54 protein-coding genes and 1 pseudogene (2 of these 55 running past the window's edge) are annotated in these 56,847 nt (G+C 62.7%); 25 read left to right on the plus strand and 30 right to left on the minus strand.

The features are described 5' to 3' along the window. The 5 genes in view from V5B59_RS06110 to ubiA are tightly spaced (at most 52 nt apart) and all read right to left on the minus strand, a layout consistent with a single transcriptional unit that may run on beyond the window. Positions 1 to 2,022 carry the 5' portion of an EAL domain-containing protein gene (locus V5B59_RS06110; protein ID WP_169070297.1) on the minus strand. It extends 1,449 nt beyond the left edge of the window, so the window shows 2,022 of its 3,471 coding nt (coding positions 1–2,022); its start codon is at positions 2,020 to 2,022; its stop codon lies beyond the left edge, outside the window. A 52-nt stretch (positions 2,023 to 2,074) separates the two neighbouring features. Further along, entirely contained in the window at positions 2,075 to 2,476 is a 402-nt protein-coding gene (locus V5B59_RS06115) for a DUF4870 family protein (protein ID WP_169070298.1), read from the minus strand. A gap of 46 nt (positions 2,477 to 2,522) precedes the next feature. After that, complete coding sequence (ubiD, locus tag V5B59_RS06120) at positions 2,523 to 3,986, minus strand: 4-hydroxy-3-polyprenylbenzoate decarboxylase (protein ID WP_169070299.1); 1,464 nt, start codon at positions 3,984 to 3,986, stop codon at positions 2,523 to 2,525. A gap of 11 nt (positions 3,987 to 3,997) precedes the next feature. Continuing rightward, the gene (locus tag V5B59_RS06125) at positions 3,998 to 4,426 is read right to left on the minus strand and encodes a hypothetical protein (protein ID WP_034908494.1); all 429 of its coding nucleotides are present in this window, start codon (positions 4,424 to 4,426) and stop codon (positions 3,998 to 4,000) included. Beyond that, a complete protein-coding gene (ubiA, locus tag V5B59_RS06130) occupies positions 4,423 to 5,319 on the minus strand; it encodes a 4-hydroxybenzoate octaprenyltransferase (protein ID WP_169070300.1) in 897 nt (298 codons plus the stop codon). The genes V5B59_RS06125 and ubiA overlap by 4 nt, the downstream gene beginning before the upstream one ends. A gap of 273 nt (positions 5,320 to 5,592) precedes the next feature. Here ubiA and V5B59_RS06135 point away from each other — a divergent pair, with 273 nt between their 5' ends. The 8 genes and pseudogenes from V5B59_RS06135 to V5B59_RS06170 all read left to right on the plus strand — a co-directional run bounded on the left by V5B59_RS06135 (position 5,593) and on the right by V5B59_RS06170 (position 13,183). Next, positions 5,593 to 6,834, plus strand: a complete 1,242-nt coding sequence (locus tag V5B59_RS06135) for a sensor histidine kinase (RefSeq protein WP_248594823.1) — start codon at positions 5,593 to 5,595, stop codon at positions 6,832 to 6,834. After that, positions 6,831 to 6,992, plus strand: a complete 162-nt coding sequence (locus V5B59_RS06140; protein ID WP_169070301.1) for a hypothetical protein — start codon at positions 6,831 to 6,833, stop codon at positions 6,990 to 6,992. The genes V5B59_RS06135 and V5B59_RS06140 overlap by 4 nt, the downstream gene beginning before the upstream one ends. Continuing rightward, on the plus strand, positions 6,980 to 7,435 hold the full coding sequence (locus tag V5B59_RS06145) for a response regulator (protein ID WP_248594824.1): 456 nt from the start codon (positions 6,980 to 6,982) through the stop codon (positions 7,433 to 7,435). Before V5B59_RS06140 ends, V5B59_RS06145 begins: the two co-directional genes overlap by 13 nt. Positions 7,436 to 7,448: 13 nt before the next feature. Beyond that, positions 7,449 to 8,768 (plus strand): diguanylate cyclase domain-containing protein, encoded by a 1,320-nt coding sequence (locus V5B59_RS06150; protein ID WP_169070302.1) that lies wholly within the window; start codon positions 7,449 to 7,451, stop codon positions 8,766 to 8,768. A 1-nt stretch (position 8,769) separates the two neighbouring features. Beyond that, positions 8,770 to 10,746: a putative bifunctional diguanylate cyclase/phosphodiesterase gene (locus V5B59_RS06155; RefSeq protein WP_169070303.1), complete on the plus strand. Its 1,977-nt coding sequence runs from the start codon at positions 8,770 to 8,772 to the stop codon at positions 10,744 to 10,746. Between the two features lie 142 nt (positions 10,747 to 10,888). After that, positions 10,889 to 12,217, plus strand: a complete 1,329-nt coding sequence (locus V5B59_RS06160; protein WP_169072214.1) for an IS4 family transposase — start codon at positions 10,889 to 10,891, stop codon at positions 12,215 to 12,217. 17 nt (positions 12,218 to 12,234) lie between these two features. Beyond that, positions 12,235 to 12,615 (plus strand): annotated as a pseudogene (locus tag V5B59_RS06165) (EAL domain-containing protein); the annotation flags it as partial. Beyond that, complete coding sequence (locus V5B59_RS06170) at positions 12,590 to 13,183, plus strand: Uma2 family endonuclease (RefSeq protein WP_169071953.1); 594 nt, start codon at positions 12,590 to 12,592, stop codon at positions 13,181 to 13,183. The pseudogene V5B59_RS06165 and the gene V5B59_RS06170, both read left to right, overlap by 26 nt. A 77-nt stretch (positions 13,184 to 13,260) precedes the next feature. Here the strand turns inward: V5B59_RS06170 and nusG are convergent, their stop codons facing one another. Further along, positions 13,261 to 13,788 (minus strand): transcription termination/antitermination protein NusG, encoded by a 528-nt coding sequence (gene nusG / locus V5B59_RS06175; RefSeq protein WP_034908483.1) that lies wholly within the window; start codon positions 13,786 to 13,788, stop codon positions 13,261 to 13,263. Further along, complete coding sequence (locus tag V5B59_RS06180; protein ID WP_308240197.1) at positions 13,785 to 14,144, minus strand: DUF3301 domain-containing protein; 360 nt, start codon at positions 14,142 to 14,144, stop codon at positions 13,785 to 13,787. Before V5B59_RS06180 ends, nusG begins: the two co-directional genes overlap by 4 nt. A 236-nt stretch (positions 14,145 to 14,380) precedes the next feature. Here V5B59_RS06180 and V5B59_RS06185 point away from each other — a divergent pair, with 236 nt between their 5' ends. The 6 genes from V5B59_RS06185 (at position 14,381) to V5B59_RS06210 (ending at position 20,483) form a co-directional block, all read left to right on the plus strand. Next, the gene (locus V5B59_RS06185) at positions 14,381 to 15,835 is read left to right on the plus strand and encodes a TolC family protein (protein WP_169071955.1); all 1,455 of its coding nucleotides are present in this window, start codon (positions 14,381 to 14,383) and stop codon (positions 15,833 to 15,835) included. Then, entirely contained in the window at positions 15,832 to 17,028 is a 1,197-nt protein-coding gene (locus tag V5B59_RS06190; RefSeq protein WP_169071956.1) for an efflux RND transporter periplasmic adaptor subunit, read from the plus strand. The genes V5B59_RS06185 and V5B59_RS06190 overlap by 4 nt, the downstream gene beginning before the upstream one ends. Further along, positions 17,028 to 17,738: an ABC transporter ATP-binding protein gene (locus V5B59_RS06195; RefSeq protein WP_169071957.1), complete on the plus strand. Its 711-nt coding sequence runs from the start codon at positions 17,028 to 17,030 to the stop codon at positions 17,736 to 17,738. The genes V5B59_RS06190 and V5B59_RS06195 overlap by 1 nt, the downstream gene beginning before the upstream one ends. Further along, positions 17,732 to 18,952, plus strand: coding sequence for an ABC transporter permease (locus V5B59_RS06200; protein ID WP_169071958.1), 1,221 nt, complete (start codon positions 17,732 to 17,734; stop codon positions 18,950 to 18,952). The genes V5B59_RS06195 and V5B59_RS06200 overlap by 7 nt, the downstream gene beginning before the upstream one ends. Positions 18,953 to 19,000: 48 nt before the next feature. Further along, positions 19,001 to 19,522, plus strand: a complete 522-nt coding sequence (locus V5B59_RS06205) for a gamma carbonic anhydrase family protein (RefSeq protein ID WP_169071959.1) — start codon at positions 19,001 to 19,003, stop codon at positions 19,520 to 19,522. Positions 19,523 to 19,898: 376 nt separating this feature from the next. Continuing rightward, a complete protein-coding gene (locus tag V5B59_RS06210) occupies positions 19,899 to 20,483 on the plus strand; it encodes a formylglycine-generating enzyme family protein (RefSeq protein ID WP_169071960.1) in 585 nt (194 codons plus the stop codon). 25 nt (positions 20,484 to 20,508) lie between these two features. On the opposite strand, the gene avd is transcribed toward V5B59_RS06210, so the two are convergent. Beyond that, complete coding sequence (avd, locus tag V5B59_RS06215) at positions 20,509 to 20,961, minus strand: diversity-generating retroelement protein Avd (protein ID WP_169071961.1); 453 nt, start codon at positions 20,959 to 20,961, stop codon at positions 20,509 to 20,511. A 20-nt stretch (positions 20,962 to 20,981) separates the two neighbouring features. Here avd and V5B59_RS06220 point away from each other — a divergent pair, with 20 nt between their 5' ends. Continuing rightward, a complete protein-coding gene (locus tag V5B59_RS06220; protein ID WP_169071962.1) occupies positions 20,982 to 21,278 on the plus strand; it encodes a hypothetical protein in 297 nt (98 codons plus the stop codon). Positions 21,279 to 21,306: 28 nt separating this feature from the next. Here V5B59_RS06220 and V5B59_RS06225 read toward each other — a convergent pair whose 3' ends face one another. The 4 genes from V5B59_RS06225 to V5B59_RS06240 are packed head-to-tail and all read right to left on the minus strand — an operon-like array spanning position 21,307 to position 26,975. Continuing rightward, positions 21,307 to 23,700: a formylglycine-generating enzyme family protein gene (locus tag V5B59_RS06225; RefSeq protein WP_332351703.1), complete on the minus strand. Its 2,394-nt coding sequence runs from the start codon at positions 23,698 to 23,700 to the stop codon at positions 21,307 to 21,309. Then, positions 23,631 to 24,644 carry a hypothetical protein gene (locus tag V5B59_RS06230; RefSeq protein ID WP_169071964.1) on the minus strand — a complete coding sequence of 338 codons (1,014 nt, stop codon included), beginning with the start codon at positions 24,642 to 24,644 and terminating at the stop codon, positions 23,631 to 23,633. Before V5B59_RS06230 ends, V5B59_RS06225 begins: the two co-directional genes overlap by 70 nt. Beyond that, on the minus strand, positions 24,622 to 25,629 hold the full coding sequence (locus V5B59_RS06235) for an AAA family ATPase (RefSeq protein ID WP_169071965.1): 1,008 nt from the start codon (positions 25,627 to 25,629) through the stop codon (positions 24,622 to 24,624). The genes V5B59_RS06230 and V5B59_RS06235 overlap by 23 nt, the downstream gene beginning before the upstream one ends. Next, a complete protein-coding gene (locus V5B59_RS06240; RefSeq protein WP_169071966.1) occupies positions 25,626 to 26,975 on the minus strand; it encodes a toll/interleukin-1 receptor domain-containing protein in 1,350 nt (449 codons plus the stop codon). Before V5B59_RS06240 ends, V5B59_RS06235 begins: the two co-directional genes overlap by 4 nt. A 793-nt stretch (positions 26,976 to 27,768) precedes the next feature. On the opposite strand from V5B59_RS06240, the gene V5B59_RS06245 reads away from it, so the two are divergent. The 4 genes from V5B59_RS06245 to V5B59_RS06260 all read left to right on the plus strand — a co-directional run bounded on the left by V5B59_RS06245 (position 27,769) and on the right by V5B59_RS06260 (position 32,843). After that, entirely contained in the window at positions 27,769 to 28,473 is a 705-nt protein-coding gene (locus V5B59_RS06245; RefSeq protein ID WP_169069639.1) for a hypothetical protein, read from the plus strand. Between the two features lie 188 nt (positions 28,474 to 28,661). Next, complete coding sequence (locus tag V5B59_RS06250; RefSeq protein ID WP_034914760.1) at positions 28,662 to 29,594, plus strand: AAA family ATPase; 933 nt, start codon at positions 28,662 to 28,664, stop codon at positions 29,592 to 29,594. A gap of 13 nt (positions 29,595 to 29,607) precedes the next feature. After that, the gene (locus V5B59_RS06255) at positions 29,608 to 30,954 is read left to right on the plus strand and encodes a DUF58 domain-containing protein (protein WP_169069638.1); all 1,347 of its coding nucleotides are present in this window, start codon (positions 29,608 to 29,610) and stop codon (positions 30,952 to 30,954) included. Beyond that, positions 30,951 to 32,843: a transglutaminase-like domain-containing protein gene (locus tag V5B59_RS06260; RefSeq protein ID WP_169069637.1), complete on the plus strand. Its 1,893-nt coding sequence runs from the start codon at positions 30,951 to 30,953 to the stop codon at positions 32,841 to 32,843. The genes V5B59_RS06255 and V5B59_RS06260 overlap by 4 nt, the downstream gene beginning before the upstream one ends. A gap of 21 nt (positions 32,844 to 32,864) precedes the next feature. Here V5B59_RS06260 and V5B59_RS06265 read toward each other — a convergent pair whose 3' ends face one another. The 16 genes from V5B59_RS06265 to rpsB form a co-directional block, all read right to left on the minus strand. Next, complete coding sequence (locus V5B59_RS06265; RefSeq protein WP_169069636.1) at positions 32,865 to 33,692, minus strand: TrmH family RNA methyltransferase; 828 nt, start codon at positions 33,690 to 33,692, stop codon at positions 32,865 to 32,867. Further along, the gene (gene rnhB, locus V5B59_RS06270; RefSeq protein ID WP_169069635.1) at positions 33,689 to 34,282 is read right to left on the minus strand and encodes a ribonuclease HII; all 594 of its coding nucleotides are present in this window, start codon (positions 34,280 to 34,282) and stop codon (positions 33,689 to 33,691) included. The genes V5B59_RS06265 and rnhB overlap by 4 nt, the downstream gene beginning before the upstream one ends. Next, positions 34,266 to 35,447, minus strand: coding sequence for a lipid-A-disaccharide synthase (gene lpxB / locus V5B59_RS06275; RefSeq protein WP_169069634.1), 1,182 nt, complete (start codon positions 35,445 to 35,447; stop codon positions 34,266 to 34,268). Before lpxB ends, rnhB begins: the two co-directional genes overlap by 17 nt. Continuing rightward, positions 35,444 to 36,214 (minus strand): acyl-ACP--UDP-N-acetylglucosamine O-acyltransferase, encoded by a 771-nt coding sequence (gene lpxA / locus V5B59_RS06280; RefSeq protein ID WP_169069644.1) that lies wholly within the window; start codon positions 36,212 to 36,214, stop codon positions 35,444 to 35,446. The genes lpxB and lpxA overlap by 4 nt, the downstream gene beginning before the upstream one ends. Before the next feature lie 8 nt (positions 36,215 to 36,222). Then, entirely contained in the window at positions 36,223 to 36,672 is a 450-nt protein-coding gene (gene fabZ / locus V5B59_RS06285; RefSeq protein ID WP_169069643.1) for a 3-hydroxyacyl-ACP dehydratase FabZ, read from the minus strand. Positions 36,673 to 36,677: 5 nt separating this feature from the next. Continuing rightward, positions 36,678 to 37,709 (minus strand): UDP-3-O-(3-hydroxymyristoyl)glucosamine N-acyltransferase, encoded by a 1,032-nt coding sequence (gene lpxD / locus V5B59_RS06290; RefSeq protein WP_169069633.1) that lies wholly within the window; start codon positions 37,707 to 37,709, stop codon positions 36,678 to 36,680. A gap of 33 nt (positions 37,710 to 37,742) precedes the next feature. After that, positions 37,743 to 38,267 carry an OmpH family outer membrane protein gene (locus V5B59_RS06295; RefSeq protein ID WP_169069632.1) on the minus strand — a complete coding sequence of 175 codons (525 nt, stop codon included), beginning with the start codon at positions 38,265 to 38,267 and terminating at the stop codon, positions 37,743 to 37,745. Between the two features lie 9 nt (positions 38,268 to 38,276). After that, on the minus strand, positions 38,277 to 40,559 hold the full coding sequence (gene bamA / locus V5B59_RS06300; protein ID WP_169069631.1) for an outer membrane protein assembly factor BamA: 2,283 nt from the start codon (positions 40,557 to 40,559) through the stop codon (positions 38,277 to 38,279). A gap of 4 nt (positions 40,560 to 40,563) precedes the next feature. Continuing rightward, positions 40,564 to 41,934, minus strand: a complete 1,371-nt coding sequence (gene rseP / locus V5B59_RS06305; RefSeq protein WP_034911429.1) for an RIP metalloprotease RseP — start codon at positions 41,932 to 41,934, stop codon at positions 40,564 to 40,566. Next, positions 41,931 to 43,136: a 1-deoxy-D-xylulose-5-phosphate reductoisomerase gene (gene ispC, locus V5B59_RS06310; protein WP_034911426.1), complete on the minus strand. Its 1,206-nt coding sequence runs from the start codon at positions 43,134 to 43,136 to the stop codon at positions 41,931 to 41,933. Before ispC ends, rseP begins: the two co-directional genes overlap by 4 nt. Beyond that, entirely contained in the window at positions 43,136 to 43,972 is an 837-nt protein-coding gene (locus V5B59_RS06315; protein WP_034911423.1) for a phosphatidate cytidylyltransferase, read from the minus strand. Before V5B59_RS06315 ends, ispC begins: the two co-directional genes overlap by 1 nt. Then, positions 43,965 to 44,753: a polyprenyl diphosphate synthase gene (uppS, locus tag V5B59_RS06320; RefSeq protein WP_169069630.1), complete on the minus strand. Its 789-nt coding sequence runs from the start codon at positions 44,751 to 44,753 to the stop codon at positions 43,965 to 43,967. The genes V5B59_RS06315 and uppS overlap by 8 nt, the downstream gene beginning before the upstream one ends. A gap of 22 nt (positions 44,754 to 44,775) precedes the next feature. Beyond that, the gene (gene frr, locus V5B59_RS06325; RefSeq protein WP_288130902.1) at positions 44,776 to 45,336 is read right to left on the minus strand and encodes a ribosome recycling factor; all 561 of its coding nucleotides are present in this window, start codon (positions 45,334 to 45,336) and stop codon (positions 44,776 to 44,778) included. Positions 45,337 to 45,347: 11 nt separating this feature from the next. After that, the gene (pyrH, locus tag V5B59_RS06330; RefSeq protein ID WP_169069628.1) at positions 45,348 to 46,070 is read right to left on the minus strand and encodes a UMP kinase; all 723 of its coding nucleotides are present in this window, start codon (positions 46,068 to 46,070) and stop codon (positions 45,348 to 45,350) included. A gap of 43 nt (positions 46,071 to 46,113) precedes the next feature. Beyond that, a complete protein-coding gene (gene tsf / locus V5B59_RS06335; RefSeq protein WP_169069627.1) occupies positions 46,114 to 47,010 on the minus strand; it encodes a translation elongation factor Ts in 897 nt (298 codons plus the stop codon). 120 nt (positions 47,011 to 47,130) lie between these two features. Then, positions 47,131 to 47,868: a 30S ribosomal protein S2 gene (gene rpsB / locus V5B59_RS06340; protein WP_034911814.1), complete on the minus strand. Its 738-nt coding sequence runs from the start codon at positions 47,866 to 47,868 to the stop codon at positions 47,131 to 47,133. A gap of 343 nt (positions 47,869 to 48,211) precedes the next feature. On the opposite strand from rpsB, the gene map reads away from it, so the two are divergent. The 5 genes from map (at position 48,212) to V5B59_RS06365 (ending at position 54,650) form a co-directional block, all read left to right on the plus strand. After that, positions 48,212 to 49,012 (plus strand): type I methionyl aminopeptidase, encoded by an 801-nt coding sequence (gene map, locus V5B59_RS06345; RefSeq protein ID WP_034911816.1) that lies wholly within the window; start codon positions 48,212 to 48,214, stop codon positions 49,010 to 49,012. A gap of 5 nt (positions 49,013 to 49,017) precedes the next feature. Then, entirely contained in the window at positions 49,018 to 51,600 is a 2,583-nt protein-coding gene (locus V5B59_RS06350) for a [protein-PII] uridylyltransferase (protein ID WP_034911819.1), read from the plus strand. A gap of 748 nt (positions 51,601 to 52,348) precedes the next feature. Continuing rightward, positions 52,349 to 52,600 (plus strand): HPr-rel-A system PqqD family peptide chaperone, encoded by a 252-nt coding sequence (locus V5B59_RS06355; protein WP_169069626.1) that lies wholly within the window; start codon positions 52,349 to 52,351, stop codon positions 52,598 to 52,600. Further along, on the plus strand, positions 52,597 to 53,544 hold the full coding sequence (locus tag V5B59_RS06360) for an HprK-related kinase A (protein WP_169069625.1): 948 nt from the start codon (positions 52,597 to 52,599) through the stop codon (positions 53,542 to 53,544). Before V5B59_RS06355 ends, V5B59_RS06360 begins: the two co-directional genes overlap by 4 nt. Continuing rightward, entirely contained in the window at positions 53,493 to 54,650 is a 1,158-nt protein-coding gene (locus V5B59_RS06365) for a nucleotidyltransferase domain-containing protein (protein ID WP_169069624.1), read from the plus strand. Before V5B59_RS06360 ends, V5B59_RS06365 begins: the two co-directional genes overlap by 52 nt. Before the next feature lie 9 nt (positions 54,651 to 54,659). Here the strand turns inward: V5B59_RS06365 and rimO are convergent, their stop codons facing one another. Further along, positions 54,660 to 55,985: a 30S ribosomal protein S12 methylthiotransferase RimO gene (gene rimO / locus V5B59_RS06370; protein WP_034911837.1), complete on the minus strand. Its 1,326-nt coding sequence runs from the start codon at positions 55,983 to 55,985 to the stop codon at positions 54,660 to 54,662. A gap of 250 nt (positions 55,986 to 56,235) precedes the next feature. On the opposite strand from rimO, the gene paaI reads away from it, so the two are divergent. Beyond that, positions 56,236 to 56,763, plus strand: coding sequence for a hydroxyphenylacetyl-CoA thioesterase PaaI (gene paaI / locus V5B59_RS06375; RefSeq protein ID WP_169069623.1), 528 nt, complete (start codon positions 56,236 to 56,238; stop codon positions 56,761 to 56,763). Positions 56,764 to 56,789: 26 nt separating this feature from the next. On the opposite strand, the gene V5B59_RS06380 is transcribed toward paaI, so the two are convergent. Continuing rightward, positions 56,790 to 56,847, minus strand: partial view of a hypothetical protein gene (locus V5B59_RS06380; protein ID WP_332351704.1) — the end only. The gene runs 284 nt beyond the window's last position; only the last 58 of its 342 coding nucleotides appear in the window; its start codon lies beyond the right edge, outside the window; it ends in the stop codon at positions 56,790 to 56,792.

A 56,847-nucleotide genomic window follows, 5' to 3' on the forward strand; every position in this document is an offset into this window, starting at 1 on the left:
CACTTCGCCGCTGCTGCGTGCCCTGGCGACCAGCGCGTCGAAACCGGCTTCGACCCGATAACCCAGGGTCTCGCTCAGCGCTGCGGCCATCGCCGCGATCTCGTCGCTGTTGTGAAAGAGGACGGGGGACACCTGACCGACCACCTCGTCGGCAAGGTAGCCGAGGATCGCTTCAGCGCCCGGGTTGAATACCGTGATCACCCCATCAGGATCGGTGGCAACGATGCCGCAAGCCGCATTGGCGAGCACCGACGCCTTCAGGGCCTCGCTTTCCCGCAGCGCCTGCTCCGCCTGCCGGCGTTCGGCGAGCAAGGCGGTGTTTTCCAGAGCGACCGCGGCGCTCGCTGCCAGACCCTGCAAGAGACGTACATCGGTCTCGTCGAAACCACCGGGTTTGTTGTGGATCTCGAAACAACCGAGCAGATCACCGTGGCGGCTGATGATCGGCATGTCGAGCAGGTTGTACGAAGCAAGCGCCTGCTGAATCTCCGGGATCATATAGGGATCATGCTCGGCATCGTTGCTGAGATAAAACGCTCTGGTCTGCATGACCCGGCCCGGCACGCCGTAACCGCTTGGGAAACGGTAGTCAATCGGAATCCACTGGGCAGCGTGGCGGTACTCGCTGAAAACCATCTGTCCGTCGCAGAGGCGCGCCGCTGCACCTGCTGTCGCGGCGGTGATTTTCAGCGCGGCGGCCACGAGTTGCCGCAGCACCACCGGGATCTCCAGCTCGCTGTTGATTTCCTGACTGGCGGCCGACATCAGCGCCAGTTGCTCGCTGCGCCGCAGCAGCGCGGCCTCCGCCTGCTTGCGCTCGCTGATGTCCCGAGAAAGAACGATGAAGCGCGGTTCTTTGCCGTTCGCAGCAAACTTGCGTGCCACCGACAGTTCGAACCAGCAGTTTCCCTGCGCCAACGGCAACTCGAACTGCTGGCCAAGCGAGCGACCGGTCTCCTGCGCTTGGCGCAAGGCCGACAGGCAAATGGCCGCGGCAGCGGGCGGCAACACCTCCGATATCAGCCTGCCGATCAGGCGATCAGGGGGGGCGGCCAACAGATCGGTACGCGGGGAATGGTAGTCATGGTAGCGACCATCGAGCCCCACCTCGAACATCAGATCGGGAACGGCATTCAGGGTGGCTTCGAGCTGGGCGGTGCGCTGCCGGACGAGACGCCGCAGGGTCATCACCCAGATCAACAGCAGACTGCCCAGCAGCGAGCCGACCAGAAGTGCGTAGCCAAGATAACGCGCAAAGGGGGACAGAATCAGCGGGATCCCCATCCATTTCTGACGTAGATCCCGCTCTTCGTCCGGAGAAATACTGGCAAAACCCTTCTGCAGCAGTGCCAGCGTGGCGCTATCGCCTTTGTGCACGGCCCGATGAAATTCCCCCGTATACAGGGTGAAGGCCTTGTTGAACAGGTGCTCGGCGTGATTCAGGTAGAGCAGGTAGTTGGCGGGCGGCTCGTCGAGGCAGAACACCCGGACTTTCCCTTCCACCGCTCCGCGCACCAGCGCCTCGTAACTGGCGAATGTCTGCAGCGTGCTGACGCCAAGGCTGGCGAGCTTGGTGACACAGGCGTCGCCAGCCTTCACGCCCACCAGAAAACCCTGCAGGGTCATGGCATCGACGATACCGCCGATGCTGGCATGGGTGAAGATCGACACCGGGATCGTTTCGTAAGGCGGCGAAAAATCGAGTGTGCGCTCGCGTTCCGGGGTCCGGAAGATGGTATCGATGACTGCCGCCTGCTGCCGGCTCATGCGTTGCTGTGCGGTCGCCCAGTCGCTTCCCTGCAGGTCGATGGCTACGCTGGTCTTTCTTTCCCACAGCCGCCAGCGATCGACCAGATAACCCGTGAGGGTGCCGCCGGCATCGCGAAACACATAGGGCGGATAGTTGTCGTCGATGACCACGGTCAGCGCAGCGGGCAACTTCGGCGCGGCGGCATTGCCGGCAGTGCCGCAAAGTGGCAACAGCATCGCCAGCGCGAGGAAGAGGTGGCGGCAGCTACGCACGCAGCTCAACCGAATTCACATATCACTGCGCAGCGCCGAAAACCCGGCAAGCTCAACTGTCCCCGATCGGTCGCCGGTCTGCCAGCGCGAGCCAGCCGCGAATGACGCGATAGGCGACCCAAAGACCGAGGATCACGATCAACATCCAGGCGATCGGAATACCGATGAGGGTGATGATCAGCAGGCCGTAGACCAGCAGCCAGAGCAGCGTGAACCAGAAGGTCCGGATCTGCCAGCGATAGTGGCTGTAGAGCCAGGTGCCCGAGACCTCGGCGCGCTTGAGGTAATTGAGAACGACGGCAATCAGCGATGGTAGCCCGAAGACAAAAGCGCCGGCGACCGTCGCCGCACCGGTTACTCCAACCACCACTGCGAGTGCGTGCAGGCCGTAGATGACATGGCAGCAGGTGTGCGCAGAGTCGATATTCCTTTCGGGAATCAGGTCATTATTCACTTTGCTCTCCAGTCTTGTCTGCCCCGGCCGGGCGGAGAACCGGCACTCACAGCCCCAGTTCGTTCCATAACGCGTCGACGCGCTGTTTCACGGCAGCATCCATGACGATCGGTGTTCCCCACTCGCGAGTGGTTTCGCCAGGCCACTTGTTGGTGGCGTCGATTCCCATCTTGCTGCCGAGACCGGCGACCGGGCTGGCAAAGTCGAGATAGTCGATCGGCGTGTTCTCGGCGATCAGCGTATCGCGCACCGCATCGACGCGCGTGGTCATTGCCCAGATCACTTCCTTCCAGTCGCGGATATCGACATCGTCGTCCACGACGATGATGAACTTGGTGTACATGAACTGGCGCAGGAAACTCCAGATCCCGAACATCACGCGTTTGGCGTGCCCCGGATACTGTTTCCGGATGCTGACCGTCGCCAGGCGATACGAACAGCCTTCCGGTGGCAGGTAGAAATCGACGATCTCGGGAAACTGCTTCTGCAACAGCGGTACGAACACTTCGTTGAGCGCCACGCCGAGCATCGCTGGTTCGTCCGGCGGCTTGCCGGTATAGGTGCTGTGGTAGATCGCTTGCCGGCGCATCGTGATGCGCTCGATGGTGAACACCGGAAAACGTGACTGCTCGTTGTAATAGCCGGTATGGTCGCCATACGGCCCTTCGAGCGCGCTTTCGGCCGGATCGATGAATCCTTCGAGAACGATCTCGGCTGCTGCCGGTACCTGCAGATCGGAGCCCAGGCACTGCACCACTTCGGTCTTGGCCCCGCGCAGCAGACCGGCAAACTGGTATTCGGAGAGACTGTCCGGAACCGGCGTCACTGCCGCGAGAATCGTCGCCGGATCGGCGCCCAGTGCCACCGCCACCGGGAAAGGCTGGCCCGGATGTTGCAGGCAGTGCTCGCGAAAATCGAGCGCGCCGCCGCGGTGCGCCAGCCAGCGCATGATCACCCGGTTGCTCCCGATCACCTGCTGGCGATAGATGCCCAGGTTCTGGCGGCTCTTGTGCGGCCCGCGCGTCACCGTCAGTCCCCAGGTGATCAGTGGCGCTGCGTCGCCCGGCCAGCAGAACTGGATCGGCAGACGCGACAGGTCGACGTCTTTGCCTTCCCATACGAGATCCTGGCAAGGCGCCGAAGAACGCACACGCGGCGCCATGTGGAGCACCTGCCGGAGTACCGGCAGCTTGTCCCAGGCATCCTTGAGTCCCTTCGGCGGTTCCGGCTCCTTGAGGTAGGCGAGCAGCTTGCCGACCTCGCGCAAGGCCAGCAGCGAGTCCTGCCCCATGCCCAGCGCCACCCGCCGCGGCGTGCCAAAGAGATTGGCCAGCACCGGCATGTTATGCCCTCGGGGATTCTCGAAGAGTAGTGCCGGGCCGCCGGCACGCAGCACGCGATCGCAAATCTCGGTCATCTCCAGGTGCGTGTCTACCTCCACAGCGATGCGCTTGAGTTCACCGAGACCTTCCAGTTGCGCGATGAAGTCGCGCAGGTCGTGATATTTCATCGTCCGTGGGGCTATCTGAGGCGATAGGAGTAGTGGCAGCCGACACAGGCCGAGGTCAGCGACGGCAGTGCAGCGATGGTTTTCTCGCGATCGGCGCTGGCAGCGATGCGGGCAAAGTCGCTGGCCGCCTGATGCCCATCGATGCCGATGCGGTGCATCGCCGGTGGCATGTGCGGCCCAGGACGCGCGTCGAAAGGCTGGCCGCGATGTCTGCCCATTGCCGAGAGGCCGAGTTCCTTTTCGGCAAGTTCGCCGGCCTCCTTCAGTTTGCCGGCCGCTACCAGGCCGAGAATTTCGTTCAGGGCAAGCAGGCTGGCACGCATCTCGGCACGCAGATTGGCTTCTGCCGGCGCCGGCATCGGTGCCAGCTGGCGAGTGTCTTCGGCCGCCTGCAAGGTGCCCGTCAGTAGCAGAAGCGCGCAGAACAGGTAATTTTTCATCCGTTGATTCCACTTGTGACCAGAAAATCGAGGGCAATACCGGCGAAGACGCTGGCACCCAGCCAGTTGTTGTGCCGGAAAGCCGTGAAGCAGCGCTGCGGATCGCGTTCGCGGATCAGCGTGTAATGATAGGCGGCAATCGCCGCCGCGATCGTCAGCCCGCAGTAAAACAGTTCGCCGAGGCCGAGTCGGTAACCGAGCGCAGCGATCAGGCCGAGAGCGAGCGCGTAACAGAGCATCACCGCCGCCACATCGGCGCGACCAAAGGTGATCGCCGAACTGCGGATGCCGATCTTCAGATCATCGGCCCGGTCGACCAGTGCGTATTCGGTATCGTAGGCAATCGCCCAGAAGACGTTGGCCAGCAGCAGCCACCAGGCTTCCAGCGGCACCCTGCCGAGTTCTACGGCATAAGCCATCGGGATGCCGAAACCGAAAGCGACGCCGAGATAGGCTTGCGGCACGGCGAGAAAGCGCTTGCTGAAGGGATAGCTGGCGGCGAGAAACAGTGCTGCCACACAGAGGCCGGCCAGCAGCCAGCTAAAGAGCGGCAGCACCAGGGCGAAAGCGGCCGCCACCAGCGCCAGAAACAGCAGAATGGCCTCGTTGGCCGATACCCGGCCGGCGGCCAGTGGGCGCTCGCGGGTGCGCGCCACATGCGGGTCGAAATTGCGGTCGGCCAGGTCGTTGATCACGCAACCGGCCGAACGCATCAGCACCGTCCCGAGGACGAAGATCCAGACCACCAGCCAGTTCGGCCTGCCCCGTGCCGACAGCCATAGTGCCCACAAGGTCGGCCAGAGCAGCAGCAGGATGCCGATCGGTTTGTCGAGACGCATCAGCCGCTCGTACAGGTCGATCCGTTCGCGCAATTTTTTGCCTGGAAGGTTCATGGCCCTCATTCTAACGGTCATGGCTGTTGCAGGCACCCCCCAATCCATCCACAATCCATGAAAGCCGTTTGACGGAGCATCGCGAAGAGTGCACTATTTCCTGGGGAAGCGCTGCGGATCGATGTGCAGTACAGCGCGGGCCTGTCCGCTGGTCGCACCCTGTCGGTTCAGCGCACGGCCAACGGGTCCATCAGCGGGCCTGGCCATTCTATTATCTTCGCTCTACGGGCAATCTGATGACCACAGTCCAAAGCCGTTTGATCCTCGAAATCGATGAACAGTAAGCGGGTCGAGGATCACGGCCTGTTGTCCACCTGGTTTGTCGCGGAATCCGCCGAGGTCGAAGCTGCGCTGGTCGACAGCCCGTGGAAGGTGCTGCTGGTAGACGACCAGAAGGATGTTCATGCCGTCCTTCACCTGGCTCTGCACGATATGCTGATCGAAGGCCAGCGGCTGCTCCTGCTCGATGCCTTGTCGGCCAGAGAGGCGCGGAGGGCGATCGCCGCCAACCCGGACATCGCCCTGCTCCTGCTGGATGTGGTGATGGAGTCCGATCAAGCCGGCCTGGAATTGGTGCGCCACATCCGCGAAGAACTGGGCAACCACAGCGCCCAGATCGTGCTGATCACCGGTCATCCAGGCTATGCTCCGGAGCGGGAGGTGATCAGCGGCTACGAGATCGATGGCTACCTGCTCAAGTCGGAACTGAGCGCCAATCAAATTTTCGTGCAGGTCTATTCCGCCATCCGTACCTACCGGCTGATGCGCGAGCACGAGATCCTGCAAGAGGATCTCAAACAGAAGATCACCGAGCTCAAACGCTCGAATGCCGAACTGGAACAGTTCAGCTACGCCATTTCGCATGACCTGCGTCAGCCCTTGCGAATGATCTCGAGCTATATGCAACTGCTCGGAATGAGCCTCGCCGACCAACTCGGCAGCGAGCAACGTGACTACTTCAACTTTGCCATCAACGGCGCCAAGCGCCTTGACCGAATGCTGCTCGGCCTGCTCGAGTACTCGCGCGTCGGTCGCCTGGGTGAGCCGCCGGAGTGGATCGAAAGTCGGTCGATCCTCGATGACGCGCTACTCTTCCTGCAAGCAACCCTCCTCGAAGCACAGGCGAGCATTCGCGTCGGCGGCGAGTGGCCGCGTGTCTTCGTCAGCCCCGACGAGATACTGCGACTGCTGCAGAACCTGATCGGCAATGCGGCCAAATTCAGGAATGCCTGCCGGACTCCGGAGATTTCGATCTCCAGCAAGGTGTCCGCCGGACACTGGTACCTTTGTATCGCCGATAACGGCATTGGCATTCCTCCCGAGCAGATTGCCCGGCTGTTTCAGGTCTTCCAGCGCTTGCACAGTCGTGCGACTTTCGACGGCAGTGGTGTCGGACTGGCGCTTTGCCGAAAGATTGCCGAACATCATGGTGGGCGAATCTGGGCCGACTCGGCAGGCGAAGGCCAGGGAAGCCGATTCTGTGTGTCGCTGCCGATACCGCCGGAGGTGGCATGACGCCACCGGCAAGTCCGCCAGCGCCCGCCCGCAGTCCGCGCCGGCCAAGGCTGGCGGAGAGCAGCGGCAAGCTGCTGTCGCGGCCGGCGTATGTGGCTGTGTTGGTGTTCGTCTGGTCGCTGGTCCAGAAATACGATGTGATCAAATGTCAAATATGAACCCGTCGGCACAGAACTTCGTGATCCTGATGGCCGAGGACGAGCCGGCCGATGCCTATCTGCTCAGGCTGGCATTGAACGAGAGCTGCCTTGCGGCCGATTTGCAGCATGTCGTCGATGGTCGCGAGGCGCTCGAGTATCTGCGGCGCCAGGGTCCGCGCTTCGCCCAGGCAAGCCGTCCCGATCTGATTCTGATCGATCTCAACATGCCGCGCATGGACGGCCGTGAGTTCCTCGCCGTCGTCAAGGAGGATGCTGCACTACGCGACATTCCGGTGATCGTGCTGAGCACCTCGCAAGTGGAACGTGATGTGCTCGGAGCCTATCGTCTCGGGGCCGCCGGCTACATCGCCAAGTCCCCGGATGTCACCGTGTTCATCGAAGACATCCGGCGATTGAGCCACTACTGGGTGTCCCGGCCACGTTTGCCAGAATATCGATGATGGAGAGCTGTGGATGAATGAGTCGGAGCAAAGGCGAATTTCGATTCTGGTGATCGAAGACGAACCCGGTGATCTGGGTCTGATCCAGGCGTATGTCCGACTCGCCGGCATCAGACGTATTGGCGACCAGGATCCGGTGGTCTGGGCGTCGACGCTCGCGCAAGGGGTCGCCGCTGCCGCGGCCAGCATGCCGGATGTCATTCTGCTCGATCTGTCTCTGCCGGATTCGTCCGGACTGCATACGGTCGAGGCGATGCACACCGTGGCGCCCGATGTGCCGATCATCGTTCTCACCGGTCAGGACGACCATCAGCTTGCCGAGGCGGCCCTGCAGGCCGGGGCGCAAGATTATCTGGTCAAGGGCCAGTTTCAGCACGATGCGCTCGGACGCGCCATCCGGCATGCGCTGGTCCGCCAGAAACTCGAATCGCGCCTCAGCCTCTTCAGGGCGGCACTGAATTCCGTGGCCAACGGCATCCTGATCACTGACATCGATTCGACCATCGAATGGGCCAACCCGGCGTTTACCCGGATGACCGGGTTTTCGCTGACGGAAGCCGTGGGTCGCCACACCGGCGAGATGCTCAATTCCGGGAAGCAGGATCCGCAGTTCTACCGGCGCATGTGGGACACCATTCTGGCCGGCCGGGTGTGGACCGGTGAACTGATCAACCGCCGCAAGGACGGCAGTCTCTACGCCGAGGCGCTGACCATTTCCCCGGTCACCGATGGCAACGGCAGGATTCAGCATTTCGTCGCCATCAAACAGGATATTTCCGAACGCAAGGCCAACGAAGAGCGCGTTCAGCATCTTGCCCACCATGACCAGTTGACCGACCTGCCGAACCGCAGCCTGCTCAGCGACCGCCTCTTCCAGGCCCTGGCGCAGGCGCGGCGGGACCGCGGTACGGTGGCCCTGATGTTTCTCGATCTCGACAGCTTCAAGCCGGTCAACGACACGCTCGGCCATGACATCGGCGATCTCCTGCTCAAGGAAGTCGCACTCCGTCTGCAGAACTGCGTACCCAGGGAGTCGGACACCGTTGCACGCCTCGGCGGCGACGAATTCGTCATTCTCCTGGCACAAATCGAAAAGGCTGCCGATGCCGTGGTCGTGGCCGGCAAGCTGCTGGCAGCGCTCGAGCGTCCGTTCCTCATCGGTCCTCACCGCATCAGCATCTCGGGGAGCATCGGCATAGCGGTCTATCCGCAGCACGGCGACGAGGTCAACCAGTTGTTGAAGAACGCCGACATCGCCATGTACCACGCCAAGAAGGCCGGCCGCAACTGCTACCGGTTTTTCCGGGAAGTCACCGAAACTGCAGGAGTCTGACATGCCTGTCACGCCGGCACTGATGTCTGGCCTGCTGCAGATTGCCGGCGTCTTCGTGGCGCTGCTGCTGATCGTCTTCCTGATTCGCTCGTATCAGAACCGTATCGATGACGTGCGTCGCCTGGGCAGCGATCTCGCCCAACGCAGCAGGGAGCTACAGGCGCGTGAAGCCGATTTCGAGCGGGACCTCACCGCAAGAAGGGAAATGGAAGCCGACCTGCGTGAGCAGAAGGAGTTTTTCCGGCTGATCTCCGAGAGTATCGGCGAGCATATCGCCGTTCTCGATCTGCAAGGGCGACGGGTATATAACAGTCCTTCGTATCGGCAATTCTTTGGCGATACGCGGCAACTGGCAGGGACCGATTCGTTCGGCGATGTCCATCCCGAAGATCGCGAACGGGTACAGCGAGTCTTCCAGGAAACCGTGCAAACCGGCACCGGGCAGGAAATCGAGTATCGTCTGGTACGACACGATGGCAGTGTCCGGCACATGGCGTCGGCCGGAAAAGTGATCCGGGACAAGGCCGGGCAGGTGGTCCGCATCGTCGTTGTCTCGCACGACATCACCGATCGCAAGCAGGCGGAACAGTGGGAGCGTATTGCCGCGACCGCTTTCGAGTCGCAGCAGGGCATGTTCATCACCGACGCCGCCGGGGTCATCCTGCGAGTCAACCAGGCGTTCACCGAGATCACTGGCTACAGCGCCGAAGAATGCGTCGGCCAGACGCCGAAACTGCTCAGTTCGGGACGCCACAACGCCGCTTTCTATGCCGCGATGCGCCAGAGTCTGGAACGCAGCGGCTCCTGGCAGGGTGAAATCTGGAACCGCCGCAAGAACGCTGAAATCTTCCCGGAATGGCTGACGATTTCCGCTGTGATCGACAACGAGGGCAGGGTTACCCACTATGTGTCCACACTGACCGACATCAGCCTGCGCAAGGCTGCCCAGGAAGAAATCCAGCAACTGGCTTTTTACGACGCCCTGACGCGTCTGCCGAACCGCCGTCTGTTGCACGAGCGCCTGCAGGCAGCGATGGCCGCAAGTGCGCGCAGTGGCCGCCAGGGTGCCCTGCTGTTCATCGATCTGGACAATTTCAAGACGCTCAACGACACACTCGGGCACGACATGGGCGATCACCTGCTGCAGCAGGTCGCCAAGCGTTTGCTGACCTGCGTTCGCGACCGCGACACCGTTGCCCGTCTCGGCGGCGACGAGTTTGTGGTGATGCTCGCGAGCCTGGGCGCACGTGCGCAGGAGGCGGCTACCCAGAGCCGGATCGTCGGCGAGAAAATCCTGGCTGCTCTCAACCGACCCTACGATCTGGCCGGCAGCGAGTACCACAATACGCCGAGTATCGGCATCACGCTGTTTGGCGGCCAGCATGACGCGATCGACGAACTGATGAAGCGGGCCGATCTGGCCATGTACGATGCCAAGGCCACCGGCCGTAATACCTTGCGCTTTTTCGACCCACAGATGCAGGCCGTGGTCACTGCCAGGGCGGCTCTGGAGAGAGACCTCCGGGAAGCGCTGCAAAAGCAGGAGTTCTTCCTTTGTTACCAGCCACAGGTCGACCAGGCGGGCCGCATCGTCGGCGCCGAGGCGCTGCTCCGTTGGCGGCACCAGCAACGCGGCCTGGTGACCCCCGCCGAGTTCATTCCTCTCGCCGAGGAAACCGGGCTGATCCTGCCGCTCGGCTTGTGGGTGCTGGAAACCGCCTGTGCGCAGTCGGCTGTCTGGGCGGCACAGGCAGGACGAGCGGGACGGGAAAACTTTACCGTTTCGGTGAATGTCAGTGCGCGGCAGCTGTGTCAGCCCAATTTTGTCGAGCAGGTGCTGGGGGTTCTGGCGAGTACGGCGGTCAACCCGCACAACCTCAAGCTCGAACTCACCGAGAGCATGTTGCTCGACAATGTCCAGGAAATCATCGCCAAGATGACGGCGTTGAAAGCACCCGATTACCCACAACTCACTTGACATAGGAGCGCGCGGCGTGGCTTGACTCCAACGCGATAGCAAACGCTGTTGCATTTCTGCTTACCCACCCCATATATGCAAACGGCAACAGTTTTCAAGCTGTTGTTAAAACGTATATTTCGTAATCTTGCGGAGGTATGGCATGGGTTGGGCAGCGGAGGAGTTCAAGGATCTGGATTTGGGGGATGCGCGGCGGACGCGGCGCTTGATCAAGCTGGTGGATGATCTGTCGGCACAACCGACCGGAAGCATCCCGGTGGCTTGCGGGGGTTGGGCGGAAACCAAAGCGGCCTACCGGCTGCTGGACAATCCCGCGACGGACTGGCGTGAAATCCTGGAGGTTCATACCCAGCAAACGATAAAGCGGATGCAGGGCCAGCCGGTTGTCTTGTGTGTTCAGGATACCACCGAAGCGGATTTTACCTCGCAGCCGGGGATTGCCGGGCTGGGACGGTTGAGCTACGACGCCCAGCATGGGATGTTTGCGCATCCGACCCTGGCGATGACGCCGAGCGGGTTGGTGTTGGGCGCGACCGACTGCTGGATGTGGGCGCGAAAGCCAAAAGGTCAGCCCGACATCAAGGAAAGTATCCGCTGGGTGGAAGGCTATACCATCGTGGCCGATCTGGCCGAGACCGTGCCTGGTAGCCGGCTGGTATACATAACGGATAGGGAAGGCGACATTCGAGCGGTGATGAACACGGCCGCCGAGCGGGACTATCCGGCGGACTACCTGATCCGGTCCAAGCATAACCGCAAGACGAGCATGGGCGACAAGCTGTGGGACCGTGTGGGCGGTGGCGAAGCGGAAGGAGAACTGGAATTCACCATGCCCGCAGCGCCAGACCGCCCGGCCCGACTGGTGCGGCAAACGCTTTACCGGGAGCGGGTCACCTTGCCCGTACGCAAGGGTGCGCCGGTCGTGACCGTGACCGCGATCCTGGCGCGAGAAGAAAACCCGCCGGTTGGGGAGGAGCCCATTGAATGGAAATTGCTGACCAATCGGACGGCGGAAACGCTCGAAGACATCGTACAACTCATTGATTGGTATCGCCGCCGCTGGCTGATAGAAATTCTTTTCCGCATTTGGAAATCAGGCTGCAAGATAGAATCCCTGCAGTTGGGCAGCATGGAGCGACTGGAACGCGCCTTGGTCATTTACCTGATTATCGCCTGGCGCATCCTGTCCTTGGTTACCTGGGGCCGGGACTGCCCCGATTTGCCCTGTGACGTGGTGTTTGATATCGAGGAATGGCAAGCCGCCTGGATCGTCGCCCATCGCTCACCACCGCCGGATGCTCCCCCGCCCCTGGGTCAGATGGTGCGGCTGATTGCCGGCTTTGGCGGCTTTCTCGGGCGAAAACACGACGGGCATCCCGGCCCCAAGGCGATCTGGGAAGGGATGCAGAAGGTCAGGGCATTTGCCATTGCCCTGGAGGCTGGCCGTGCCGCCTATTTCAATGACGGATGAGTTGTGGGTAATCGGGTGCGTTGAAAGAGCGCGGCGTCGGTTTCTCTCTCGACGACTTCGGTACCGGTTATTCGTCACTGTCGTACCTGAAGCGGCTGCCGCTCGACCAGTTGAAGATCGATCAGTCGTTCGTGCGGGATCTGCTGACCGATCCCAATGACGAAGCGATCGCGCGTACCATCGTTGCTCTGGCCAGCAGCCTCGGTCTGGAGGTGATCGCCGAGGGCGTCGAGAGTGTCGAACAGCGCGACGCTCTGGCAGCACAGGGCTGCCACACCTACCAGGGCTATCTGTTCAGCCGGCCGCTGCCGCTTGCCGATTTCGAGGTTTTTCTGCAGGCTTCGCATTCCTTGCATTTTCCGGAGGCATCCCGTGGGCCTTGCCGTTCGCGATCATAACTACCATACCTACGCCGACTACCTCGCATGGCCGGAAGACGTTCGTTACGAATTGATCGACGGCACGGCCTATCTGATGGCCCCTGCACCAACGCTGGAGCATCAGGAGGTGGCCGGCGAGATCTACTTTCAGCTCCGGCAAGCGCTGGCGGGCAAGACCTGCCGCGTTTTCATTGCGCCGCTGGATGTCCGGTTTCCCAAGACGGAGGCGGCAGACGAACGGATCGATACCGTTCTGCAGCCGGACGTTTTGGTGGTCTGCGATCTGTCCCGCCTGGATCACCGCGGCGTCTGCGGTGCCCCGGATCTGGTGGTGGAGGTCCTGTCGCCATCCACTGCCAGCCACGATCATGTCTGGAAGCGACGGGTCTACGAGCGTTCAGGCGTACGGGAGTACTGGCTGGTCCATCCCATCGACCGGATGATTACGGTCTACCGTTTGCAGGATGGGGAATATGGCAAACCGGATGTGATGGAATTGAGCGGCGAAACGGTGGTTGGCATCCTGCCGGGCGTGGCGGTCCGCTGGGACGCCCTGCTTCAGCGTTTGCCGAAACGGGAGTATTGAAGAAACTCCTGAAATTCAGACCAGCGATTGATCGCCTGCCGGGAATTCTGCAGCCTGCTGCCGGCGTCTGCTCCGGATCAGGCCAGCGTCACGTGATCGATCGGAATGGCCACTGGTTTTTCGCGGCCCAGCAGGCTGAGCAGCACGGTCACCCGTTCGGCAGAGACGGCGGAAACGATACCGGAGAGGCCCTTCAGGGGACCATTACTGATTTCCACGCTGTCGCCGGCCTGAAACGGCAATGATTCCTCATTCAGGTCTCTTGCCTGGTGCTCCGCCAGGGAACGTATCGCTTCCAGCGTCGATTCATCCAGCGTCGCCAGAACGGTGCCGAAGGTCAGCAGACAGCTCACGCCGGGGGTACTGCGGATCGGGGCAACGCTCTGCTCGGGGCGGCTGCAGCGCACGAAAGCGTAGCGGGGAAACATCACCTGCTGCTTTTTCGTCCAGCACCCTTTCTTTTTCTCCCACTGCGTGAGCATCGGCAGAAAAACCAGGTAGCCCTGTTCCTCGAGCTTGCGCACCGCCAGAAACTCCTGCCGGGGCTTGGTGAAACAGATGTACCAGCATGCTGGCGGGAATGCGGTCGAAGATACGCTGCTCATCGGGGAAGCTGGCGCTGCTCGTCCTCGCGCTTGACCGACACCTGCTGCCAGCGGGGACCTTGCACCTGCGGCAAATGCAACGTCAGCAACTCGCTGCCGAGCAGGGTGACCTGGCCATCCCGACGATTGTCGCCGGTATCGCTGTACTCGAAATGATAGACCCGCCGCAGACGCAGCCGGCCTTCGTCATCGCGCGCCGGGCGCAGCGAACCGAGCGCAACCGTGTCGTCGAGCAGGAGCAGGTCCTCTGCCTCACATGCCGCACGTGCGGCGCGCATGCCCACCTCCCTGGCCTGGAAACTGTCGAACCAGAACCAGCCGGCGGCCAGCAGAACAAACAGGCTGATCGTCTCCATCCAGGGCATCGTCTGGATCGCTGTCAGCGTGCCATACCGACAGCCCGATCGTTCCGGATGCGGTTTGCAATCCCTGCAGCCATCGTGCATGTGGTCGTGAATTTCACCAGCGCAGCCCCTTGTTTCGTGAATCGACCCGGACGGTCACAATTGCTTACAAAATAATCCCTGCAGAACACCTCAGCAGCCCTCGAGCGCGCGCGAAATCGCAGCCAGGCTGGCTATACTAGCGAAAAATGGCCTACACCACACCTCGATCAGCTTCGCTGCCAGCCCTCGCGCAGCGCGCCAGACGCACCCGCACCTTCCGCCGCCTTGCCATCGCCACGCTGCTGGCGGCGCTGGCGGCCGAACTGCCGGCCTTCGAAACCAGCGATCCCTTCGCCACACGCAGCCTCACCCCGCCGCGCCCGGCACTGACTGGCACCACCCTGCCCTGTCAGCCGCTGCCGGCCGAGGCCAGCCATGGCGTTCTCGAAGTCGTCGATCTCGCGCTGTGTCGCAACCCGAGTACCCGCGAGGCGTGGTCGTACGTACGCGTCCAGGCCGCTCAGGTCGGCATCGCGCAGTCCGACTTCCTGCCGACGCTCGACGGCCAGCTCAGCGCCAGCCGGGTCAGGATCGACTCGCAGACCGCCAGGCAGCGCAATGCCTCGCTGACGCTCTCCTGGCTGCTGTACGACTTCGGCGCACGTTCGGCAAATCTCGAAATCGCGCGGCAAGTGCTGAGCGCCGCAAGCTCGACGCTCGACGCGACCGTCCAGAGCGTTTTTCTCAATGCCGTGCAGGCTTATTACAACACCCAGGCTGCGCGTGCGGCAGTCAACGCCGCCCGCGAATCAGAAAACGCCAGCCGCGAAAGCCTCAGCGCTGCCGAAGTCCGCTACCGCGTCGGCACCGGCACCCCCGCCGACCGCCTGCAGGCGCAGACCGCCTGGTCGCAGGCGACGCTCACCCGCATCCGCGCCGAAGGCGTGCTCAGGAACGCCTTCGGCCGCCTGGCCAATGTCATGGGGCTCGACGCCAACCAGAGGCTGTTGCTCGACGACATTCCCTCAGCCACCCCCGACGCCAGCTTCGTCGGCGACGTCGCCGCGCTGATTGATGAAGCACGCGCACGCCGCCCCGAACTCAGGGCCGCCGAAGCTGAACTCAGGGCCGCCGAAGCCGGCGTCGATTACGCCCGCGCCACCGGCCTGCCAACACTCTCGCTGAGCACCGGCCCGCAGTGGGCAGACCTCGGCAGCGCCTCGGCCAACGGCAACTCGATCGGACTGACGGTCAACCTGCCGATCTTCTCCGGCTTCAACACTACCTACCGGGTCCGTGCCGCCGCTGCCCAGACCGAGGTCCAGAGCGCCCGCCGCGACAACGTCCGCCAGCAGGTCGCGCTCGATGTCTGGGAAGCCTATCAGAGCCTCAGCACCGCCACCCAGACCATTCGTACCACCGCCGACCTGCTGGCCAGCGCCGAGCATTCCGAGCGTGTCGCCCTCGGACGCTACAAGGCCGGCGTCGGCAACATCCTCGACGTCCTCAACGCCCAGAGTGCGCTCGCCAACGCCCGCCTGCAACGCATCCAGGCGATGCTCGACTGGCACGTCTCGCGCGCCACGCTGGCCAGAGCCATCGGCGCCCTCGACAGCACGCTGCTGCTCTCGATCAGCACGCAGAAAGCCCGCAATCCATGAAGCGTTCGCGCAGCCTCCTCGCCCTCCTCCTCTTCGCACTCGCAGCCGGCGGTGTGTACTGGTATCGCCAGAGCAGCAGCCAGTCGCTCGAACAGCGCTACAAAATGCAGCCCATCGAAAAGGGGGATGTCAGCCAGACGGTCTCGGCCAATGGCACACTCAACCCGGTGGTGCTGGTCAGTGTCGGCACACAGGTTTCCGGGACGGTCACCAGGCTCTATGTCGACTTCAACGACAAGGTCGAGAAAGGCCAGGCACTGCTCGAACTCGACGACTCGCTGCTCGCCGCGCAGGCCCGGCAATCGGCGGCCAACGTGCAGAACGTCGCCGCTGCGCTCGACCTGGCGCGCGCCAGCGAAGCACGGATGAAAGCCCTGTTCGAACAGGAATACGTCTCCCGGCAGGAACTCGAGCAGGCCATCCAGACGCGCCGCTCGAGCGAGGCGCAACTCGCACAGGCGAAAGCCGCCGCTGAAAAGGATCAGGTCAACCTCCATTACACGACGATCCGCTCGCCGGTGTCGGGCGTCGTCGTCGACCGCGTCGTCGACCTCGGACAGACGGTTGCTGCCAGCCTGCAGACGCCAACCTTGATCAAGATCGCGCAGGACCTCTCGGAGATGCGCATCGATTCGAGTTTTGCCGAGGCCGACATCGGCAAGATCCGTGAAGGACAGAAAGTACGCTTCACCGTCGACGCCTTCCCGAACCGCAGTTTCCAGGGCGAAGTGCAGCAGATTCGTCTCAATCCGACGACCCAGCAGAACGTCGTCACCTACAACGTACGCGTTTCGCTCTCCAATCCCGAACAGATCCTGCTGCCCGGAATGACTGCCTACGTGAGCATCGGTGTCGCCAGTCGCCAGGACGTCCTGCTGGTGCCCAACGCGGCGCTGCGTTTCAAACCCAGCGAGAGCAGCGACAGCGAGCGCAGGCCTGCCGGACAGAAAGCGGCGAGCGAGAGCAGCGGGGAGAGCAAGGGCAAGGGCAAAAAGCGCGACACGGCCAGCGGCACGGTGTACCGCATCGAAAACGGCGAACTCAAAGCGCTTAGCGTATCGCTCGGAATCACCGACAATCGCAATACCGAAGTGCTCGGCGGTGATCTACAGGTCGGCGACATCGTCGTCACCGGCGAGAATGTCGCCAGCAGCAACGGCAAGCCGAGCAGTGTGGGGATGAGACTGTTCTGATGGCCGAGGCGGTCATTCGCGTCGTCGGTCTCGGCAAGTCCTACGAAACCGCGGCCGGACTCTTCCCGGCGTTGCGGGACGTCGATCTTTGCATCGAGGCGGGTGAATTCGTGGCGATCATGGGGCCCTCGGGGTCGGGCAAGTCGACCTTCATGAACCTGCTCGGCTGCCTCGATACGCCGAGCAGCGGCGACTACTTCCTGGTCGGCCGCAAGGTCGCGCAGTTGCGCAAGGACGAACTGGCGCGACTCCGGAACCGCAGCATCGGCTTCGTCTTCCAGGGTTTCAACCTGCTGCCGCGAATGACCCTGGCCGACAATGTCGCCCTGCCGCTGGTCTATGCCGGCATCGAGCGCGAGCAGCGGCGGCAGCGCGCGCGCCACGAGCTGGCCCGGGTCGGCCTCGGCGATTATGCCGACGCGCTGCCGAGCCGCATCTCGGGCGGACAACAGCAGCGCGTGGCGATTGCGCGCGCGCTGATCAACTCGCCGCAACTGATCCTTGCCGACGAACCGACCGGCAACCTCGACAGCCATACCAGCGAAGAGATCATGGCGCTGTTCACGGCCCTCAACCGTGAAGGGATCAGCATCGTGCTGGTGACCCATGAGCCCGACATTGCCGCTTACGCCGCGCGACAGGTGCGTTTCCGCGACGGGCGTCTGGTCAGTGACCTGCCGACACCCACCCAAGTGCTCGCCGCATGCTGAGAGCGATGCTCGGCGAAGCCTGGCAGGCGATGGGCGCGAACCGCATGCGCAGCGTGCTGACGATGCTCGGGATGGTCATCGGCGTCGGTTCGGTGGTGCTGATGATGGCCATCGGCCAGGGCGCGCAGTACGCCGTGGCGCAGACCATCAGCAGCATGGGCAGCAATCTGTACATCCTGATCTCCGGCTCGACGAGTGCCGGCGGACTGCGCAGCGGGGGTGGCGGCGGCCCGACGCTGACCGTCGCCGACGCCGAAGCGATCGCCGAACTCGACGGCGTCAGCAATGTCGCGCCGGTACAGCAGGGCACGCAGCAACTGGTCTATGGCGCGAACAACTGGAGTGCGACGGTGGTCGGCACGACGCCGCCGTATCTCGACGCGCGCGCGTGGACGATCGTCAGCGGATACCCCTTCGGCGACTCAGATGTGCGCGCGGCGACGCGGGTGGCGCTGATCGGCCAGACCGCCGTCGACAATCTGTTCGGAAGCGACGACCCGCTCGGCAAAACCATCCGCATCCGCCAGAGCCCTTTCGTGATCGTCGGCGTGCTCGGCAAGAAAGGGCAGAACCTCGACGGCCGCGATCAGGACGACACCGTGATCATTCCGCTGACCACCGCGCAGCGCAAGGTCTTCGGCAATCCATTTCCGGGCTCGGTGCGCCTGATCATGGTGCAGGCGACTTCGGCCGAGGCGATGCCGGCGGTCGAGAAGAGCATGACCGCGCTGCTCCGTCAGCGCCATCGCATTCGTGAAGGGCAGGACAACGACTTCTATCTGCGCAACCTCGCCGCGGCGGCCGACTCGGCGGCCGAGACGACACGCGTGATGTCGCTTCTGCTCGGAGCGATCGCTTCGGTTTCGCTGCTCGTCGGCGGTATCGGGATCATGAACATCATGCTCGTCTCGGTGACCGAACGCACGCGCGAGATCGGCATCCGCATGGCGATCGGCGCGCGCCAGCAAGACATCCTCGCGCAGTTCCTGCTCGAAGCGCTGATGATCTCGGTCGCCGGCTGCCTGATCGGGCTCTTTCTCGGCATCGGCGGCGCGCTCCTGACCAATGCGCTGACCGACATGGTGATCGTCATCTCCGGTGCCTCGATCCTGGTGGCTTTCGGGGTCGCCGCCGGGGTCGGCATATTCTTCGGCTATTACCCGGCGCACCGCGCCGCCGCCCTCGATCCGATCGAAGCGCTGCGCCATCAGTAGCGCGACAGGCTACAATCTTCCTTCTGCCAACTCCGCGAGAAACCCTCCATGCCCATCTACACCCTCGGCGCCCGGCGCCCTCAGATCGACCCGCAAAGCTGGGTCGCCCCCAATGCCATCGTGATCGGCGACGTCCGCCTGGCCAGAAATGCCTCGATCTGGTGGAACGCGACGGTGCGCGGCGACAACGACCCGATCACGATCGGCGAGAACAGCAACATCCAGGACCATTCCGTCCTGCACACCGACGAAGGCGTACCGCTGACGATCGGCCGCAATGTCACCGTCGGTCACCTGGTGATGCTGCACGGCTGCACCATCGGCGACGGATCGCTGATCGGCATCGGCTCGGTGCTGCTCAACCGCGCGGTGATCGGCCAGGGTTGCATCGTCGGCGCCAACACGCTGATCCCCGAAGGCAAGATCGTTCCGGACCATTCGCTGATCGTGGGTTCCCCTGGCAAAGTGGTGCGCCAGCTCAGCGAGGAAGAGGTCGCGCGCCTGCAGCATAGTGCCGACCACTATGTCGCCAACTGGCAGCGCTATCTGCGCGAACTCCAGGCGCTGTAGTCTTTACTTGTAGTCTTCATTTCCCCGCAGGGGAGGAAAAGGCCGTCGAATGACGGCCTTTTCCCATGTTTCCATGCAGCTGTGGATAAGTCGAAACCGCTGTTCGCTATCCCGAAAACGCACGGACAAGACTGTGTGCAAGCTGTGGGTCGGGCGTGGAGATCTGCCGCAAGGCGTTCTTTGCCAAGGGAAATTTTCTACTGCCTAAATATTGGGCACGGCGGGAATGATCAAGGCCGTTTAGCCGACTGAACGCGCCTTGACGCCGCTGCACGGGCGCTCATCCAATCTCGATGGTGCTCTTGGATTTCTTGTCCTTCGATCGCTTTGCGCTACACTGCGCCCATCCACCGCCGCAATCACCGACGAGCCGCCGATGCCTGCGTCCAAGCCGCGAATCCTCCTGCTGCCCGACATCGACTGGGTTCTCATCCCGGGCGGCGAGTTTGTCTATCAGCAGGGTGAGCGACGCACGCTCCCGCCGTTTCGCATCGCGCGCTATCCGGTGACCAACGTGCAGTACCAGACATTCATCGATGCTGGTGGTTACGACGACGATCGCTGGTGGAGCGGCCTCGAGCGACCCGAGCCTGCAGCGTCGCGCTGGCCACAAGCCAACCGACCGCGCACCAACGTCAATGCGTACGAAGCGGTCGCGTTCACCCGCTGGCTCAGCGCGCAGTTTCGCTACGCAGTGCGCCTGCCACACGAAGAGGAATGGGAGCGCGCAGCGCGTGGCAGCGATGGCCGCGAATATCCGTGGGGAAACAGCTACGAGAGCGGGCGCGCGAACATCGACGAACGGGGCGACAACAGGGGTTTCCGGTTGGTGTCGTCTGCCCACATTGCCGCTTCCGCCACGGTCGCCAGGGATCGCCGACCACGGTTTGCGATACGCGAGGGCGGGGCGAAAATGGCGCGGGAGCATCCCGTCCGCACGCGCTTCGCGTCGGGCGCATAACAAAACCGGGAGCACCGCCAGGGGCTTACCCTGGGGTGCTCCGTCTCTCGGACTCCTGCCGCACCCAGCCACCGAGCAGCCGGCCAAGCTCGGCAACCAGACGCCCAACATGCTCGTACTGCCCGTCGTTCAGCCAATGCCAATGGTGCGCCAGCCGCAAGTAGAGACGCAACTGGTCGAGGCGCGCGTCGGCTTCCTGCAAGCGCTGCCGGCGGGTGGTTCCAGTCGCCTTGCGCGCACGAAACAGCAGTTCCTGGAAATCCAGCGCACTATCCACCAGGCGCTGCACTACCGTGTGACGATGCGCCCTGGGAAAGGTTTCGCTCTTCGGCACCAGCCAGGCGAGCAGATCGAAGCAGCGCGTAAGGATGACAAGTTTGTCTTGCTCTTCATCGTTTCGTTCGCGACGAGCTCGGCTGCCGCGCCTACCTGCGTTACGTCGATGACTTTGCCCTGTTCGCGCCCGACAAGCCGACATTGTGGCGGTGGAAAGAGGCTGTGCGCGATCGCCTTGCCGCTCTGCGCCTCGAGTTTCATGCCGGTAGCGCGCAGGTGCAGCCGGTAGGCGCCGGAATTCCGTGGCTCGGTTTCGTCGTCTTCCCGACCCACCGCCGCGTCAAGGCACGCAAGGTCGTGCAGGCCACGCGCCGCCTGAACGGTCGCTACGCGGCGTGGCCGCGCGGCGAGATCAGCTTCGCCGACTTCGACGCCAGCGTGCAGGGCTGGATCAACCACGTGCGCTACGCCGATTCCTGGGGACTGCGAACGCACGTGCTCGAGCCCTTCGTGATTTGAAAAAATCGCGGCCGCCAGCGAACAGCGGTCAAGTCATGGGGGCAGACGACACCAACCGGAAACCCCAGCCGCCGCGCTGGTTGCCTGGGGGGTAACCGCCGCGCAGCACCGCGCGCGCGACGCCTGCGCCGTGGCCCCACGAGCCACCGCGCACCACGCCCGGCTCGCCGCTCGCACCGGCCTGGATCTGTCCGGGATCTTTGTACTTGTTGAGGCACCATTCCCAAACATTGCCCGCCAGGTCGAGCACGCCTTCCGGCGACGCGCCGTGCGGATAGACACCAACGGCGGTCGTCTGATCGAGAAACCACTCGCCGACCTTGTCGCCAGAGTAGTGCGCCGTCTCGTCGATATTCGCACGGCCACTCTCGTAGCTGTTGCCCCAAGGGTACTCGCGCCCGTCGCGGCCGCGTGCCGCGCGCTCCCATTCTTTTTCGGTAGGCAGACGGACTTCGTAGCCAAGCTGTTGGGTCAGCCAGCGTGTGAAGGCGAGCGCTTCGTACAAGTCAACATTCGTGCGCGGCCGGTTGGACTGCTGCCAGCGGGAAGGCTGCGGTTCCGGTCGCCGAAGATCGCGCCACCAGTCGCCACGTTGTGCGGCGTTACCTTGCCGGCGACCGCCTACTTTATTCACAGTCCCCTGGCTCACGTCGCTATACGCCCCGGCATCGATGAACGCCTGGAACTGCGCGTTGGTCACCGGGTAGCGCGCCATGTAGAACGTCGGCAAAGACCGCTTCTCCCCATTCTGATAGAGAAATTCGCCGCCGGGAATCTCGACCCAGTCGATCTCGGGAACACCGCGCGAGTCGAGCCCGACGCCGCGCCGCGGGTCACCGATTTTCGCCAGGCGGTCGCCAATTGCCAGCCGCCGCGGCGGAGTCGTCGCCGGATCGTCGAGTTCGGCGAGCAGACGGCCCACTTCGTCATCGATCTTGTCAGCCGGTAACGGCGGCTCTTCCGCATCGGCACCCGCCAGCCAGTGGTCCAGCTGGCGCAGGAAGTCATCGGCAATCGCCGCGGCCTGGTCGTTCTGCCAGCCGCGCAGGTCGATGACCTTCTCCGCTGCGTAGCCCGGCTGCGGCAGATCGACTGCCGGGTCGAGCCGCAGCAGGGCGCTGCGCGCCGCCGGCAAGTCGAGGTCACCGGCTGCCGCCTGCTGGCGACGCTGCGCCGCTGGCGTCCACAGGCGCAGGATCGGCAGCGCTGGCGTCGGCTCGTTGCCGCTGCCACGCGCGCTCGGTGCCACCACTTCCTCGACCAGCTCGCTGCCGATGCCATTTCGCCGCAGCCAGCCGGCGATGGCGCGCGCCTGCTCGCGGTCTTCGGGCAGATGGCTGAAGAGCAGACGCACAGGCAGCGGTGGCGGGCGATCGTCGGGCAGCCGGGCTTCGAGGCGGTAGCGACTGCCGTCGATCGTCGTCAGCACGATCGGCAGCGAGGTGGCGGCAGATCCGATCGGCAAGCGCAGACGATCATCGCCGTGGATGACGTGCCAGCGGGCCGGGGTTCCTGCGCAGTCGACGTGCAGTTCGGCGGGCAGGGGCGTCGGCAGTGGTATCGTCTCGCCCGCCCCGCCCGCCTCGCTGGTTTCGCGGATGTGCAGCACGAGGTGGTCGGCGGAACGGTCGTAATGGACAGTGACGGCAAGGCGGGCGCAGCGAAAGTGGCGCACCGGTTCCTTCTTCGATTCGCCGATCCACGCCGGCAACGGCAACGCGGGCCGGCTTGCGTCGGCAGGAGTCTCGGCGGTGGTGCCCAGCCGCACACTCGTGTATTGGCGCAACCAGTGCAACTCGTCGCAGGGCAGCAGGCGGTCGCTGCCGATCGTCGCCAGCGTCTGCCGGATCGAACGTGCGAGGCGCACGCGCCGCTTCTCGTCACCCTCGTCGGCGACGAGCTGCAGCATGTCGCGCAGGCCATTGCGCAGGCTGTCGTCCTGGCGGCGCTCCGGCGCGTCGGCCGGCGGGCGTAAGGTCGCCAGACGCATCGTCTGTTCGAGGCGATCCTCCGGCGGCCAGTGGCTGGTGTGCCGCTCGATGAAATCGATCGCGGCCTCGAACAGCGCCGCGTCGTGTTGCAGCGTGTTGGCGAGCAGGCGCGAAACGCCGGCGTGGAAGACGATGTCGCGGTTGCCGCGCGCGGCGACGAGCCGGCTGAACCAGAGCAGCGACTCGATCTCGCAGCCGCTGCCGGGGAGGAAGTGCAGCCGGGCGTTACGCAGCAGCAGCGGCTCGATGCGCGTCGCCGGCGCGAGCAGACGCGCCAGCCGCACAACCGGCGCCCGCTCACCCCATTCGGCGCGAAAGTTGGCAACGAGCCGCTCTTCGAAGCCGCCCGGCTCTCGCCAGCTCATCGCGCGACGCGGCGGGAAAGGCCGCGCTGGCGGCGCAGCATCGCGGCGCTCGTCGCCGGGTGCCAATGGACGATCTGCGGGTGCAGCCCCAGATGACTGGGCCAGTAGCCGCGCGACCACGGGACGAAAAAGAGCAGCGGCGCACCCACCGACACGCAGCGTGCGACGAAGGCGCGCCACTCGGCGCCGCCGTGGCGCAGCGACGGCGTGCCGCGAATTCCGAAATCGGTCGCGACGAGGATCGGACGTTCGGCTTCCGGACGCCAGGCGACGAGCCTCTCGCGTTCGACATCCCAGCGCTGCGCTTCCGCTGGCGTGCCGGCGAATTCGTAGGCGCTGACGAGATCGTCGCCAAGTACGGCGATGGCCTGCTGGGCGAGTTCGCGCAGGTCTTCCCACCACGGCACCATGCTGTCGCTGAAGTCGAGCAGGAGCTGGCAGCCGCGCTCGAGCGTCGCCACCGGCAGGCTGGGCAGCCGCTGCGGCATGCGCTGCTCGGCAAGGAGGCGGGTCAGTTCGGTGACGTCGATCTCGCTGCCCGTGCGCCAGGTGGCGAGCGCCGCGACGAGCACGCCGCGCGCGGTGCGTGCCGGCAGCAGCGCGTGCCGCAGCGGCGTCGCACGTTCCTGGGGAAGCAAGCGGTACGCCTCACCGAGCCATGCCGGACGCTCTTCGCCGCCACCGGCAAGCGGCGACTCGCGGAAGATCTGTGACGGCAGCACGTCGTCCGGCAGTGGCTCGGGAGCGGGAAGCAGCGGCGGCATCGCCCAGCCGGGCAGGCGCTCGTGCGATGGCGTCTGTTGCGGGCGCTGCGGCGTCAGCGGCCGCTGGTGGTCGTAGATTGCTGGCGTCGGAGCTGGCTGCGCGTTGAGGTCGGCCGCGCGCAGGCCGAAACCGAGTACGCCGGCGATCGACGCCACGTCGTCGGCATCGGCGGGGCGCAGCGACCGCAGCGCGCTAGCGACGTCGCCGAGACCGATCTCGCCCCTACGCCGGTCGAGAACGCTCATCTTCGGTGACCATCGGTTTGCGCAGCGTCACCAGTTCGATCTGTTGCCAGGTTTCTTCCCAGTCGGGCGAATCGACGGCGATGCGCAACTGCTGGCAGGTGTTCACCGCGTCGAGGAACTCGCTCGTTCCTGGCGGCCGCCGGCCGCTCTCGTCGAGCTCCTGACGCAGGGCCTCGATGCGGTCGGCGACCTTCTCGACCAGTGTCTTCTCCGCCTGCGGCGCGCGCACCGCGGCGATGGCGACCAGTGCCTCACGCGCCGGTTCGGCGAGCAGCAGCGTCACGCAGCGGCGGACGAAGGCCGGCGGCAATTCGCGTTCGCGGTTGGTGGTAATCACCGTCAGCCGCTGCGCGCCGTCCTGGGCGCGCAGCGTGCGGCCGTCCGGCAGGCCGAAACTGCCGCGATCGAGCGGTTCGAGCAGGTCGTTGGGCAGGTCTGGCTCGGCCTTGTCGATCTCGTCGAGCAGCAGCACCGTGCCTTCCCGCGCCTCGTCTGGCGGCTTGCGCTCGACGCCAGGGAAACGCGGCTCGCTGCGCGGCCTGGCGACGCTCTCCGGCAAACCGCGCCGCCGCGCGCTGTGTGCGTCGAACGCCCACCAGAAGATGCCCGGGTGGTAGTACTCCTCGTCGCGGTCGGCGAGCGCGTGCGGGGACGTCGAACGTGCAGCAAGATGAGCGTCGTTGAGGCGGCGCAGGTGGTCGACCTCGACCGTGAGCTGCTCGAGGCGAGTACGCGAGGTGATCGTCTGGTAGACGAAGTTCCAGCGCAGCACCGCCGCCATCGTCTCCGCCAGGCGGCTCTTGCCGCAGCCCGGAGGACCGGCGACGAGCAGCGGCCGACCGGTTGCCAGCGCGACATCGACCGCAATCACTGCCTCGCGCGAGAAGATGTAGGGGTCGGCCGCCGACTCGGCGGGGTCGCGGGGATCGCCACGGAAGCAATAGTCTGCGGGCAGCGTGAAGTTTCTCGGCGTGTAGTGGCTCATGAGTAGTACCGTTTGAGAGTCTCGCGGGTCTGGATTTCCTCGGTCGCATGCAGATCGTCCTCTCCGCGCAGCGCGGGAAGAATCGGCTGCAGCCCGGGCAGGAGCGATGGCGGTGGCATCTGTGGGCCGACGTTGTAGACGAAGATCAGCGACGGACAGCCCTGCGTCAGCGCTTTCCCTTGGAGTTCGCCGAGCAGCTCCGGGTCCGGGGCGGTCTCCGGCGCGGGCGTCAGGAGAACGATCAGGTGTCCGCTGTACTGCCGGACGTGCTGGTCGAGGCGCGCCGCGGGGAGGCATCGGCCAGGGGATGAGCGCAGCGGGGAACAGCCTTCGCGGACCCCTTGCCAGATCTCTTCGGCACTGTGCATGCGCGTCACGGAAACGATGCGAATCTCGCTGCTGTCCGGCCAGGCGCGTTCGAGGTAACGGTCAAGCGTGAAAAACCGGCTGTCACATTCGGGAATTTCGGTAGCGACGAACTCACCGTTGAGCGCCAGCGCACTACCCGGTTCCCTGGCGTCGGCGATGATCCGTGCCGCGCCGGCGTCCACCCAAAGCGAACGGACGTACTTGAACAGTTCATCCGCCCGCTCGCGCGGCGGGCGCGGAAAAATGTCAGCGATCAGTTGCCGGAACCTGCCCTGCGCTGACTCGCCATCGCGGAGAAGAGCGCACGCCAGGCTCCTGGCCAGCGCACGTCTACGGTCGAGGTGGCAGCGCGGCGGCGACTGTTCGCCCAGCCGCCGGCAATGCTCCTCGAGCGTGCGCTCGTCGATCTCGGCAGCGAAGATGCTTTCGACTGCCGTAACGATCTTTTCAAATGGCGTGCGCGGTGCTCTGCGCAAGGAAACACGCTCGTCGAGCCGCGGCCGCAGAGCCGCAAGGATGCTCTTCGAGCAGGCCACATCCTGCACGACCCCGAACCGCGAAAGCCGCAGCGTCCGGAAAAACGGGTCACGGTCGATGTCCTCCGGCGTCTGGCCGTCGAGCAGCACCGGATAGAGACGGAAATCCGGCTCGTTCGCGGCGCGCCAGCAGAGAATCGACGCTTCTTTCCTCACCCATTGCGACTGCACGGCGCGCTTCGAGAGCAGCAGAACGCCGGCGTGGCAATCGTAGAGCCATCCGTCGAGACTCTTCTCCCAGTCATCGCCCGGCTGAAGTCCGTCGTAATCGACGAGAACTTCCATGTCGTCCGGGTACGCGTCGCGAAGGGCGCAGCAGGTCTCCTGCAGCAGCCGCCAGTTCGCCTGCGCCTGCGCGGCGCTGGTCTCGTCATCGCGCAGGCGCGAGCTGTGGCTGACGAAGATGCGCAGGGCAGGCATGGCGGGGTTCAGCGCTGGCACGTGCGGCTCGTACCTACGCCGGCGGGAACTGGCTGGTCGGAACCATGGCGGCGGCGGCTGGAAAAGCTCATGCTGAAATCCTCGCAGGGTGAGTCACCGGCGGACGACAACGAGGCGACGACCCAGCACGCGCGGCGAAAGTCGTTGCCGGCAACGCGGTCGGCGCGCGGCAATGGTAGCATTTCGTCTGACTCGGACTGGGCTAGCGCGAGAACTCGGGTGTGAATGAAAGTATTGGGAGGGTCCGATGTGCTCCCCTCCCCCCTTGTGGGGGAGGGGTTGGGGGAGAGGGGGCGTCCATGCCCTCGCAGAGGCCAGCAGAGCAGACTGACGGCTCTGGCCATATGCTTTCGCAAGGATTCGACGAATTCGTGTGCAACCATGGCCCCCTCTCCCCCAACCCCTCCCCCGCGAGGGGGGAGGGGTGATCACCCATGCCAACGCCTCTCCATCGAACAAAGTACTTCGACCAACACTTTGATTCGCACCCCGAGAACTCGATCCCGTTTTCCTACATCGGTGACGATAACCAGCCGTGGCTCGGAAGGCTCCTATACTATACTCTGGATGCTGGAGTTGGATTTCCTATCCTTCGGCGACCCAAGCGAGTAGACAGCCACAGGGTCTTCAGTGTCGGGATTCTTTACACCTGCGGCCTGGCTAGGGGAAATTACCTCTCCACGGAAGGTGCGAAAATAGAATAACAAGAACAACATAATTACGTTTGTAAAATTCTGGCACGAAAACTGCTTCAGACGAAACGACGGTACGATTGAACGAAAGGTCAAGAACGATGAAAAGCATCCTGACTCGGTGGATTTCTGCGCTTGGGTTGGCAATTTCGGCGGTACTCGGGATGTCGGGCACCGCATCGGCCGCTCTTCTGACCATCACTATCGCCCCAATTGCTCTCACTGACGTTGGCGCCTGCAAAGGACCCGATCTTGCCCCCTCTGCTGGCTCGGCGGTACCAGATTTCAGCGGAAACTGCTGGGACCTTGGGAGTTATCCGAAGGACCCTGGGGCCGATCAGATAAGCCTCACGGGCGATACGTACACTGCCGACCACCTGGCGTTGCCCCCTTCGTTTACTCCGCTCACCTTCACCTTCATTCCGGGACATACCGGTGGCGGCTCGGCAGGTCCGGACACCGGGAACTGTTCGGATGGCGTTCTCAACCCCTTCAGTCTGGACCGCGCCATCACGATCAATGGTGTTTCGGGAACGCTTACGCAATCGGGATCCTTGAAGGTCGGGTGGTGCTTTGACACGCTCAATATTTCCCAGGGTACGGCTAGTATTGATGTGCCCCAAATCGGTATCGTGACCATCTCGGTGGGTGGAGTCGTAGATCTGCCGGCCGATCTCGATCCGGAAGGCGATCTGCCCGTGACTGCAAGTATTTCGCCTTCTGCGGAGGTTTCGCTGCCCTCGACACTTGCCCTTGCCTTGATCGGCATCGCTGGCCTCACACGAAGCCGCCGTCGCGCCGCCTAGCGCTTCATGGTCGTCGAGCGGTGGCGCAGAAAGCCGCGTCGTTTGTTCTTGTTGCTGCAGGCAGCAGAACGTGCTCACAAGCGTCAGAATAACTTTGGCCGCTGCGAGCATGTGTCCGGTTACGGCGTGAAACCAGCCGCATCTTCCTGACGACCTCGTCGAAGGTGGACACCGGAGTGACTTCCGCCATGACCGATATCACCGCTCCCCGCGCCATCGCGGCCAACCTGGCCAAGGTGTTGCATGGGCAGCACGCCAACGTGCGCAAGATCGTTTCCGCCTGGGTTGCCGGCCTGCACGTGCTGCTGGACGATTACCCCGGCACCGGCAAGACGACGCTGGCCAAGGCACTCGCCCGTTCGGTCGAGGCACTTTTTTCGCGGGTACAGTTCACCCCGGATCTGCTGCCCAGCGACATCGTCGGCGTCTCCATCTTCGACGCGAAGACACAATCCTTCCGCTTCCATGAAGGACCGGTGTTCGCCCATGTATTCCTTGCCGACGAAATCAACCGGGCTTCGCCGCGTACCCAGTCGGCACTGCTGGAAGCCATGGCCGAGGCGCAGGTGACGGTCGATGGCCAGAGGCGAGCTTTGCCTCAACCCTACTTCGTCATCGCCACGCAGAACCCGGTGGAGCAGGCCGGCACCTATCCACTGCCCGAGGCACAACTGGACCGCTTCGGCATCCGGCTCGGCCTGGGCTATGTGAGTGCCGAAGAGGAAGAGCGTCTGCTCGACTACAGCGCCGCACGGCATCCGCTTGACCAGCTCGTGCCTTGTGCTACTGTCGCCGGTCTGCTGGCGGCACGCGATGCTGCGGCCGGAATCACGGTGGCGCCGGTGTTGCGCCGGTACATCGTCACCCTGGTCCAGGCCACGCGCAGCCATCCGGCGGTTCAGATGGGCGCGAGCCCACGCGCCTCGATTGCGATTTTCCAGCTGGCCCGGGCACTGGCGCTGTTCGATGGCGCATCCTTTGTCACGCCGGACACGATCCAGGATATCGCGCCCGACGTGCTCGCCCATCGCCTGGCGCTCGATCCGCAAGCGCGCTATTCGGGCACCACGGGTGCCGAAGTGGTACGCGACGTTCTCGGGCGGATACCCGTGCCACTCTGATTGGCGATAGGCCGTGGCCACGCACAAACTTGCGCTCTTCCGCTTCGTCTTCGTGGCGTCGCGCTGGCTGCGCGAGCGGCTGACACCAGCCGGACTGGTGATTGTCGCGCTCACTGCCTTTGCCGGTGCTTTTGGGCTCGACACCCAATCGAATCTTGCGCATATGCTGTTCTCCCTCGGCGCGAGCGTCGTTGCGGTCGACGCTGCCGCCGCTGTCCTTGTGCACCGTCGTGCGCCACGCTTGAGCGTGCGCCGCCATTTACCCGACTTCGTGACGTCTGGTGAGCCAGCAAGATACCGCATCGAAGTGCAGAATGAACGTACGCAGCCAACTCGAACAGGCGGCCTCGTCGAACAGTTGCGCCAGCCCTGGCCATCGCCGACATCACTCGAGCATTTTCGGGGAGCGGCGGCAAGCAACCGCTTCGACCAGCGGATCGGCTACCCGGCGTTCCTGGAGATATTGCGACGCTTACGCGCGATCGACGTGGAACGGATCAGTATGCCGCCGCTACTTCCAGGCCAGCGTGTCGACATCGAAGTCGCGATACGGCCAACGGCACGCGGGCTCGCCGTTTTCGAGAGTCTTGCGCTTGTCATTCCCGGTCCGCTCGGACTGGTGGAAACGCGCGTGCCGGTCAACGCTGGAGAGGCCACGTTAGCGGTGCTGCCGACGCGCCTGCCGGTGGAATTGCCGCCCGCCGCCAGCCATCGCCTGCTCCAGCCCGGTGGCATTGCGCTGGCGCAGCACGTCGGCGACGCCGAGGAGTTCCGTTGCCTGCGCGACTACCGCCCGGGCGATCCGCTGCGGGCCATCCACTGGCGCAGCTTCGCACGCACTGGCAAGCCGGTGGTGCGTGAATTCCAGGAGGAATTCTTCGCGCGGCACGCGCTGCTGCTTGACACCGCTGCACCGTATCCGTTCGCGCCGGCTTTCGAAACGGCGGTATCGATGGCGGCCTGGCTGGTCGCCCAAGCGCGCGACGCCGACAGCCTGCTCGACCTGATCTTTGTCGGCGAGCGTGTGCATCGCGTCACCGCCGGCCGCGGTCTCGGCGGCGCCGATGCCTTGCTGCGCCTGCTCGCCACGGTCGCGCCCACGCCACCGGCGAGTATCGATCCCCTGCTGGCTACGCTCGAGCGCAACGCCGCACAGGTGTCGTCAGTCATTGCCATCTTCCTGGCCTGGGACGAGCCCCGCCAGAACGCGGTCCGGCGCCTGCTGGCGCGCGGTGTGCGACCGGCAGTGTGGGTCGTGGAGCCGGATGGCGCGCGCTTCGCTGGTGACGATGCGGGCTTCGCCGGCATCCTGAGGCGCATCGCCGTTCCCGAAGCACCCGCCGCGACGCCGGCGACATGACGACGCCCGCGTGGCTGCAAGCGGCCGGACTGCTCCTGTGGGGCTTCGCCACCGGCCAGGACGCGCTGGGCATTCTGCTCGCCGTTGCCCGCCTACTGGCACCCGCCAGCGGCCTGCGGCTGACCCTGACAGACCGCGATTTGAACCGTGCGGTCGACCTCTCTGCACTGGCGGTCTTGCTGACCGTAGGGGGATTTCTCCTGGCGCAGGGCTTGCCGAAGGGATTGCTGGCGGGTACCGGCTGGCTGCCCGCCGCACTTTTCCCGCTGCTGCTGCTCGAAGCGCTGAGCGAAACGCGGCTCCGTCTGCGGCACCTGGCGTTGACGCTGCGTCGCTCGACGCACCCGGATGCCGACCACGTAGCCAAGCTGAGCGCACCCTACCTGGCCATGACCATGCTCTCGGCAAGCGCGCTGGCCAAGCCATCGCCGTGGTTTTTCTGGGCATTGGCTACCGTCATGCTGACATGGCTTCTCCTGGCGCGGCCATCCCCTCGCGGGAAGGGGCTTGCCGCCTTCGCTCTCGCTTCGCTGCTCGCGGTTGCCGTGGCTTATGGTGCGAGTGTAGGGTTGCAGCGCGGTCAACTCGCGTTGCAGGAATGGGGCATCGATATCCTGTTCGATACCGATGCCGACCCCTACCAGAGCCAGACGCGGATCGGTGACCTCGGCCGCGTCAAGCTCTCCGACCGGATCCTCTGGCGGGTCGAGCAGGCGCCACCCGCCGTTGCTCCGCTGCTACTGCGCAGCGGCGTGTTCACCCGGTACGCGAATGGCGCCTGGGTGGCGCGGCAGGATTCTTTTGCGCCGCTGCTTGCCGCGCCGGCCAAGGGCCAGCCATGGCTTAAGCTGCACGGACAAAGCCGCAAGGGTGTCGCAATCATCCCCGTACCCGTCGGCGCCGAACATATCGGCGCTGCGCCCGGGATCCTGCAGCGCAACGCCTATGGTGTCGTTCGAGCTGGCGAAGCGCCGCCGCTAGTCGATGTCGTGGTGGCAAGGGAGGCGGTTGCGGCATCAAGCAAGCCCGAGACCGCCGACCTGTCGCTGCCGTCCGGTTTTGCCGACCTGCTGCTGCGCTTGCCTGAACTTGCGACGCTGACCAAAAGAAGCGAGCGCGAACGGCTGATGGGCCTGCAGGACTGGTTCGCCGGGCACTTCCGCTATACCCTGTTCCTGGGCGATGAGCAGCGCGGCGGACGCGACCTCGAGCGCTTCCTGCTGACCGACCGCGCTGGCCACTGCGAGTATTTCGCAACCGCCACCGTGTTGCTGCTGCGGGCATTGGGCATTCCGGCACGCTATGTCACCGGCTATTCCGTGCAGGAATATAGCCGACTCGAAAAGGCTTTTCTGGTGCGGCAGCGGCACGCGCACGCCTGGTCCGAGGCCTTTGTCGATGGCCAGTGGATCGAGGTCGATACGACACCATCCACCTGGCTGACGGTCGAAGAGGATGCGGCACCGTTCTGGCGACCGCTGTCGGATCTCCTGTCTTTCGCCTGGCGACGTTTCGCTGAGTTGCAGCGCGACATGGCCGCATCCGGGTACCCGGTAACCGCCTTGGCACTTGCCACGCTGCTGGCGGCGCTGCTGGCGTGGCTGACGCTGAGACGCGCCGGGCAGGTACGGAGATCCAGCGGAAAGAACTCCGGGGCTGGCGATCCGGCGAAGGACGTACCCAGCGAGGAGATACGTTCGTTCCGGGCGCTGGAGCATGAGTTTGCCGTCCTGGGGCTCGGCCGTCGTCTGAGCGAACCCCCACGCGCCTGGATTGCCCGGGTTGACCGCGAAGGCAGGTCAATTCTGGGTGCGCCTCGGATTGCCAGCGCGTGCGACCTGATCGAAGCCCTGTACCGGAATCGTTATGGTTCCGCTGCGAAAAAATAATGCCCTGCTTGCGGTCGCATGTCATCCATGCGGCTGGGCGGAACGCCCAACTGGGGCTTCCGCCCGATGACACTCCCGGCTCCGCAGCGTTTCGAACAGGCAGATTGCAGCGGCGGCAGCAACATTCAGAGATTCGGTGGCGCCGGGCATCGGGATGCGCAATTGCAGGTGGGTCGCAGCCAGCACGGCAGGCCGGACGCCGAGACCCTCGCTGCCGAAGACCCAGGCCAGCGGTCCTTGCAGCCGGGCCGAATACAGACTGAGCGGCGCGGCGAGTGCGGTGGCGACGGATTGCCCGCGATAGGCAGCAAGGAACTCGCCGAGATCACTGTTTTCATGAAGGTCGAGCTGAAAATGTGCACCCATCGCGGCACGCAGCGTCTTCGGCGACCAGGCCTGCGCGCAGTCGATCGACAACAGGATCTGGCGAAAACCCGCGGCGGCTGCGCTGCGCAGGATCGAACCGACATTGCCGGGATCCTGAACGCCATCAAGCAGCACCGTATCGGCGTCGTAGTCGAGCTTGCGCATCGCCGCCGGCAGCGGCACGACAGCCATGATGCCGCTCGGTGTGTCGACCGTCGCGAGTTCGCCGAACAGCGCATCGGAAAGTAGTGTCCTGGTCTTCGCGGCCCCACGGCATTCCAGGTATCTGGCGATCTCCGGCCGACCGGCGCCGCTGTCGCTGACCAGGATTTCTTCCGGAATGCCGCAGTGGCGGCCGTAGGCTTCGATCAAATGCATGCCGTCGAGCAGCACGCGCCCGCTCTTGCGCCGCTCGCGGCCGCTCTCGCCGAGTTTTTTGAGCGCCTTGTAATGCGGATTGTCGCGCGCGGCGATGCGTCTCACGGTGGCCCGAGGCGCGCCACCGGCCCAAAGCTGCGACGATGTTCGGGGCTCGCGCCGTGTTCGCGCAGCGCCGCGAGATGCTGGGCGGTGGGATAACCCATGTGCCGATCAAAACCGTACTGCGGATATGCAACATGCAGTTCGCGCATGTCGGCATCGCGTACGGTCTTGGCCAGAATCGACGCCGCGGCAATGGCGGCGATCTTGCCGTCGCCGCCGACGACGGCTTCTACGGGGTACGGCAACTGCGGGCAACGATTGCCATCGACCATCACCCGTACCGGCACCAGGTGGTGCTTTGCGGTGAGTGCGCTGACGGCGCGCTGCATGGCCAGCAGACTGGCCTGCAGGATGTTGATGCGGTCGATTTCCTCGACGCTCGCGGCAGCAACCGCCCAGGCCAGCGCCCTGGCGCGGATCTCTGCGGCGAGCGTTTCGCGCTGCCGGGCGGAAAGCTTTTTCGAGTCCTTGAGGCCGGCGATCGGCCGCGCCGGGTCAAGGATCACTGCGGCGGCCAGCACTGGCCCGGCGAGCGGGCCCCGGCCGGCCTCGTCAAGCCCACAAACCAGGCCCTCAGCTTGCAGCAGCATGTTTGCTCGATGCCGGCGGCAGGCAGCCGATCACTGCCAGCGCTGCCTTTTCGGCAGCATTCTGGCGCAATTGCAGATGCAGTTCTCGAAAGCGTGCCTTGAGCCCATCGCACACAGTCTTGTCGGCGTAGAGGTTGAGCAGCGCCTGCGCGAGGTTCTCGGGAGTCGCATCGTCCTGGATGAACTCGGGAACGATGAAGCGACCGGCCAGCACATTCGGCAAGCCACAATAGGGCAGATAACCGCCAATGCGCTGCATCAGCCACCAGGACAGCGGTGCCATCTTGTAGGCGATGACCATCGGTCGCTTGAGCAGTGCGGCCTCGAGGGTGGCGGTGCCGCTGGCCACCAGGACAACGTCGGCGGCCATCATCGCCTGATGCGCATGCCCGAACAGCAGGCGAATCGGTAGCTCCTGTGCCTGGCAGCGATGCAGCGCAGTTTCGAAGAGCAGGCGTGTTTCGCGAGTTGCCAGCGGCACGAGAAAAATCGCATCCGGGATCTCGGCGTGGATCCGCAGTGCGGTTTGGATGAAGGTATCGGCCATGTATTGCAGCTCGGACTGCCGGCTGCCCGGCAAGAGCGCAAAAACGGCAGCCAATGAAGGAAGTCCAAGCAGCGTGCGCACGCTTTCGCGGGCATCTTCGAGCGGCAGCATGTCGGCCAGTGGATGGCCGACATAACTCACCGGAATTCCCTGCTTCTGGTAGATCTCCGGCTCGAAGGGAAACAGCGCCAAGACCCGTGCCACCGCCGCGCCAATCTTGTGGATGCGTCCGCCGCGCCACGCCCAGATCGACGGACTGACGTAGTGAATGGTCGCAATACCGCGCTGCTTGAGTGCTTTTTCGAGCCCGAGATTGAAATCCGGCGCGTCAACACCGATGAACACATCGGGTGGATCAGCCAGCAGGCGGCGTTTGAGGTCCGCGCGAATACCGGCAATTTCACGATAGTGCCTGAGCACCTCGACGTAGCCGCGCACCGCCAGCTTCTCTAGCGGATGCCAGGCGTCGAAGCCCAGTCCGAGCATTTTTGGACCCCCGACGCCATAGAACACGGCATTCGGCAGCCTGACCTGCAGTGCCTGGATGAGCTGGCTGGCGAGCAGATCGCCCGAGGCTTCACCAGCCACCATGGCAATCCGCAGCACGCCTGCGGTCATCTGATGATGCCGCGCTTCGATACCGCGAGGAAGTCGATCAGCGGCTGGATTTCGGGATGTGCGACGGCATCTTCGACGAGCTTGGCGCGCGCTTCTTCGAGCATCAGTCCGGATTTGTAGAGCGTGCGGTAGGCACGTTTCAGGGCCAGCATTGCCTCTGGCGAAAAACCCCGGCGCTTCAAGCCCTCGGCGTTGATGCCGAAAGGACTGGCGGTATTGCCGGCGGCCATCACGAAAGGCGGAACGTCCTGCACCGCCACCGTCCCGGCAGCGGTCATGGCATGCGCGCCGATGCGGCAGAACTGGTGGACGCCGGAAAAACCGCCGAGAATCACCCAGTCACCAATGTGCACATGGCCGGCCAGCTGCGCATTGTTGGCAAACACGGTACGGTTGCCGACCTGGCAATCATGCGCGATGTGCACATAGGCCATGATCCAGTTGTCGTCACCCATGCGGGTGACGCCGGCATCGAGGGCAGTGCCCAGGTTGAAGGTGCAGAATTCACGAATCGTGTTGCGGTCTCCGATCTCCAGGCGCGTCGGCTCACCGGCGTGCTTCTTGTCCTGCGGTGGTCCGCCGAGCGAGGAAAACTGGTAGATGTGGTTGTCGCAGCCGATGCGCGTTCGCCCGGAGATCACCACATGCGGGCCGACCACGGTATTGTCGCCGATTTCGACCTGCTCGCCGATGATCGAAAAGGCACCGATGGAAACGTTGGCTCCGAGTTGCGCACCGGCCTCGACGATGGCACTCGGATGGATCACTGCCGTACTCATTCCGTGCTCTTGACCAGGTTGCTTTTCGCGCACATCAGCTCGGCGTCTGCCACGACCTCACCGTCCACACGCGCCTCCGCCTTGAACTTCCAGATGTTGCGAAACTGACGCTGGATATCCACATGCAGATGCAACTGGTCACCGGCTGCCACGGTCTTCTTGAAGCGCGCCTTGTCGATGCCGACGAAGTAGAACAGCGAAGTCATGTCGGGTTTTTCGCCGAGGGTCTTGAATGACAGAATGCCGGCCGCCTGCGCCAGCGCTTCCATGATCAGAACGCCGGGCATCACTGGATAATGCGGGAAGTGGCCCGCAAAAAACGGTTCGTTGATGCTCACGTTCTTGTAGGCGTGGATGGATTTTCCGGGCTCGCACTCGAGCACCCGGTCGACCAGCAGAAAGGGGTAGCGGTGCGGCAGTTGCTCGATGATCTCGTATATGTCCATTGCGTTCAAGACGTTTTCCCCATCAGTTCGAGTTTCTTCTCGAGTTCGGCAACGCGCTCGGCGAGCTTCGCCAGGCGCTTGATCTGTGCCGCATTGTGCAACCACTCTTGGTGTGGCGCGAGTGGAAAGATGCCGGTATAGGCGCCTGGCCGGCTGAGGCTCTTGGCGACCAGGGTACCGGCGGAAACATGGACATCGTCGGCAATTTCGAGGTGGCCGCTGATCATTCCCGCCCCCCCGACGGTGCAGCGACGGCCGATCCTGGCACTGCCGGCTATACCGACACAGCCGGCCATCGCAGTATGGTCGCCAATGCTGACGTTGTGCGCAACCTGAATCTGGTTGTCGAGTTTGACGCCGTCGCCGATCACGGTATCGTCGAGAGCCGCGCGATCAATCGAGGTATTGGCGCCGATCTCGACGTCGTCACCGATCACCACACGACCGATTTGCGGGATTTTGATCCAGCGCTCGCCGTCCCTGGCAAAACCAAAGCCGTCAGCGCCGATGACCGCGCCGGCGTGGATGATGGCGCGTCTGCCGATCACGCAGTGGTCGTACACGACCACATTCGCGTAGAGCACGGAATCGTCGCCAACGCGCACACCGTCACCAAGCACACAGCCGGGATACAGCGTGACGTTCTCGCCGATGCGCACATCTTCGCCAACCACGGCATTTTCGCCGACACTGACCGATGCCGGCAGTGGCGAATGGACCACCGCGCCGGGATGCACACCGGGCCGGCCTTGCGCAGCCGGATTGAGCAGCGCCACGACACGCGCGTAGTAGGCGTAGGGGTTCGGGTGAACAATGCGCGGCAGCAGCGTGTCGTCGGCAAACTGCGGCGGGACGATCACTGCCGCCGCCTGCGTCCTTTGCAGTTGCTCGCGGTATTTCGCGCTGGCGATGAACGCGATCTGGCCCGCCCCTGCAGAAAGCAGCGAACCAACTTGCGAAACGAGCAGCGATCCGTCACCTTGCAACACCCCGCCCAGACGGGCGACGATTTCGTCTAGTTGCAGACCTCCGGACACAGGCACTCCATTGAATTGGGCAATTGGCGCCGATTACTTCGCCGCCTGGGGATCGGACAAGGCCTTGATGACCTTGTCGGTGATGTCGAGTTTCGGACTCACCCAGACCACATCCTGTACGATCAGGTCGTACTTCTCGTTATCGGCAAGCTGCTTGATCGCCTTGTTGGCCTTTTCAATGATCGCTGCATTTTCTTCATTCTGGCGCAGGTTCAGATCCTCGCGAAACTCGCGCTGCTTGCGCTGAAACTCTCTCGACAATTCACCGAGATCCTTCTCCTTGCTGCGGCGCTCGGATTCCGCCATTGTCAAGCCGCCTTTTTCGAGCGACTCCTGCAGGCCCTGGACCTGCTTGGCCAGACGCTGCAAGTCCTGGTCACGCTTGGAGAATTCCTGCTCGATCTTCTTGGCCGCTTTTACGGCTGCGGGTGCGTCACGAAAAAGACGCTGGGTATTGACGTAACCGATCTTCAACTGGTCTACCGCCGACGCGTAAGTCACCGGCAGCGAGGCCATCAACGCAACCAGCAGCCTGGCAATCGTCTTCTTCAAACTCATTCTCCTAGATTAAAAGGTCGTCCCCATCTGGAACTGGAACTTCTGTAGTTTAGCAGTACTTACCTCGTTGATCGGTTGCCCATAGCTGAATTTCAACGGTCCCAGCGGCGAAATCCAGGCCGCAGTCAGGCCGGCCGACATCGCAAGTTTTTCCTTCCCGACGGTGTAATTGCTGGTGAACACATTACCGGCGTCAAAGAATGGACCGAAGCGGACCGACTTGTCGAATCCCGGCAGCGGCATCAGCAACTCGGCATTGAACACCGCCTTGCTGGTACCGCCGAGATAGGTATCGGGATAGAGCGGATCCACCGGACCGAGGCTGGCGGTCTGATAGCCGCGCACCGACCCGATACCGCCGGCGTAGAAGTTCTTGTAGAACGGCAAGGTCTGACCGCCCAAACCGTTCGCGTACCCAAGCTCACCCATCAGCATCAGAACCAGGTCCTTGCTCAGCGAAAAGTAGCGCTCGTTCTTGTAGGTCAGTCGATAGAACGACAGGTCCACACCGGGGACGGCCACTTCGACGGCAGCACGCTGGATGCCACCAGTGGTCGGATAAATCGAGCTGTTTCGGGTATCGCTGGTCCACGAGACGGTCGCCGGCAGCGTGACATTCGAGTCGCCATGTTCGGCCCGGAACTTGATGTACTGGGGTGGCGTGGCTGCCGTGACGGGAGTGATGTCGATCGTCGTCTGATCGATCGCCAGTCCGAAGCTGAGCGTTTCCTTTTCGCCGATCGGGTAGCCGAAGCGGATACCGCCGCCAATGGACTCGGACTGGAAGGCATAGCCCAGCGAGGTCGGGTTGACTCGCCGGTCGTAGAGGTCGAAGCCCTGACTGATGCCATCAACCGTGAAATAGGGATTGGTATAGTTGATCGCGAGCGTGCGGTTCAGTTTGCCAGTGTTCAGCTGCAAGGACAGGAACTTGCCACTGCCGAAGATGTTGGACTGCGAGATCGAGCCGGATAGGATGACCTTTTCCGCACTCGAATAGCCAGCGCCGATCGAGATGTTGCCGGTCGATTTTTCGGTCACATTGACGTTCACATCCACCAGATCAATGGTTCCCGGAACCGGCGGAGTTTCCACGTTGACCTCGCCAAAATAACCGGTCTTGTCGATCCGCTCACGTGACGCGGCCACCCGATCAGCGTCGTACCAGGCCCCTTCCATCTGACGCATTTCCTGGCGAATCACCTCGTCACGCGTTTTGCTGTTGCCGGTAATGTTGATCCTGCGCACGTAGGTTCGCTTTCCCGGATCGACGAAGATCGTAAACGCCACCTGACGCTTTTCCTTGTCGAGTTCCGGCGCGGCATTGACATTGGCAAATGCGTAACCTTGTGCGCCCAGTTTGTCGGCAATGGCTTTGGTGCTCTCGTTCACTTTCTCTCGGGAAAAAATATCCCCCGGCTTGATCTTGACCACATTCCTGAACTCTTCGTCGGAGAGCGTCAGATCGCCCGCCAGCTTGACCGATGAGACGAGGTAGCGATCGCCCTCGTTGATACTGATCGTGATGTAGATTTCCTTCTTGTCGGGAGTGATCGAGACCTGTGTCGACTCGATACTGAACTCCAGATAGCCACGATCAAGGTAATACGAACGCAAGCTCTCGAGGTCGGCAGACAGTTTCTGCTTGGAATACTGGTCACTCTTGGTATACCAACTGATCCAGGTGGGCGTCTTCTGCTGCAATACCGAAAGCAGATCCTTTTCCCGGAAAGCCTGCGCGCCGACGATGTTGATCTGCTTGATTTTGGCGGTCTCGCCTTCATCGATATTGAAATTGATCGCCACACGGTTGCGATCCAGCGGCGTGATCGTGGTGGTGATCGTCGCCGCGTAGCGGCCACGCGACAGGTACTGGCGTTTCAATTCCTGTTCGGCCTTTTCAAGGGTGGCGCGGTCGAAGGTACGCGATACCGCGACACCCACTTCTTTGAGTCCCTTGATCAGCTGATCCTTCTCGAATTCCTTCAGGCCGATAAAATCGATCTGCGCGATGGCCGGCCGCTCCTCGAGCACGACGATCAGCACCTGGCCATCGATTTCAATCCGGACATCCTTGAAAAAGCCGGTGGCAAACAAGGTCTTGATGGCTTGTGCCGCCTTTTCGTCCGTCATCGTGTCGCCGACCTTGACCGGCAGGTAGCTGAAAACGGTACCGGCCTCAACCCTTTGAATGCCTTCGAGACGGATGTCCCTGACCGTGAACGGTTCCACCGCCGCTGCGCCAGAGACAACAAGGGTAGCCAACAGAGCTGCCAGCAGGTTTTTCTTCATGAGCTCAGCCGGAGAACAGTAATCGATTGATGTCGTTGTAGAAGGCGAACGCCATAAGCATGAGCAGGAAGGTCAGCCCGATTTGCTGACCAATTTCCATGGTGCGCTCGGAGACTGGCCCACGCTTGATGATTTCGACGAGATAATACAGCAAATGCCCGCCATCCAGAATCGGGATCGGCAGCAGATTGAGGACGCCAAGGCTGATGCTGACTAGGGCGAGAAATTTGAGATAGTAGTCGATTCCCAGTCTCGCCGACTGGCCGGCGTAATCGGCAATGGTCACCGGCCCGCTGATATTTCGCCACGACACCTCGCCGGTAATCATCCTGCCGATCATCAGCAGGGTGAACGCCGATTTGTCCCAGGTCTCGACGACGGCCTTGTGAAACGCCGACCAGGGCCCGTAACTGACGGTGATCATCAAGGCCGCGCGTGCCTGGCCATGGTCACTGACCGCCGCACCAATCCGGCCGATTTCGCTTCCTCCCTCGTTTATCGCCGCCGGCGTCACCGTCTTTTCGATGCGCGCACCCTCTCTCAGCACCTCGACCCGCAACGCTTTTGCCGGGGACTGGCGAACCACGCGCACGACGTCCGCCCAACTATCGACGAGTTGCTCGTCAATGCTCAGGATTTCGTCTCCCGGACGTAGTCCGGCAGCGTCGGCAGCACTGTTCGCGTTGATCTTGCCGAGCACCGGCGGCAAGCGCGGGCGGTAAAGACCGAAGCCCAGCCGGTCGAGCGCGTCTCCCTCCCAGCCCGAGCGCCGCACGGACGAGACATCCAGGCGGCGGATGGTGATCTCGTTGGCCGCATTGATTACCTCGAGCTCGACCTGATCCTGCTCGGCGGCCCGCTGCAGCAGGACCCACCGCATCTCCTGCCAGGTCTGCACCCTTTCGCCACCGACCTGAAGGACCCTTTCGCCGTTTTCCAGCCCGGCCGCAGCGGCAGGACTCGCACTCACCGGGGTGCCGAGAATCGGCTTGAACTCTTCCGTTCCGTGCCAGAAAAGCCCCCAGTAGATGAGAACTGCCAGCACGAAGTTGGCCGCGGGTCCTGCGGCGACGATCAGCATCCGCCGCTGCACCGGCTGCCGGTTGAAGCTCCGGTGCAATTCCTCGGCAGCCACCTCACCTTCGCGCTCGTCAAGCATTTTGACATAGCCGCCGAGCGGGAAGGCAGCAATCGCCCACTCGGTTGCATCCGGACCCCAGCGCCGCGACCAGAGCGGCCGGCCAAAACCGACCGAGAAGCGCAGAACCTTGACCCCGGCCCAGCGCGCGGCGAGATAGTGTCCAAACTCGTGAAAGATGACCAGAATTCCCAGCACCAGGGCAAAAGCGGCCAGATAGTAGAAAAATCCGCTCATCCGCAGATCCTCGCCACGATCCAATGCTCAGCGGCAGCGCGCGCTACCCGGTCGGCAGTCAACACCTCCGCCAGCGAGCCAGGCGCCGCGCCTGCCGGCAACTGATCCATGACTGCTGCAATCACGCGGGGAATGGCCGTAAAGGGTATCCGCCGTTCAAGAAAGGCCTGTACTGCCACTTCGTTGGCAGCATTCAGCGTCGTCGACGCGCTGCCGCCCTGGCTGAGCGCACGATAAGCCAGGGCCAGACACGGAAAGCGCTCCAGATCGGGCCTCTCGAAGTGCAGCGAGGTGACCTGGAAGAGATCAAGTGGCTCGACGCCGGCCGCGATACGCCGCGGATAGGCCAGAGCATGCGCGATCGGGGTACGCATGTCGGGATTGCCCAGTTCGGCAATCACCGAGCCATCGGCGTATTGAACCAGGGAATGAATCACGCTCTGGGGATGAATGACCACCTGAATCCGCTCGGCGGGGACGTTGAACAACCAGTGGGCTTCGATGACCTCCAGGCCCTTGTTCATCATTGTCGCGCAATCGACCGAGATCTTTCGTCCCATGACCCAGTTCGGATGCGCGCAGGCTTGGTCAGGGCTGACGGCATCGAGGTCGGCAGCCGCCATTCCGAGAAACGGCCCCCCCGATGCGGTGAGAAACAGCCCAAGCACGCCACTGGCATCGAGATCACCGGCATAGTTGGCCGGCAGAGACTGGAAGATGGCGTTGTGTTCGCTGTCGATCGGCAACAGGGTCGCACCGTTTTCTCGTACGGCCCGCATGAATACCGAGCCGGCCATGACCAGGGCTTCCTTGTTGGCCAAAAGAATTCTCTTGCCGGCGACGGCTGCGGCCAGAGTGGGCGGCAGACCTGCTGCACCAACGATGGCGGCCATCACCGTATCGACTTCGGGAAGCTGTGCCATCCGGATCAGCGCTTCGGGCCCATGCGCAACTTCGGTTGGGCAGCCTGCGGCAGCCAGCCGCGCACCAAGGTCGGCAGCCAGAGAAGCATCGCCAAGAACGGCATGGCGGGGCTGAAACTCGATGCACTGTTCGAACAGGCGGTCCGCCTGGCGGTGCGCACAAAGCGCGACGACACGATAGTGTGCTCGGTGGCGGCGCAGTACATCGAGTGTGCTGAGCCCGATGGAACCTGTCGATCCAAGGATCGTAAGCTGCTGCGCAGCCGTCCCGGAAGCCATCAAAGCCGCGTCGCCAGCCAGACCAGTGCGACCAGCGGCAGAGTCGAGGTGAGACTGTCGATCCGGTCAAGCACCCCCCCGTGGCCGGGCAGGATCCTGCTGCTATCCTTGAGCCCTGCCTGGCGCTTGAGTAGCGACTCGAACAGGTCACCGAGAATGCTGATCGCCGTCAACAACACCAGAAGCACCAACAACAGCGGCAGGTTTCCGGCCAGGGTGGCTGGCAGCCTCGATGACAACAGCAATCCATAGACGAGCACCGTGACGCCACCGCCAATCGCACCTTCCCAGGTCTTGCCAGGGCTGATGCTGGGTGCCAGCTTGTGTTTGCCCAGGCTTCGGCCGGCAAAATAGGCGCCAATGTCGGCCAGCCAGACAACGGCCATGATCGCCAACAGGGCCTGCGGACCCGCTTGCCGCAATTGTATCAGCGCCAGCCATACCGGCAGGAGCAGCACGATGCCGGTCGCCAGAGCGAGGACCGGGTTGGCGAGAGGCCAGCGCCGTTGCAGCCAGATCGGTACCAGCAATAGCCAGAAAACCGCAGCCGGCAAGTAGAAACAGGCCCCCAGACGCCAGGCAGTCGCGTCGAAGCCGGCACCCAGGCCGACTGCCGCTGGTTCGAGAACCGCCACGATTGCACACAGGAAGGCCAACAGGACTCCCAGCGAAATCTGCCCCGCTGCACCGAGGCGCATCAGTGCCCCCCACTCCCAGGCTGCGACGCCGGCTACTGCGGTGACGAACAATAGCCACCCCAGCGGCGACAGGTAGAATAGCGCGCCCAGGAAAGCGGCAAACAGAACAAGCGCGGTGATCACCCGCGTCCTAAGCATCGATACGCGAGCCGGTCGGTGATGCAGCAGAAACGCCGGTCAACTGTTCGCTGGTACGCCCGAAACGACGTTCGCGCTGCTGATACGAGACCAGGGCCGCGTCAAAGGCAATCGAGTCGAACTCGGGCCAGAGCACCTCGGTGAAGTACAACTCGGAATACGCGAGCTGCCAGAGCAGGAAGTTGCTGATCCGCTGCTCTCCACCGGTACGGATGAACAGATCCGGTTCCGGCGCGTAGCTCATCGCCAGATGCGGCGCCAGGTCGGCTTCCTGCCATTCAGTGGATTTCCCCGGGTCGCTGCTCAACATGCGGTTGATCGCCTGCAGGATGTCCCAGCGCCCACCATAATTTGCGGCAATCGTCAGGTTCAGGCGGCTGTTGCCCGCCGTGCGTTGCTCCGAGGCCCTGATCAGCGCCTGCAGGTCCGGATCAAAACGCGCGAGGTCGCCGATCACCCGCAGACGTACGCCGTTGCGATCGAGCTTTTTGACCTCCTCCTTCAGAACGCGTACAAAGAGTTGCATCAGCAGCGAAACTTCCTCTGGCGGGCGGCGCCAGTTCTCGGAACTGAACGCAAACAGCGTCAGATACTCGATGCCACGTTCAAGACAGGTTCTGACCGTGACACGCACCGTTTCAACACCGCGATGATGGCCGGCGAAGCGCGGTAACAGACGCTTTTTGGCCCAACGTCCATTGCCGTCCATGATGATCGCGACATGGCGAGGTACCGCCGATGTGGTCGGAACGTCATGGGTTGAACTGGCAAAGCGGGCCATGTATTTCACTCGTCGGCAATTGCTAGATGGCCATCAACTCGGTTTCCTTGTGGCTGAGTTGCTTGTCGATTTCCGCCACATAGCGATCCGTGAGCTTCTGGATTTCATCCTGGGCACGATGCTCCTCATCCTCCGAGCATTCCTTGTTCTTGAGCATTTCCTTCAGCGTCGCGATGGCGTCGCGCCGCAAATTACGCACCGCAACCTTGGCGCCTTCCCCCTCACCCTTCACCACCTTGATCAGATCACGGCGCCTCTCCTCGGTCAATGCCGGCATCGGCACACGGATCAGATCCCCCTGGGCGGCTGGATTCAGGCCCAGGTCACTGTCACGAATGGCTTTCTCGACTTTTGCCGCCATGCCCTTTTCCCAGGCCTGGACACCGAGCGTACGGGCGTCGAGCAAGGTCACATTGGCAACCGTGTTGATTGGCACCAGCGACCCGTAGTACTCGACCTGCACATGGTCGAGCAGGCCGGTGTGGGCCCGCCCCGTCCGTACTTTCGCCAGATCGGTCTTGAGTGTCTCAAGTGACCTCTGCATCTTGTGTTCAGCGGTTTTTTTTACTTCTGCTATGGACATCTCAATCTCCCTCAGCAATAGACCAGGGTACCCTCTTTCTCGCCCATCGTAACCCGCTTCAGCGCACCCTGCTTGAATATCGAGAAGACGTTGATCGGCAGCTTCTGGTCGCGGCACAGCGCAAAAGCAGTGGCATCCATGACCGCGAGATTTTGTGCGATCGCGTCGTCGAAGCTGATCCGATCATAACGGGTCGCCTGTGGATCCTTGTTGGGGTCGGCGGAGTAGATGCCGTCGACCTTGGTCGCCTTGAGCACGATTTCGGCGCCGATCTCTGCCCCGCGCAAGGCCGCGGCCGTGTCGGTAGTAAAGAACGGATTGCCGGTACCCCCGGAAAAGATCACCGTCCGCCCCTGCTCCAGGTAACGAATCGCCTTGGCACGAATGTACGGCTCCACCACCTGCTCGATGTTCAGCGCCGACTGCACCCGCGAAACCATGCCGGCAGCCCGCATGGCATCGTGCAGCGCGAGGCCGTTCATCACCGTCGCCAGCATGCCCATGTAGTCTGCCTGAGCGCGGTCCATTCCCCTGGCAGCAGGCGCCACCCCACGAAAGATATTGCCACCGCCGATCACCACGCCGACCTGCACACCCAGATCGACAACTCCCTTGATTTCCGCAACGATTGCCGAGATCGTCTGCCGGTTGATGCCGTAAGCATCACCACCCATCAATGCCTCGCCCGAGAGCTTGAGCAGGATACGTTTGTAGCATGGCGAGGTTGCGGACATCGGCGTCTGACTCCTGCAGGTCTGGTCGATTGACGGGCTATGCTTACTTCTGCGCGGCCGCGGCAGCCTGTGCGGCCACCTCGGCAGCGAAGTCGTTGGTTCGCTTGGCAATGCCCTCACCCACCACGAACAGCGTGAATCCGGCAACCGAAGCGCCCTTGGCCTGGAGCAACTGAGCGATGGTTTGCTTGCCATCTTCGGCCTTGACAAACACCTGACCGAGCAGCGTCACTTCACTCAGGAACTTCTGAATCGAGCCTTCGGCGATCTTTTCGATCAAGGCTTCCGGCTTGCCGGCTTCGCGGGCTTTCTCGATGGCAATCCGGCGTTCGCTCTCGATCAGATCCACGGCAACACCTGATGAATCCAGCGCTTTCGGTTTGGCAGCGGCAATATGCATGGCCAGATCCTTGCCCAGTTGATCGTCACCCCCCTGGTAATCGACGAGGACGCCGATCTTGGCGCCGCCATGGACATAGGAAGCGAGCTTGCCCCTGGCTTCAATGCGCACGAAGCGGCGGATCGACATGTTCTCGCCGATCTTGCCCACCAGCGCAGTACGCGTCGATTCGACACTGCCCTCGCCCATCGGCAGCGTGGACAAGGCAGCCACATCCGCCGGGTCATGCTCGGCAACCAGCGCCGCGCAATCTCTGGCCAATTTCAGAAAGTCGTCGTTCTTGCCGACGAAGTCGGTTTCGCAGTTGATCTCGATCATCGCGCCAAGCTTGTCGTCGCTCGATCTGTGGATTGCCACGACCCCCTCGGCGGTAATCCGGCTGGCCGCCTTGCTGGCCTTGGAACCGAGTTTCACGCGCAGGATCTCTTCGGCCTTGCCGAGGTCGCCGGCGGCCTCCGTCAGCGCCCGCTTGCACTCCATCATCGGCGCGTCCGTTCTTTCGCGCAGCTCTTTCACCATACTTGCGGTAATTTCCGCCATTTCAGTCTCCACTTGCTGACACGGCCAGAATTGCCGGCCGTGGCTCAATCGATACGTTCAGGAAAAACAAACCGGCCGCGGGCAGGTCCAGCCGCACGGCCAGCGCGGTACAACCGACGATCAGTCGTCTTCTTCGATAAACTCGTCGCCCGATACAGCATCGAGGATTTCCTCGACGAACTGGCTGCGTCCCTCGAGAACCGCATCAGCAACGCCGCGAGCATAGAGACGGATGGCGCGCGAAGAATCGTCGTTACCCGGAATGACATAATCGATGCCCTCCGGAGAATGGTTGGTATCCACCACGGCAACGATCGGAATCCCCAGCTTGTTCGCTTCGGTGATGGCAATCTTGTGGTAACCGACGTCAATCACAAAGAGGGCATCAGGCAGCGAACCCATGTCCTTGATGCCACCGATCGACTTGTGCATCTTGTCGAGTTCGCGCGTGAGCATCAGCGCCTCTTTCTTGCCGAGGCGGTCGAGGGAGCCATCTTCACACATGGCTTCCATCTCCTTGAGGCGCTTGAGCGACTGCTTGATGGTCTTGAAGTTGGTCAGCATGCCACCCAGCCAACGCTGATCGACAAACGGAGAGGCGCAGCGCGACGCTTCCTCGGCCATGATTTCGCGCGCCTGCCGCTTGGTTCCGACAAACAGGATGGTACCCTTGTTGGCAGACAGCCGGCGAACGAAGGTCATCGCTTCATTATACTTGGCCAGCGTCTTTTCCAGGTTGACGATGTGAATCTTGCTGCGGGCGCCAAAGATATAGGGCGCCATCTTGGGATTCCAGAACCGCGTCTGATGGCCGAAATGAACACCGGCCTCAAGCATCTGTCGCATTGTTGTAGACATACGTTCCTCAATATCAGGGTTAGACCACCATCCGCCCACCTACAGCCCGCCATTTCGGCAGGCACCCTTGAACAGGCGAATGTGCGTAGTTGGACGGACCTCCTCGGTACGCCCGACGCACCACGAAGGCGCGTTCTGCTGTTTCGCTGACACGGGTCAGCAAAAGTCGGCGATAGTATCATCAAGAGCCATCGAATTTCAATTCGGGGAACAGGATTCAGGAACCATCGTGCAAGCGCAATCCTCCTTCCCGGGTGATAACCGATTGAGCACTCGTCAAATTGCCTAAGCTCCCTGCTTCCTTTATCCTTCGTTCCTCCTCAACTGGCACTGGCCTCCACGCATGAGCATTACTCAGAAGACCTCTCAAGAAATCGAAAAGATGCGCGTCGCTGGTCGCCTGACAGCAGAGGTGCTCGACTACATCACTCCGCATGTGAAATCGGGAGTCAGCACGGGCGAACTGGATCGACTCTGCCATGATTACATCGTGAATGTTCAAGGCTGCATTCCAGCGCCGCTCAACTATGCTCCACCCGGCTACAAGCCTTATCCGAAGTCGATTTGCACCTCGATCAATCACCAGGTCTGCCATGGTGTCCCCGGTGATCGGCAGTTGAAGAATGGCGACATCGTCAACATCGATGTGACCGTGATCAGCGACGGCTACCATGGCGACAGCAGCCGCATGTTTCAGGTCGGTGAGACCTCCGTGCAGGCACGACGGCTGTGCGAGGTCACCTTCGAGTGCCTCTGGCTGGGCATTGTGCAGGTCCGGGCCGGCGCGCACCTCGGTGACATCGGTCACGCGATTCAGCAATATGCCGAGAAATCCGGCTATTCAGTGGTCCGCGAGTTCTGCGGCCATGGTATCGGTGCCAGGTTTCACGAAGAACCCCAGGTGCTTCACTATGGACGGCCGCACACCGGCATCCGGCTCGAAGCCGGCATGGTGTTCACCATTGAACCAATGATCAACGCCGGCAAGGCGGCGATTCGAAGCATGGCCGACGGCTGGACGATCGTCACCAAGGATCACAGCTTGTCCGCGCAATGGGAGCACACCATTCTGGTTACCGACACCGGCTACGAAGTCCTCACCGTGTCGGAGGCTACTCCTTCGCAGCCAGACTGGATCAGGTAGTTGCCATGAACACCGACACCTTCGATCGTTCGGCGCTCGTCGCTGGCTGCAGGTCGCGTTTGCAGGCTGGCCAGTCGATGCTCCGCGAGCGCCATCCCGGCGAAGGTGACGCGGCACGCCTGTTGCGCGAGCGTTGCCAGTTGGTCGACGAGGTCCTCTGCGACCTGTGGCAAGCACTGGCGTTGCCGGTTTCCCTGGCTTTGGTCGCGGTCGGTGGTTACGGGCGCGGCGAACTCTATCCGGCCTCCGACGTGGACATCCTGCTCCTTCTGCCACAAACGCCCGACCAGGTATTGACCGCTCGACTCGAGCGCGCGGTCGCGCTGTTTTACGACATCGGTCTGGATATCGCCCCCAGTGTGCGTACCGTCGAAGAGTGTACGCACACTGCCGCCGCCGACCTGACGATTCAGACCGCATTGCTCGAAGCACGCCTGCTGGCCGGGAATAGCGAACTGTTCCAGGAAGCCTGTATCGAACTCAAGGGAAACCTGGATCCGCGAGCCTTCTTCGAAGCCAAACGGATGGAACAGGAAGAGCGTCACCGCCGCTTCCAGGATTCACCCTACAGCCTGGAACCCAACTGCAAGGAAGCTCCCGGTGGGCTGCGCGATCTGCAGACGATCCTGTGGATTGCCCGCGCGGCCGGCTACGGTGACTCCTGGGAAGATCTCGCGCAGCACGGCTTCATCACCCCGGAAGAACAACTCCAGCTGCAGCGCTGTGTTGCTTTTCTGCAGCGCCTGCGTACGCGCCTGCACCTGCATGTCGGCCGGCGCGAAGATCGCCTGCTGTTCGACTACCAGACGGCGCTCGCCGAACAGATGGGATTCGCGCCCACCAGCACCCGCCGGGCCAGTGAACGGCTGATGCAGGGCTACTACCGGACGGCAAAGGAAGTCACACAGATCAACACGATCCTGCTGCTGAACATCGGTGCTGCGATATCGCCGCCGCCTGAGCAGTTGCCACTGCCGATCAATGAACGCTTCCAGAACCGGCACGATCTGCTGGATGTGGTCGGAGAAGAAGTCTTCAACGAGTGTCCCGGGGCCATGCTCGAAGCTTTCCTGTTGATGCAGAAGCACTCCGATCTGCAGGGAATGACGGCGCGCACCTTGCGCGCCTTGTGGCATGCCCGGACCCGGATCGACGTGGATTTTCGCCGTGACCCCGGCAATCGCGCCGCTTTCCTGGAAATCCTCAAACAGCCGCGCGGCGTGCTGCATGAACTGCGACGGATGAACCAGTTCGGAATTCTCGGGCGCTATCTACCCAACTTCGGCAAGATCGTCGGCCAGATGCAGCACGACCTGTTCCATGTCTATACCGTCGATCAGCACACCCTGCAGGTCCTGCGCAACCTGCGCCGCTTTCTCGCCGACGAATTCGCGCATGAATATCCACTGTGCAGCGAGTTGATCAGCGATTTTCCCCGTTGCTGGGTGCTCTACGTGGCGGCGCTGTTCCACGACATCGGCAAGGGACGCGGCGGCGATCACTCGGAACTCGGTGCCGTGGATGCCGCCGAGTTCTGCGCCGAGCACGGCATCGCTGCCGAGGACAGTCAATTGATCGTCTGGCTGGTTCGACAGCATCTGCTGATGTCCATGGTCGCGCAGAAGCAGGACTTCACCGACCCGGACGTCCTCGGCTCCTTTGCCAGGATGGTCAAGGACGAGCGCCACCTGATCGCACTCTACCTGTTCACCGTCGCCGACATTCGCGGCACCAGTCCGAAGGTCTGGAATACCTGGAAAGGACAGCTACTCGAACAGCTTTTCCGAAGCACCTGTCGCACCCTGCTGGCCGGCGGCCAGGTACCGGTCCGGCAGGGCCTGATCGAGGAACGCCAGCAGGAAGCCCTGCGCCTGCTGCGCTACTTCGCGCTTCCCGACGCGGTGCACCAACGCCTGTGGAAGCAACTCGACACGGTGTATTTCCTGCGCCATTCCGCGGAAGAAATCGCCTGGCACACGCGCGCCCTGCACTATCGGACCCGCGTCGAGCAGCCGGTGGTCAAAGCACGGGTGAACCCGCAGGGCGAAGGGCTCGAGGTGTTGATCTATACGAAGGATCAGCGCGATCTGTTCGCGCGCCTCGTCGGTTTTTTCAGTCGTGCCGGCTACACCATCGTCGACGCCAAGATCCACACCACCCGTCACGGCTACGCGCTGGACAGCTTCATGCTGCTCGACCTCAGTGATCGCGGCAGTGAGCGCGCGATGATCAGCTACATCGAACACGAGTTGACGGCGCGTCTCAACCGCCAGAGTCCGCCCGAGGCACCCGGCAGCGGGCGCCTCTCACGACAGGTCAGACACTTCCCTATTCAGCCGCTGGTCACCATCGAGCCGGACGAAAAAGGCTCGCACTATGTGCTTTCAGTGAGCGCGGCTGATCGCCCGGGCCTCCTGTACACCATCGCCATGACTTTGGCCGCGCATTGTGCTAATCTGCATACGGCAAAGATCTCGACGCTCGGCGAACGTGTCGAAGACACTTTCCTGATCAGCGGCGGAGACCTCCGCGACACGGCCAGCCGCATCAGGCTGGAAACCGAGTTGCTGGAGCGCCTGAAACTCTGACGGATCAACAGGAGGGGATGAGCAAGGCGAAAGACTCGGTAGTGCCAGCGAAACGGCAACCATCGGGAAGCACGGCAGAGCGGGAACTGTCGGTTTTTTTTACACCCAAACCTTGACGACGCCTCCGAGATCTCGGAGAAAAACTGCAATTCAATGATTTAAACCCCGTTTTTCTTATCATCTGAATCCTGGTACATAATTTGCTAATACATTAGCTAGGCGTGATTCAGCGACGGACGTTCAGTGGCACGACGGCGGTTCTTCTGCTTCTGTGATACGTAACGTGATGCAGTCCGCAAACGTTCCGCGCAACGAAAGCTAGAATATGTTGCTCAGGCAGAAATCGATCTCAAGGAAAACACATGTCAACGACTCCATCAGAACGAACCCAGCAGCGCCGACGCCTGCTGAAAGCTGCCGCAGCAGCACCGGCCATCTTTACGCTGAATGCCGAAGCTAGAGACCTTGCCTTCAGCACTACCCAGTGCGTTGTTCGTGGGCAGGCTCTACACACTCCACCTGCCCCGCCTCCCGTAACCGACTTTCCGGACGCCTGGGTACGCGAAAGGATAACTGTAGGTGGCGTGGAGAAGTTCCAGATCGCTGACGTTGGGCATGGGCCTGTTTATGGTGGAACGTGCTGGAATTCCTTCTATCAGGGTCAGGGTCGGCAGGCGGATGGCAACAACGTTCTGATTCCCTGATTCCCTGATCCATGACCTGTCCTGACCAGGCTGGAGCAGCCTGATTGGCTGAGATTTCGTACCGCAGACTGGGCGACGGCGGTGCCGTTTTTGATTCGAAAAGTTGGCAGACCCATATCCTGACCCCGTCGGCAGCGATCATTTTCGAAGCCCTCGCTGAAATCTGCGAGGACGGGCCGGTACCGCAAGCGCAGGCCTTCGAGTTGCTGCGTGATGAGCTGGATGTGGATATCGACACCCCCGAAATGAAAGAAGTGTTGCGTTCTCTTGAGGAGATGGGCATCCTTGGCGGATGATCGCCGCCAACCCGAGAATTCGAGACCTGCCGCCAAGCCTGCTGGCACAGCGTTTTTCAGAAGCATCCGTGACGCTCGATTATGGTGCTGCCTTGGTCCGTGTCCGGACCGTCCTCAAGCCTTTCGTGCGAGATTTTCAACGAGTTTACGGGGCGTTTTTCCTGGCTGAAAAAGCCGATTTTGCGGATTTTCACATCGAAGTGTGTTCCGGAAAGGGCCTGCGGGCCATCCTCGGACCACAATCCCGTTTCCTGATCGACGGCATTCAGCCCTTCGATCCCTTTCCCAGAGAGCAGGCGCTTCCCCACTTCGAATGGGGGGTCAACTGGTGTTTTGGACAACGCTTCAACCAGCATGTCCTGCTGCACGCCGGTGTCCTGGCTCTTGGTGAGCGGGGCGTGATCATGGCTGCACCACCGGGCTCCGGCAAGAGTACGCTGACGGCGGCCATGATGCTGCGTGGCTTTCGGCTGCTGTCCGACGAGTTTGGCGTGCTCTGCCCACGCACCGGCCAACTGTGGCCAATGCTCAAGCCGGTGGCGCTGAAGAATCGCTCGATCGACGTCATCCGCGCTTATACCGACGAAGCGATCCTTGGCCCCGTCTACGGAGGAACCCGCAAGGGAGACGTGGTCCACCTGGCTCCCGATGAGGCCAGCGTCGATGCCAGGAGACTTCCTGCCCGCCCGCGTCTGGTGCTTTTCCCCCGTTTTCGGGAAGGCGCTGCGCTGACGACTCGTCGTCTGCCCAGCGAGGAAGCTTTTGCCCGCCTGGCTTTCAACAGCTTCAACTACGGTCTGCTCGGGCGGATCTCGTTCCATGCCGTGGCTGATGTCATCGACGCTTGTTCGGCCTACGAACTCGAATACAGCCGGCTGGATGAGGCGATCGAATGCCTGCGTGCAATGCTTTCGGAATCGACCGTAGCAATGGCAGCGGCATGATCAGCCTGGAACGTGTCGATCCCTGCGTGCATGGCCTGCTGGCCTTGCTGATCGACCCCCGGCAGGCAGGCAGTGTCGGTCTCGCCGACTGGGACAAGATCATTCGTCTCGCCCGGCAGTCCAGACTGCTGGGGGTGCTCTCGTACCGAATTCAGTCGCACCCTGAATTACTGCCACAGTTGCCGGAATGCGTGCTGGGTCATCTGCGCTCAGCAGCAGCCTATTCGGCGCATCGCATCCAGATCCTGCGCATCGAGCTGGCAGCGCTGGCCAAGGCGCTACCGGCCGAGATCCCGGTGGTCGTGCTCAAGGGAGCAGCCTACATCGTGCAGAATCTTGAAATCACCTGCGGCCGTCTGCCGAGCGATGTCGACCTGATGGTTGCCTACAGCGATCTCAAGCGAGCCGAGGCCGCGCTGCTCGACGCCGGCTGGTCAGGTGAGGTGATCGATGCCTACGACCAGCGCTACTACCGCGAATGGAGCCACGAACTGCCCCCGATGCGCCGTCCCGGACATTCGGTGGAACTCGATCTGCACCACACGATCACGCCGGTTACGGCCCGTCTCAAGCCGGACACGGCACTGCTTTTCGCCGACCTGCAGGTGGTCGAGGGGGAACGATTCCTGGTCCTGCATCCGCAGGATCAGATCCTGCACGCAGCAGTTCATCTTTTCCAGGACTCCGAACTGTTCGCCAATCTGCGCGATCTGGTCGATATCGACGGCCTGATCCGCACCCATCTGCACTCGGAAAGCGACTGGCAGGCGCTCGCTGTACGCGCTGCACGCCACCATCTTGAGCGACCCCTGTGGTATGCCCTGCGCTACTGCCGCGCGTGGCTCGCCACCGCGGTGCCTGATGCTCTGCCATTGGCCGCTCCACCAGCAGCGGCCATCCGGTGGATGGACTGGCTCTTTCCCCGTTGCACGCTGCCGAGAATTCCGGACCGGCAGCCACCCTTCTCGCGGCGGATTGCCGCGCAACTTGGCTTGCTCCGCTACCAGTGGCTGCGTATGCCGCCCGCCCTGCTGCTCCGCCACCTGGCCCACAAAGGCCTGCACTCCCTGCGGCCACGTCCTGCGGTGCCGAACAAGGCCGAATAGGCGTTCCGCTCAGGCAGGCTCGGCAGCGAGTTCGGCATACAGATCATGCTCGTCGGCATCGACCACCCGTACCCGCAGAAAATCACCCGGTTCGGCGTCGAAATGATCATTGACGAACACCAGTCCATCGATTTCCGGCGCATCGGCTGCCGAACGAGCGATCGTTCCCTCATCGTCCACTTCATCGACCAGGACGTCGATTTCACGCCCGATCTTCGCCGCCAGCAACTCTGCAGAGATATCTTCCTGTAACTCCATCAGACGGCGCCGGCGCTCCTCGCGAAGTTCCTCCGGCAGCGCACCTGGCAAGGCATTGGCTGCCGCGCCGGCAACCGGCGAATAGGCGAAACAGCCGACGCGATCGAGGCGCGCTGCCGCGATGAAGGCCAGCAATTCCTCGAATTCGGCTTCACTCTCCCCAGGGAAACCGGTGATGAAGGTGCTGCGCACCGTGATCTCGGGGCAGACGGCCCGCCACGCCTGGATCCGTTCGAGATTGTTCTCGGCACTCGCCGGACGCTTCATGGCCTTCAGAATGCGCGGGCTGGCGTGCTGGAAAGGCACATCGAGATACGGCAGCAGCTTGCCCGCGGCCATCAGCGGCAGCAGCGCATCGACGCTCGGATACGGATATACGTAGTGCAGGCGCACCCAGATGCCCAGTTCTGCCAGCGCTTCGCAGAGTTCCTGCAGCCGGGTCCGCAGCGGACGACCACCGAAAAAGCCGGTTCGGTACTTCACATCGACACCGTAGGCGCTGGTGTCCTGCGAAATGACGAGCAGTTCGCGCACGCCGGCGTCGGCCAGCGTCCTGGCTTCCTGCAGCACCTCACCGATCGGTCTGCTGACCAGAGGTCCGCGCATCGAGGGGATGATGCAGAAGGTGCAACTGTGATTGCAGCCCTCGGAAATCTTCAGGTAGGCAAAATGCTGCGGCGTCAGCTTGATGCCCTGCGGCGGTAGCAGGCTGGAGAACGGGTCGTGCGGCTGCGGCAAATGCGCATGCACCTGCTGCAGCACTTCGTCGGCGGCATGCGGGCCGGTCACCGCCAGCACCTGCGGGTGCGCCTGGCGGATCACTTCTTCCCGTGCTCCCAGGCAACCAGTGACGATCACCTTGCCGTTCGCGGTCAGGGCCTCGCCGATGGCATCGAGCGACTCCTCGACCGCGGCATCGATGAAACCGCAGGTATTGACGACGACCAGATCGGCGCCTTCATAGGAAGGTGAAATCAGATAGCCCTCGGCGCGCAATCTGGTGAGAATCTGTTCCGAGTCGACGAGCGCCTTCGGGCAACCCAGTGAAACGAAACCGATGTTTTTTGGTTTGGACATGAAGAACTGCTCGAATGAAAAGGCGTCGAGTATACCGCCAGCTTCGCTTCCACGATGCAGAACAAGCGGCCGCGAGCAACACGAGTGATTGACGCCAGCGGCGCAGGGTGGCAAGGTGCATGGCTTCCGGTCTCCAGTGATGCGGCGGCAATACCGCGGGGGATAGGAGCTAAACGTCCGATGGCCCGTTTCGTCCGACATCGGAAACCATGTATTTCTCCAGCCCAGTCTGTCTAGCGAAGGAAGTTTCATGCCCAGGAACACCCCCAGTGCCGCCGATTCGGAAGCTGCCACCCGACTCGCCGAACAGACCGCAGCGGCCATGTACAGCCGCGACGCGGCGAGCAAGCTGATTGGCCTGCAGATCATCTGCGTTCGCCCAGGATATTCGCGGCTGACGATGGTCGTTCGGCCGGATATGGTCAACGGCCACCATATCTGTCACGGCGGATATCTGTTCACCCTCGCCGACTCGGCTTTCGCCTATGCCTGCAACGCCTACAACCGGAATACCGTCGCCTCGGCGTGCCACATCGACTTTCTCACACCAGCAAGGGAAGGCGAACTTCTCGAAGCCGAGTGCGAGGAACGTTCTCGTTCCGGGCGTACCGGCGTCTACGACACCACCATCCGCAATCACAACGGCAGGATCGTCGCCCTCTTCCGCGGCAAATCGTACCGCATCGCCGGTGAAGTCATCGCCGGCCTCGAAGCGGAAGAAGCTCGCCCGGCCTCAGCCGGCGTACCGGCAAGCCGGGTCGAGGGCAACCCGCAGTGAGCCATCCAGGTGCATGTCTTTGGTTGTCAGAACAGGAAGCTCGTCAGCCATGCTCTGGCCAGACCGACGGCGCTGGCCCAGTCT

It is taken from the genome of Candidatus Accumulibacter contiguus (assembly GCF_036625285.1).
Classification (GTDB): domain Bacteria; phylum Pseudomonadota; class Gammaproteobacteria; order Burkholderiales; family Rhodocyclaceae; genus Accumulibacter; species Accumulibacter contiguus.

Bases quoted from the DNA above. Each gene is read 5' to 3' on its own strand.
- ubiD (WP_169070299.1), bottom strand. From the start codon at position 3,986: ATGAAATATCACGACCTGCGCGACTTCATCGCGCAACTGGAAGGTCTC.
- V5B59_RS06125 (WP_034908494.1), bottom strand. From the start codon at position 4,426: ATGAAAAATTACCTGTTCTGCGCGCTTCTGCTACTGACGGGCACCTTG.
- ubiA (WP_169070300.1), bottom strand. From the start codon at position 5,319: ATGAACCTTCCAGGCAAAAAATTGCGCGAACGGATCGACCTGTACGAG.
- V5B59_RS06135 (WP_248594823.1), top strand. From the start codon at position 5,593: ATGAACAGTAAGCGGGTCGAGGATCACGGCCTGTTGTCCACCTGGTTT.
- V5B59_RS06140 (WP_169070301.1), top strand. From the start codon at position 6,831: ATGACGCCACCGGCAAGTCCGCCAGCGCCCGCCCGCAGTCCGCGCCGG.
- V5B59_RS06145 (WP_248594824.1), top strand. From the start codon at position 6,980: ATGTCAAATATGAACCCGTCGGCACAGAACTTCGTGATCCTGATGGCC.
- V5B59_RS06150 (WP_169070302.1), top strand. From the start codon at position 7,449: ATGAATGAGTCGGAGCAAAGGCGAATTTCGATTCTGGTGATCGAAGAC.
- V5B59_RS06155 (WP_169070303.1), top strand. From the start codon at position 8,770: ATGCCTGTCACGCCGGCACTGATGTCTGGCCTGCTGCAGATTGCCGGC.
- V5B59_RS06160 (WP_169072214.1), top strand. From the start codon at position 10,889: ATGGGTTGGGCAGCGGAGGAGTTCAAGGATCTGGATTTGGGGGATGCG.
- nusG (WP_034908483.1), bottom strand. From the start codon at position 13,788: ATGAGCAGCGTATCTTCGACCGCATTCCCGCCAGCATGCTGGTACATC.
- V5B59_RS06180 (WP_308240197.1), bottom strand. From the start codon at position 14,144: ATGGAGACGATCAGCCTGTTTGTTCTGCTGGCCGCCGGCTGGTTCTGG.
- V5B59_RS06185 (WP_169071955.1), top strand. From the start codon at position 14,381: ATGGCCTACACCACACCTCGATCAGCTTCGCTGCCAGCCCTCGCGCAG.
- V5B59_RS06190 (WP_169071956.1), top strand. From the start codon at position 15,832: ATGAAGCGTTCGCGCAGCCTCCTCGCCCTCCTCCTCTTCGCACTCGCA.
- V5B59_RS06195 (WP_169071957.1), top strand. From the start codon at position 17,028: ATGGCCGAGGCGGTCATTCGCGTCGTCGGTCTCGGCAAGTCCTACGAA.
- V5B59_RS06200 (WP_169071958.1), top strand. From the start codon at position 17,732: ATGCTGAGAGCGATGCTCGGCGAAGCCTGGCAGGCGATGGGCGCGAAC.
- V5B59_RS06205 (WP_169071959.1), top strand. From the start codon at position 19,001: ATGCCCATCTACACCCTCGGCGCCCGGCGCCCTCAGATCGACCCGCAA.
- V5B59_RS06210 (WP_169071960.1), top strand. From the start codon at position 19,899: ATGCCTGCGTCCAAGCCGCGAATCCTCCTGCTGCCCGACATCGACTGG.
- avd (WP_169071961.1), bottom strand. From the start codon at position 20,961: ATGTCGGCTTGTCGGGCGCGAACAGGGCAAAGTCATCGACGTAACGCA.
- V5B59_RS06230 (WP_169071964.1), bottom strand. From the start codon at position 24,644: ATGAGCGTTCTCGACCGGCGTAGGGGCGAGATCGGTCTCGGCGACGTC.
- V5B59_RS06235 (WP_169071965.1), bottom strand. From the start codon at position 25,629: ATGAGCCACTACACGCCGAGAAACTTCACGCTGCCCGCAGACTATTGC.
- V5B59_RS06245 (WP_169069639.1), top strand. From the start codon at position 27,769: ATGAAAAGCATCCTGACTCGGTGGATTTCTGCGCTTGGGTTGGCAATT.
- V5B59_RS06250 (WP_034914760.1), top strand. From the start codon at position 28,662: ATGACCGATATCACCGCTCCCCGCGCCATCGCGGCCAACCTGGCCAAG.
- V5B59_RS06260 (WP_169069637.1), top strand. From the start codon at position 30,951: ATGACGACGCCCGCGTGGCTGCAAGCGGCCGGACTGCTCCTGTGGGGC.
- rnhB (WP_169069635.1), bottom strand. From the start codon at position 34,282: ATGCTGCTGCAAGCTGAGGGCCTGGTTTGTGGGCTTGACGAGGCCGGC.
- lpxB (WP_169069634.1), bottom strand. From the start codon at position 35,447: ATGACCGCAGGCGTGCTGCGGATTGCCATGGTGGCTGGTGAAGCCTCG.
- fabZ (WP_169069643.1), bottom strand. From the start codon at position 36,672: ATGGACATATACGAGATCATCGAGCAACTGCCGCACCGCTACCCCTTT.
- V5B59_RS06295 (WP_169069632.1), bottom strand. From the start codon at position 38,267: ATGAGTTTGAAGAAGACGATTGCCAGGCTGCTGGTTGCGTTGATGGCC.
- bamA (WP_169069631.1), bottom strand. From the start codon at position 40,559: ATGAAGAAAAACCTGCTGGCAGCTCTGTTGGCTACCCTTGTTGTCTCT.
- rseP (WP_034911429.1), bottom strand. From the start codon at position 41,934: ATGAGCGGATTTTTCTACTATCTGGCCGCTTTTGCCCTGGTGCTGGGA.
- ispC (WP_034911426.1), bottom strand. From the start codon at position 43,136: ATGGCTTCCGGGACGGCTGCGCAGCAGCTTACGATCCTTGGATCGACA.
- V5B59_RS06315 (WP_034911423.1), bottom strand. From the start codon at position 43,972: ATGCTTAGGACGCGGGTGATCACCGCGCTTGTTCTGTTTGCCGCTTTC.
- uppS (WP_169069630.1), bottom strand. From the start codon at position 44,753: ATGGCCCGCTTTGCCAGTTCAACCCATGACGTTCCGACCACATCGGCG.
- frr (WP_288130902.1), bottom strand. From the start codon at position 45,336: ATGTCCATAGCAGAAGTAAAAAAAACCGCTGAACACAAGATGCAGAGG.
- pyrH (WP_169069628.1), bottom strand. From the start codon at position 46,070: ATGTCCGCAACCTCGCCATGCTACAAACGTATCCTGCTCAAGCTCTCG.
- tsf (WP_169069627.1), bottom strand. From the start codon at position 47,010: ATGGCGGAAATTACCGCAAGTATGGTGAAAGAGCTGCGCGAAAGAACG.
- rpsB (WP_034911814.1), bottom strand. From the start codon at position 47,868: ATGTCTACAACAATGCGACAGATGCTTGAGGCCGGTGTTCATTTCGGC.
- map (WP_034911816.1), top strand. From the start codon at position 48,212: ATGAGCATTACTCAGAAGACCTCTCAAGAAATCGAAAAGATGCGCGTC.
- V5B59_RS06350 (WP_034911819.1), top strand. From the start codon at position 49,018: ATGAACACCGACACCTTCGATCGTTCGGCGCTCGTCGCTGGCTGCAGG.
- V5B59_RS06360 (WP_169069625.1), top strand. From the start codon at position 52,597: ATGATCGCCGCCAACCCGAGAATTCGAGACCTGCCGCCAAGCCTGCTG.
- V5B59_RS06365 (WP_169069624.1), top strand. From the start codon at position 53,493: ATGCCTGCGTGCAATGCTTTCGGAATCGACCGTAGCAATGGCAGCGGC.
- rimO (WP_034911837.1), bottom strand. From the start codon at position 55,985: ATGTCCAAACCAAAAAACATCGGTTTCGTTTCACTGGGTTGCCCGAAG.
- paaI (WP_169069623.1), top strand. From the start codon at position 56,236: ATGCCCAGGAACACCCCCAGTGCCGCCGATTCGGAAGCTGCCACCCGA.